Raw genomic sequence first — 57,671 nt, 5'->3', positions numbered from 1 at the left:
TTGAGCCATTCGGTATTCGGCACGAGGCCGATCTGCACGAACACGCCTTCCAGTTCGATGTGCTTCGCGTCACCCGAGCGGAGATCCTTATAGGAAAGCCCGTTGACCTTCTTGCCGTCGCCGGTGACTTCCGTGGTCTGCGCTTGCGTCACGATTGTCACGTTCTTCAGGCTGCGCAGCTTGCGCTGCAAAACGGCATCGGCACGCAACTCGGCGCCGAATTCGATCAGCGTCACCGCGCTCACGATACCGGCCAGATCGATCGCCGCCTCAACGCCGGAATTGCCGCCGCCGATCACAGCGACCCGCTTGCCCTTGAAGAGCGGACCGTCGCAATGCGGGCAATACGCCACGCCATGATTGCGATATTCCTTCTCGCCCGGCACGTTGATTTCGCGCCACCGCGCGCCGGTCGCCAGCACAATCGTCTTTGCCTTCAGCACCGCGCCGTTGGCCAGGCGCACTTCATGAATCTTCCCCGGCACGAGCGCTTCGGCGCGCTGCACGTCCATGATGTCGACGTCATAACTCTTGACGTGCTGTTCCAGCGCCGTCGCGAACTGGGGTCCTTCGGTTTCCTTCACCGAGACGAAGTTTTCGATGGCGAGCGTGTCCAGCACCTGGCCACCGAAGCGTTCAGCAGCCACGCCCGTCGAGATGCCCTTGCGCGCTGAATAGATGGCCGCAGCCGCGCCAGCCGGGCCGCCGCCGACGATCAGCACGTCGAACGTGCCCTTGCCTTCGAGTTCCTTCGCGGCCCGCGCGCCAGCGTTGCTGTCGAGCTTGGCCAAAATTTCCTTCACGCCGGTACGGCCCTGGCCGAACACTTCGCCGTTCATGTAGACGGTCGGCACGGCCATGATCTGGCGTTGTTCGACTTCGTCCTGGAACAGCGCGCCGTCGATGGTGACCTGGCGGATGCGCGGATTGATGAGCGCCATCACGTTCAGCGCCTGCACGACTTCCGGGCAGTTCTGGCATGACAGCGAGATATACGTTTCAAACTGATAGTCGCCGTCGAGCGCGCGGATCTGTTCGATCACGGCGTCGTCGAGCTTGACCGGGTGGCCGCCGGTTTGCAGCAGCGCCAGCACGAGCGATGTGAATTCATGGCCCATCGGAATGCCCGCGAAGCGGATGCCCGTGGGCTTGCCCGGTTCGCCGATGGAAAACGACGGCTTGCGCTCCGAATCGTCGCGCTTTTCGATCACCGCGATGCGGTCCGACAGCGTGGCGATTTCGTCGAGCAGATCTTTCAACTCGGCCGATTTCGGCGAGTCATCGAGCGAAGCGACGATCTCGATCGGCCGGCTGACCTTTTCCAGATACGCTTTCAACTGAGTCTTGAGGTTGGCTTCCAGCATGGCGGTTTCGAGTCCGTTTAAAGATGATTTTGTTCTGGAGGCGTGCTGACAGACATCCGGGCCGCGAACGGCCCGGACAGTACAGCGCTTTACAGCAGTTTTTCAGACGTGATACGGCTTCGAAAAGCTTAGATCTTGCCGATCAGGTCGAGCGACGGGGTCAGCGTTTCAGCGCCCGGCGTCCACTTGGCGGGGCAAACTTCGCCCGGGTGTGCCGCAATGTACTGCGCTGCCTGAACCTTGCGCAGCAATTCGCCCGCGTCACGGCCAATGCCGTTGTCGTGGATTTCGCACAGCTTGATCTCGCCTTCCGGGTTGACCACGAACGTGCCGCGCAGGGCCAGGCCTTCTTCCTCGATCAGCACGTCGAAGTTGCGCGAGATTGCCAGCGTCGGGTCGGCGATCATCGGATACTGGATCTTGCCAATCGTGTCCGACGTGTCGTGCCATGCCTTGTGCGTGAAGTGGGTGTCGGTCGACACGCCGTAGATTTCCACGCCGAGCTTCTTGAATTCTGCGTAACGGTCGGCCAGATCGCCGAGTTCCGTCGGGCAGACGAACGTGAAGTCAGCCGGGTAGAACACCAGCACGGACCACTTGCCCTTCAGGCTTTCGTCGGTGACGGTTACGAAATCGCCATTGTGATAAGCGGTTGCCTTGAACGGTTTGACCTGGCTGTTGATGATCGGCATTGCGTATGTCCTTGTGTTGAAGTGGTTGAAGTAGTTAAGGAATGAGACGAAGTATGCGGGTTTGCCCTTAATTAGGTAAATCGAATGATTCAATGACGCCGATGTGAATTGCCTATGACGCACGCCGCGGCGGCATTCTAGCGCGTCGGGCACAATCGGGCATAGGCGTTGCGCGCCTTGCACGGCGTGCTTTTTCAACGAACGGAGGCGATATGAAAATCGGAATTATTGGTGCGGGAAATATCGGGCAAGTATTGGCGCTGCGCTGGACCGAGCGCGGTCATGACGTGCTGATCGGCAATTCGCGGGGGCCAGCTACATTGGCTGACGTCGCGGCGGAAACCGGCGCGAAACCTGCCGAACTCGCCGATGTCGTGCGCGACGCGGACGTGATCGTGGTGACGATTCCGGAAAAGAAGGTGCTGAATCTGCCTGCCGGTCTGTTTGCGGACGTGCCGGATACCACCGTGATTATCGATACCGGCAATTATTATCCGCGAGAGCGCGATGGCAGGATCGACGGGATCGAGTCCGGAATGCTGGAAAGCGAGTGGGTTGCGAAGCAGATCGGGCGTCCGGTCATCAAGGCGTTCAACAACATCTATGCGGCGCATTTGCGCAATAACGGCAAGCCGGAAGGCACGCAGGGGCGCATTGCGCTGCCGGTTTCGGGCGACAACGCCGACGCCAAGGCGGTCGTAATGCAACTGGTGAATGAAATGGGCTTCGATGCTTTCGACAACGGCGGTATCGCCAATTCATGGCGGCATCAGCCCGGAGCGCCGGTCTACACGAAGGATTTCGATCTGGAAGGGCTGAAGGCTGGTTTGCAGAAAGCCGACAAGACCCGCACGCCGAAATGGAGCGCGACGGACAAGAGTCCCGGGAGTTTCGAGCAGCCGGCGTAAGGCGGCATAAAATCCGGGCGGCGGCTGTTTCTGGCCGCCGCCGTGCCCTACCGCGCCTGAAAATCAGTCCAGCGATACCCCGTCGAACCGGTGTCCGCCCAACGGGCTCAGCTCGTAGCCTTTTACGTTCTTTGTCATCAACTGGAACGCATTGGCGTGGGCAAGCGGCGTGTAAGGCACCTGATCCTTGAACACGACTTGCGCCTGTTCATAAAGCTTCGTGCGGGCGTTCTGGTCGGTGATCAGGCGCGCTTTGCCAAGCAGATCGTCGAATTGCCTGTTGCACCACTTCGCCATGTTGCTGCCGTGAACGGCATCGCAACCGAGCGTGGTGCCAAGCCAGTTATCCGGATCGCCGTTGTCGCCCATCCAGCCGTAGAGGATGGCATCGTGTTCCCCGGCCTGCTTCGCGCGCTTGTTGTATTCGGCCCATTCGTACGAGACGATGTTCGCTTTCACGCCAATTTTCGCCCAGTCCGACTGGATCAGTTGCGCCATGAGACGTGCGTTCGGGTTATAGCCGCGCTGCACGGGCATGGCCCAGAGCGAAATGGCGAAACCGTTCGGAAAACCCGCCTCCTTGAGCAGGTCGCGTGCCTTTGCCGGATCGTATGGCGCGTCTTTCAGCGCCGTGTTATAGGACCATTGCGAAGGTGGCATGGGGTTCGACGCAACGGTCGCCGCACCTTCATAGACGCTCTTCAGGATCGCCTGTTTGTCGATGGACATATCCAGTGCACGCCTGACGAGCACGTTATCCAGCGGCTTGTGCGTGGTGTTGTAACCTACATAAGCCACGTTGAACCCGACACTCGACAACACCGCCAGCTTGGGATTGTTGCGCGCGCTCTGGATGTCCGCGGGACGGGCGTACGAGGTCATCTGACATTCGCCGCTCGTCAGTTTCTGCATGCGCACGGCGGCGTCGGGCGTGATGGAGAACACCAGCTTCGCTATATGCACGTCCTTCTTGTTCCAGAAGTCCGGATGCGCGTCATAGCGAATGGTTGCGTCTTTCTGATAGTCGCGAAACACGAACGGGCCGGTGCCCACGGGCTTCTGGTTCAGGTCTTCGGTCTTGCCCGCCTTGAGCAACTGGTCGGCGTATTGCGCCGAGAGAATCGATGCGAACTCCATCGCAATGTTTCGCACAAAAACCACGTCGGACGTGTGCAGCGTGAAGCGCACGGTGTAGTCATCGAGTTTTTCCACCGATGCAATGTTCTTGTCGTATCCGAGGTCGCTCAAATACGGGAAGCTGACCGGGTGCGCTTTCTGAAAGGCGTTTTCCGGGTCGATCATGCGTTTGAACGTGAAGACGACGTCGTCTGCATTGAAGTCGCGCGTGGGCTTGAACCAGTCGGTCGCCTGGAACTTGACGCCGTGTCGCAGGTGGAACGTGAAGGTCTTCGCGTCGGCGGACTCGTCCCATTTTTCTGCAAGGCCTGGAACGAGGTCCAGTGAACCGCGCTTGAATTCGACCAGTGTGTCGTAGACCGCGTGCGCGCCGGCGTCGAAGTCGGTGCTGGTGGTGTATTGCGCGGAATCGAAGCCGGCCGGGCTGCCCTCCGAGCAGAACACGAGCGTGCCGCCCGCCGCGTGCGCCGCGCCCGATATGGCGCCTGATGCGCCCAGAGCAATCAGCACGGACGCCGCGGCGCGGGCCATTTGAGCGGGAATGAATGACAAACGGGGCAGGCGGCTTGGATTGGGCATGGACGATGACTGGAGTAGTTGGCTAGGTAGTCATGTACTTTACCAACCGGGGAATTTTTATCGAAGCGAGACGTTCTTCTTTCCATATGCCGGATTCGAGTCGAACTCGTGCGCTTTCATGCGCAAAGCGAAGGTTGCGGGTTGCGCTGGCTGCAAATATTTCCCCGGCGTTTTAACATGTCGGACCGGGCGACACCGCATATTGATAAAGTTACCGGTTCAGCCGGCGGCCCAAAAACATCCCGGCATGCGGTTCACGCCTTTCAATGCTGTACAAGAGAACATGAAAAACGTTTCCGATTCAACGGCATCCACTGCCGAAGCTGTCGCAGCGGTTGCTGCCAACGACGAATGCGTCGAACTCGTGGCGAAGGCCACGATTCCCACGCGTTACGGCGTGTTCGAGTCGCATGTGTATCGCGTGAAAAGCACGGGTGCGGAACATTTGACGCTCGTGATGGGCGATGTCAGCAATGGCGAATCCGTGCTGTGCCGCCTGCATTCGGAATGCGTCACCGGCGATGTTTTCGGCTCGTACCGGTGCGACTGCGGCGAGCAGCTTGACCTGGCGATGCGGTATATCGCGGCGGAAAACCGTGGGATCCTGCTTTATTTGCGCGGTCACGAAGGGCGTGGCATTGGTCTCGCAAACAAGATCCGTGCATATGCGTTGCAGGAGCAGGGCTACGACACCGTCGACGCCAACCTGCACCTCGGTCTTCCGGACGACGCCCGGGAATACGACTCCGCCGCCGCGATCTTGCGGGCGCTGGATGTACGTTCAGTGCGCCTGATGAGCAATAACCCTTCGAAGTTCGATACGCTTTTGAAGCACGACATTCCGGTATGCGAGCGCGTGGCGCTGGCCATTCCAATGCGCGAGGAAAACGAACGCTATATCAAGACGAAGCAGGTTCGTTTTGGGCATTACTTCGACGAGAATGAGTGAGTTGGTGGCCTGACCTGCAATGGGTTGGATCACGTCAAGTCACGTCGCGTCATGGAAAATCACGCCCGCCGTATGCCGGTGCCCGAAACGCAACCGGCTTACGCCATGCCGCAGATTGACCCGATACACCCCGCGCGTGCCATTCACCGGGCGGTGATGCACGGCGAAGATCACGGCATCGCCCTGTGCCAGGGGCACAACTTCGGCCCGCGACTGCATGCGCGGCCGCTGCTCGGTCATGACAAATTCGCCGCCCGTGAAATCCCGTCCCGGAACGGACAACAGGATCGCCAACTGTATTGGAAACACGTGCTCGCCGTATAAATCCTGATGCAGGCAGTTGTAGTCGCCTTCGGCATATTGAAGGATCAAAGGCGTGGGGCGGGTTTGCCCCGCGGCGTGGCATCGATTTATAAAATCCGCGTGATCGGCCGGATAACGCGCGTCGATACCCATAAGCGCATTCCATCTATTCGCGACGGGCGCAAGATGCGGATAAACCGTTTCCCGCAAAGTGCCAATAATCTCGGGAAGCGGATAGCGATAATACTTGTACTCACCGCGCCCGAATCCGTGACGCGCCATGACCACGCGGCTTCTATACAACGCGTCCTGCGCATAAAGCGCTGAGAGCGTGTCGCATTCCCCGGCGGTGAGGAGTTGATCGACGGTCGCGCATCCGAATTGATTCAGATCATCTTCTAATCGGCGCCAGTCGATTGTGTCGACGCGTGTTGCGAGATCGGTGTTCAGAAGGTCCATCGGCGGTTTTTCCTGGCGAATTCAATGCGCCGAGTTTGCGCGACTTGCCGTTCCTGTGCACGCCGGATGTTGCTCTCTAATTCTCGAACCGCGCGCTGAAGCGATGTGGTGTTGGAGAGCGGTACATCTATACGCACGTCAAGCCAAACCGCTTGTCACACGACGTTATCCCGCGTTGTCATCGGTCTGGGACTCGCGTCGCGTAACCGGATAATCGTCTGGCGCGACGTACTGAACACTCGCGCAACGGCCGTCACGGTGCTGCCCGCAGCGAGCGCGCTCAGCGCCTGCTGCCGTTGCAAAGCAGACAACGACGCCGGCCGTCCCTGCGGAGCACCGACTTGCTTCGCAATGGCGGCGGCGTCGAGCGCGCGAGCGCGTTTTGCATCGCGTTCGAGTTCTGCGGCGAGCTGCAGCATGCGAATTGGCGAGTCGTCGCCGTTGACGCATAAGTCGTTCTTGCCCGAGTCGAGGCAGATGGCGTGCGCGCGCTTGGCCGCGAGCCTGCTGAGTGTGGATACTACATCGCCCACGCCGTTTCCGAGGTAGCCCAGGCGGGCCACCACCAGCGTATCGCCCGGATTGATGCGGCGAATGACCTGTTGCAACGCTGGACGGGCAGTCGATACCAATGCGTTGCTGCATTGATCGACCAGCACGGAACCCATGTCGACAAGAAAACCTGCTGCGTCGATTTCAATCAGGTCGCTTTCGCGAGCCTGATGATGGCCAGCGGTGTTTATATAGACGAATAGGGTCACAAGTTGCCCTCCAGGGAAAGCCGTGCCCGCGATGCGGGACGTGTTGATCTGATCGGCAGTTGTTTTGCATGTTAGCAAAGCTGCAGACCGTTCAATACGTCTGCCGGGTTCAATGCCCCGCGCGCCGTCAGTGTGAAGTGGCAACCTCGGTAATTTTATTTTGCAGCGCCGCGCGGCGTTTTGCAATGCGTTCGCCCATTGCCACGAGATCAAGCCTGGTTTTACGCAGTTCCGGGAACAGTTCCGACTCTTCCTCTTCCACATGGTGCTTCACGTTTTCGGTCAGCACCTTGAAGGTGGCGTCGAAACCTTCGTCGCCAGCGTGCATGGTCGTGAATTTCTCGATCAGCGTCTTGACGAGAAAGTGTTCCACGTACGCTTCGTTGACATCGTCCTTGTCGTCCTTGTCCAGCGCATCCTTCGCGGCGGGATAGAGAATCTCTTCCTCCACGATCGCATGCATGGTCAGCAGTTCGCAGGCACGCTGCACCAGAGTCGCCTTGCGTTCCAGATCGTCTTCCTCGGCGCGCTCGAAGGCATCGAATAGCTTTTCTACCGCGCGATGCTCTTCTTCGAGCATTGTCAGCGCATCCTGTTTTTTTGTATCGGCCATGACGGCTCCATGTGTGTGGGGTCACTCACTCAGAGCAATACCGGTGCCCGAGGCATGCTCACGTGACGCACGATTTGCACTTCCCACCATGCAGGGAACAGCCGGCGCACTTCGGCGTGCGCAAAGCGGTCGTCGATGAGATAAAGAACGCCACGGTCATGTTGTCCCCGGATCACACGGCCAGCCGCCTGCACCACCTTCTGCAGGCCCGGAAACAGATAGGTATAGTCGTATCCCGCGCTAAATTGCTGCTCCATGTGCGCTTTCATCTGTTGGTTGACCGGGTTGATCTGCGGCAATCCAAGCGTGGCGATAAACGCGCCAATCAAGCGTTTCCCCGCGAGATCGATACCTTCTCCAAACGATCCGCCGAGCACCGCAAAACCAACGCCGCTGCTGGCCTCGGTGAAACGCGCGAGAAATCCCTGCTGATCTGCTTCGCTCATCGCGCGCGTTTGTTGCCAGACTTCGATGTCCGGATATTCGCGGCGCAACGCGCTTGCGACCTGTTCGAGATATTCAAAGCTGCTGAAAAAGCTGAGATAGTTGCCTGGCGCCCGACGATACTGTGCGGCAATGAGTTCGACGAGTTGCGGCACGGACCGCTCGCGATCACGATAACGCGTGGAGACGTTCGCCACCACGCGAACCTGCAACTGATCCGCATGAAACGGCGAGGCGACGTCCACGTTCATGCAGGTTTCGGGCAGGCCAAGCATGTCACGATAAAAATGCGTGGGTGCGAGCGTGGCCGAGAATAACGCCACCGAGTGCGCCCGTGCAAAGCGCGCTTTGAGATGGGGCGCTGGCACGCGGTTACGCAGGCAAAGCACGCTCTGTTGGCGCGCGCCAGCGAGGGTGACATCGAAGAGGGAATGCGTGTCGAAGCGCTCCGCAATGCGCACGAAATGCATGGCGTCGAAGTAAAAACGCAACGTGTCGCGATCGAGCGCGGCAGGCTGCTCGCCGACGAATTCCGTGATGACCGCCACCATGTTTTCCAGCGTCGCAAGCAACTGCGCCGGCAGCGTTTCATGCACTGCATATTCAATGGTCTGGGCGCCCGAGAGCGTTTTCCATGCACGCCCCACCTGATCGAACGCGCGCTTGAGCGGCGCAGGCGCACCGCCGCGAACGCTGCGAAAACGCGCTTCGTCAAGCGTTGCCGAGTACATTGTGCGCGCCCGTTCGACCAAATTGTGCGCTTCGTCGACCAAAACGCTTACACGCCATTCCTTCGATTCGGCAAGCGCGAAGAGCATTGCGCTGGTATCGAAGTAATAGTTGTAGTCGCCGACGATCACGTCGCTCCAGCGCGCCAGTTCCTGGCTCAGGTAATACGGACATACCGAATGTTCGAGGGCGACCTCGCGTAGCTTCTCGCGATCGAGTTGCGTCACTTTCAACGCCGCCGTGCGAGCGGCGGGAAGACGATCGTAGAAACCCCGCGCAAGGGGACAGGACTCGCCGTGACAGGCCTGGTTGGGATGCTCGCAGGCCTTGTCGCGCGCAACCAGTTCAAGGACGCGCAGCGGTGTTGTACGGCCAAGCGTGGTCAGGGCGTCAAGTGCGAGCTGGCGGCCCGAACTCTTGGCCGTAAGAAAGAAGATCTTGTCGAGTTGTTGCGCGGGCCACGCTTTGAGAAGCGGAAACAGGCTGCCGAGCGTCTTGCCAATACCTGTTGGCGCTTGCGCCATTACGCAGCGTTCATGCATGGCGGCGCGATAGATCGCCGCCGCCAGTTCGCGCTGGCCGGTGCGAAACGACGCATGCGGGAAAACCATTGCATCGAGCGAGGCGTTGCGTTGCGAAGCGTGCGCCATCTCCCGTTGCGCCCAAGAAAGAAACCGGGCGCACTGCAGTTCGAAATGCTCACGCAGCGCACCAGCGGATTGTGTTTCCGCAAATACGGTCTCTTTCTCGCTGGCGATATCGAAATAAACCAGTGCGATGTTGATTTCGGAGAGCGCCATTTTCCTGCAGCACAGCCACCCGTAGATTCGCGCTTGCGCCCAATGCAAATGGCGATGGTTTTCGGGGATCGCATCCAGTTTCCCGCGATACGTCTTGATCTCTTCGAGCTGGTTCAGGCCGGGGTCGTATCCATCGGCGCGACCGCGCACATGCAGCGCGCCGAAGGTGTCGGACAGTGTGATTTCCGTCTGGTAGCGGTCGTTGCGACGCCCGGCGACAACCTTGTGCCCGGCCATGCCCTGTTGTGCGGTAGGCGATGGCGTGAAGCGCAAGTCGAGGTCGCCCTGCTTCGCGGTGAATTCGCAAAGCGCGCGGACCGCGACGACATAGCAGGATTGCTCGGGCATGATTACTGTATGGATGTACAGTAAAATACTAACATGCCCGCTTGGTATGAGGGTTGCTGTGTCTCCGATACGACTTTCAATTTCGATCTACGGAGAACCGAATGAAGACCACGACTCTTTCCGCATTGCTCGCAGCTTGCCTGATAACAAGCGCGCCGCTGGTTCATGCGCAGACGCAAGCTGCTTCCACCACGATGGCAAATCCGCTTCCGGATCAGGACAAGGCATTTGTGCAGGCTGCCTCGATGTCATCGTCCACGGAAATAGATGCAGCCAAGATCGCCATGACCAATTCCAGCGACAAGGACGTGAAGTCGTTCGCGCGGCACATGATGATGGATCACACCAAACTGACTGTGCAGTTGAAGATGGCCGCACCGAAGGGCGTCACCGTACCCAAGGACAACTCGGACACGTCGATCCTTGATTCGTTGAAGCCGCTAAAGGGCAAGGAATTCGACACGGCCTATATCAGCAAGGTAGGCGTTGAAGGCCACAAGGAGGCTGTCGACGCATTCCAGAAGGAAATCTCGGACGGACAAAACGCGGACTTGAAGAAGGCTGCGACCAAGGCGCTGCCCACGATCGAGGATCACTACAAGATGGCGCAGGCGCTTGCGGCGAAGAAGGGCGTCACGGCGCAGTAAGCAGCCAGCGCGAAATCCATTCGATACAACATTGGAGTGATTCCATGAAAGATGGAAAACGAATCTTGATGGCAGGTTTGTTCGCAGCTTTGTCCACTGCCGCGCTTGCGCAAAGCGGTGGCGGTGCAGGCGGAGGCAATGGCAACGGTGGGTCGGGCGGCGGCAACGCGCATAGCGCTGCGACCGCGGGCGTGACAAGTGGCGGCGACCCGGCTTCCGGAACCATGGCAAAAAGCGGCAAGACTCACAAGAAGATGACGCGTAAATCCGCAACCGACACAACCAACATGCCCGGAGCAAACGCAAGCAGCGACACGAAGGGACAGTGACACCTTCAGGCGTGGCTGTATGAAGAAAGCGCGGCTCTTCGAGTCGCGCTTTTTCATGTGCGTCGCGACTGAGGCCGGGCGCGGGCCTTGCGTCGAGTGAACGCACGCAAACGTACAGGAGGCTGCAGTGACGCAGACAGTAGGCGACTTTATCGTAGCGAGGCTCCACGCGTGGGGCGTTCGCAGGATGTTCGGTTATCCCGGTGACGGCATCAACGGCGTATTCGGTGCAATGGGCCGCGCGCCCGACAAGATCGAATTCATCCAGGCACGGCACGAGGAAATGGCCGCGTTCATGGCATGCGCGCACGCAAAATTCACTGGCGAGTTGGGCGTATGCATTGCGACTTCGGGGCCTGGGGCATCGCACCTGATTACAGGACTCTACGACGCACGCATGGACCACATGCCGGTACTTGCTATCGTCGGGCAGCAGGCGCGGTCCGCGCTTGGCGGCCACTACCAGCAGGAACTGGATTTGGCCTCGATGTTCAAGGACGTGGCTGGTTCGTTCGTGCAGCAGGCGAGCGTGCCTTCGCAAGTGCGCCATCTCGTTGACCGGGCAGTCAGGATTGCGCTATCCGAACGCCGCGTGACAGCGATCATTTTACCGAACGATTTGCAGGAGACGCCGTATGAAGAGCCCGGCCGTGCACACGGAACGTTGCACTCGGGCGTGGGATGGACCGCGCCGAAAATAGTGCCATACGCCGCCGATCTGGAACGCGCGGCCGCGGTGCTCAACGAAGGAAGGCGCGTCGCCATACTCGCGGGCGCGGGTGCGCTCGAAGCAGGAGACGAACTGATCGCGGTCGCCGACAGGCTCGGCGCGGGTGTCGCCAAGGCGCTGCTCGGCAAGGCCGTGCTGCCCGACGATCTCCCCTGGGTGACGGGTTCGATCGGTCTGCTCGGCACCGAGCCGAGCTATAAGCTGATGACCGAGTGCGATACCTTGCTGATGATCGGTTCGGGTTTTCCGTACGCGGAATTCTTGCCGAAGGAGGGGCAGGCGCGGGGTGTCCAGATCGACGTGAAAGGCGACATGCTGAGCCTGCGTTATCCAATGGATGTCAACCTGCAGGGCGACGCAGCCGAGACCTTGCGGGCGCTGTTGCCGCTCCTCGAGCAAAAGACGGCAAATAGCTGGCGTGACCGGATTTCCCGGTGGAACCGGAACTGGCACGAGACCCTTCACGACCGAGCAATGCAAAGCGCCACGCCGGTCAATCCGCAACGCGTGGCGGTCGAGCTTTCATCGCGGCTGCCGGAAAACGCCATCGTGACGAGCGATTCCGGATCGTGCGCAAACTGGTATGCCCGCGATATCCAGGTCAGGAGCGGCATGATGTGCTCGCTTTCGGGCGGCCTTGCATCGATGGGCGCTGCGGTTCCGTACGCGATTGCTGCGCGTTTTGCGTATCGTGACCGGCCTGTGATCGCAATGGTCGGCGACGGCGCCATGCAGATGAATAACATGGCCGAGTTGATCACATTGATGAAATATCGGCAGCCGGCTGAGGCCGCATGGGTCTGTGTCGTTTTCAATAATCAGGATCTGAATCAGGTGACGTGGGAGCAGCGCGTGATGGAAGGCGATCCGAAGTTCGAGGCGTCGCAACAGATTCCCGACGTGCCTTATCACAAGTTCGCGGAACTGATCGGCATGAAAGGAATCTTCGTGGACGATCCCGAGCGGCTCGGCGCTGTGTTCGATGAAGCGCTTGCTTCAGACCGGCCGGTTCTTGTCGAGGTGAAAACGGACCCGAACGTGCCGCCGCTGCCGCCGCATATCACCGTGAAGCAGGCGAAGGCTTTTGCTTCCACGTTGTTGCAAGGCGATCCGGATCAAGGCAGCGTGATACTCGATACGGCTAAACAGGTGTTGTCGAGCGTGCTTCCTTCGAAGAGCTAGTCGGCACGCGTGGCGTCCAATCACACGGGCGTCGCGCGCTGCAAGTCACGCCATGGACGGCAGCTTCGCCCGGGCCGCAGCCGCCTGGGTCAACCGGCGAAAATAGTCTCCGGTACGTTTTAATCCATCGTCGAGTCCGGTGGCGGGTTGCCAGCCGAGCGTGTTCTGGGCAAACGTTATGTCCGGTTGCCGATGACATGGATCGTCCATCGGCAGCGGCTCGAACATGACTTCGGAAGACGACCCTGTCGACTCGATTATTTTTCGCGCAATCGCCAGCATGGACAACTCGTGCGGATTGCCGAGATTCATCGGCCCTGTGACTTCTTCCGGGCTGTTCATGAGGCGAATGAATGCGTCGATCATGTCATCCACATAACAGAATGAACGCGTCTGCGAGCCGTCGCCGTAGATGGTGACCGGTTTGCCGGCAAGCGCCTGCATCATGAAGTTGGAGATGACCCGGCCATCCGAGGGATGCATGCGAGGACCGTATGTATTGAAGATTCGTGCAATTTTGATCGACAGGCCGTGTTGCCGCCGGTAATCCATGAAGAGCGTTTCGGCGCAGCGCTTGCCTTCGTCGTAACAGGCGCGTGGACCAAGCGGGTTCACGTGACCCCAATAATCTTCCTTTTGCGGATGAACGCGCGCGTCGCCATAGACTTCGCTCGTGGAAGCCTGGAAGATGCGCGCCTTCACACGCTTGGCGAGACCGAGCATGTTGATCGCGCCATGGACGCTCGTCTTCGTGGTCTGCACGGGGTCGTGCTGGTAGTGGATGGGTGAGGCAGGGCAAGCGAGGTTGTAGATCTCGTCCACTTCCACATAGAGCGGAAACGTCACGTCGTGACGCATCAGTTCGAAGTTCGCGCAATCCAGCAAGTGCGCAATGTTGTCTTTGGTGCCGGTATAGAAGTTATCCACGCAGAGGACATCGTGTCCCTGCGCCACGAGCCGCTCGCACAGATGCGAGCCCAGGAACCCGGCGCCGCCAGTCACCAGAATGCGCTTGCGATGATGTTCTTTCATGATGCCCCCAAGTGCTCAAGGTTAAGTCGCGACATACCGCAGCGTCTCGTCCCAGTCCTTGACGAACCGGTCTATGTGAAAGCGTTCCATTGCGACTTTTCGCGCGCCGTCGCCTAGCCGTCGCGCTTCGGACGGATCGCGAATCAGGCGTTGCATCACGTCGATCAACGCGGGCACGTTCGTATCGATGTAACCGCTTTCTCCGTTGCGTATGACCGTCGCGAGTTCGGTTGTCGCCAGTCCGATAATCGGCATGCCGATGGTCATGGCCTCGACTATCGCGAGACCGAGGCTGGTCCAGCGGATTGGATTGAAAAAGAAGCGGTATTGCGCGGTAAATGCCGCCAGGTCCAGATTGCCGATCTCGCCCAGGCCGCCCGCGGACTGTGCGTCCATGCCGACCAGATCCAGCGGTACGTGGTTTTTTACATCGGCGTAGATGTCGCTGCCAAGACGCCGGCCGCGTTGCCGCAGATGGTTGATGACCACCACGCCACGTTCTTTCTCCCCGGTATGACGCACGCCCTCGGGCACGACTACGCCATGCTCGATCACACGCGTCGGCGTTTCGCCGGAATCCCACATGAGCTGGTTGAAATGCGTCACGTGGACCAGCAGCGTCTTGGGATCATTCACCCAGTGCTGCTGCGCGAACGGGTTTTCCTGCGGCGGATCATGTTCTATATAAACTCGCGGCAGATGGCGTTGTTCGTCGTTCAGGACGTCAATGCGGTCGTCGTCCCATTGGGTTTTATGCTGAAACAGGATCACATCGAATTCCTGCGATGCCACTTGATCCGCAGGCACCTCATGCACGTTGGCGCCCCATGGCAAGACGCCGCCAGCGCCGGCGTAACCGGGTGGACTGCCGGGCTTGGTCACGAGGTAAAAGTCGTGATTCGCCTGAGTCAGGTAGTAAAGATAGTTGCCATGCACGTGCCATGTAAGAACGCGCAGGCGCCGGGGAGCGTTATTCGGCATGCGCGGTCGAGAACTGAAAGAGTTGATGAAGGGCGGCCTCGACCACATGTTCAACACGCACGTTGCGCGCGCACGGATGCCCGTAGGGACACTCGCGAAACGCACACGGGCGGCATGATGGATAGTCCGCAAGAACGTGATGCCGGTCTCGGTCGAGCGGCGCCCATCTGCGCGTGTCGCTGCCCGATGCGATTACCACGCTGCATGTCCTCATCGCGGCGGCGACGTGCGACAAACCGGTGTCGTTGCAGACCACCAGCCGGGCATGGGATACGAGCGCGGCAAGACCTCCAAGCGACGTTTTTCCTGCAAGATTGATCGGGCGGCATGTGGTTGCGGCAGCGACGACCGAAGCAAGCGGGTGTTCGCTGGCGGCGCCCGTGATCGCGATCTGCCAGCCTTCGCCGGCAAGCGCTGAGGCTACCTGAGCGAAGCGCTCCGCAGGCCATCGGCGCGATGGCAGTTGAGCGCCCGGATGGATCAGTACAAGGCGGTCCGGTCTCAAGTCGAAACGGCGAACAAGCTCGTGGTATTCGGCCAGATCTTCGACCTTCAAGGGAATCTCGAGGCTCGTGTCGTGAGAGCCGATGCCCAAGGCGCTCATCAAGGCGGTATAGCGCAGGATTTCGTTGAGCGTATCCGGCCATTCGATGAACATGCCATCACGCTTCACTTCGCCAGGCTGAACGAAACCCGCGTTGGCGCGTGCACCCATTCGCCCGGCAATGTCGTTTGCAACGCCGCCGCTTCCATGCATCTGAATGGCGAGGTCCAGACGCCGCGCGCGCATCTCGTCCAAAAAACGTTCGAGATACTCATCCGTCTCGGCTTGCTCGGGAAAGCCGACAGCGCCGGGGAACACGATCAATTCATCGACGAGATGCGCATAGCGCATGACGAAGCTCTGCGCCCAAGGCAAGCCGATCAATGCAATATGCGCGTCGGGTTTCGCCCGGCGCAATGCGCGCAGTGCGGGAACGGCGCATAGCATGTCGCCCAACTGCAATGCGCGGAAGATCGCGATGCGTTCGGTCATAAGAAAAGCACCCTGAATTTCAGCGCGCCGTAGAGCCGCCAATAGATCGAAAGGAAAGGAATGACAATTGACGTGCATGCCATTTCCATTACGTGCAAAGGCGCGCGCGACGTATGCCGCAGACGCTGGGTGCAAAACCATGCTGTCATAGCGATCCATGCAACAGCTGCAAATCCGGCAAGCCGATGATGACCGTAAGCACTGCCGGCGAGGGTAACGATAGCGGCCACGATGATTGCGTAATACAGCAATGGCGGCGCGCTGCGGATGCGGGCCTTGAAAAGTGCAGGATACTTTTTATAAAGCAACGCGTCGAATTGGCTCTTCCTTTGCTGCGAGATGCTCACGCCCCAGCGTGCCGGGCGAACGGGATGCAGCACGATTGCGTCGTCGGCGCGGGCAATCGGGACGCCTGCTTCCATGAACGCGAACTGCAAGTCGGAGTCTTCACGCCAGGCCGACGTATACCTTGCATCGAACCCTCCGATACGTTCCAGCGCGGACCGCCGCGCAAACGTGTTGGCTGTTGCGAACTCGGCATTGGCGAGACCGGCGGCGTCGTTTTCGTAGTCTGTCGGGCGAGCACCCAATGGCACGATGATGCGCCCCGATACCGCGTCGGCCCCCGCCGCAAGCGCCTTCACCCCCGACGATAACCAGCGTGCATCGGGCTGGGTATCGTCGTCGGTGAACGCTATGTTGTTCGCTCGCGAAAGACGCCATCCCGCGTTGCGTGCGCCGGCAGGCCCCTGGGTCGCGGTGACGGCCACGTATCGCACATGAGGCCCGGTGTTCGCATGCTCGAGCGCGATACGTTCAACGCTCGCGCGAGTGGCTTCGTCCGGACCGTCATCGCACACGATGATTTCGAAGCGCGCTGGATCGAAGTCTTGCGTCAGGATGGACGCAAGACAACGCTCGAGCATTGCCGGGCGCCTGTAGGTTGGAACGACCACGGAGATGTCCGGCGTTGCGGAAAACGTGGAATCGGCTGCCAGCGCGTTCGCGCCGGACTCTGCGTTCTCGAAGGTATCGAGCGAATCCGCCGTGAACGTGCTCATGCGCGAACCCCGTTTTTTTCGATCAGGAACGAGCCGATCACGAGTGCATCCAGCGGCGAAGTCCAGAAAGATTCCAGCGCATCGCGTGGGGAATTCACCATCGGCTCACCGCGCGTGTTGAACGACGTGTTGACAAGCACCGGCACGCCGGTTCGTTTGCGGAAGGCGTCGATCAGGTCATAGTAAAGCGCATGTTGTTGGCGGTTCACCGTCTGCACGCGCGCGGTTCCATCGACGTGACGCACGGCGGGAATTTGCGTTTCCTTCGCGGGACGCACGTCGAAAACGAACAACATGAATGGCGCCACGCCACCGTCCACGAACCATTCGTTTGCGTATTCCTCCATGACAACGGGCGCGACCGGCCGGAAGTCTTCGCGATCCTTGATTTCGTTGAGCTTCGCCTGCATGGACGGATCCACGGGCGACGCAAGAATGGAGCGTGCACCAAGCGCTCGCGGGCCGAACTCCGTGCGGCCCTGATACCAGCCGATGACCTTGTTTTGCGCGAGGATGTCTGCGGTCTCCGCCGCCACGTCGCGCATCCGCCGATACGGCGCTTTCGTCCACTTGAGCAGTCGTTCGATCTCTTCGTCGGCAAACGCGGGTCCAAGGTAGGCGTTATCCATTTGCCACTTGCGCGAACGGTCGCCAGCCTCTGCGCGCTTGCGATAGTCGGTCCAGAGCGCCGCGCCCAGCGCGGTTCCCGCATCGCCCGATGCGGGTTGCACCCAGACGTCGCTGAACGGGCCGCGATCCCGCACGCGTGAGTTCATCACGCAATTCAGCGCCACGCCTCCGGCCATCGAGAGAGTGCTGAGACCGGTTTGTTCGTGCAGCCATCCGGCCAGTTTCAGCACGGTCTCTTCCAGCACGACTTGCAGGGAATGCGCGATGTCGAAGTGCCGCTGCGCAAGCAGCCCACCACGTTCACGCGGGGGGCCGAAGCGCTCCACAAGACGAGGCGCATCGACCGTATAGGTTCCGTCTTGCCGGTACTTCACGATCTGCCGGAACACATCTACGTGTTCGGGCCTGCCATATGACGCGAGGGCCATGACCTTGTATTCGTCGGAAGAGTGCAGGAAACCCAGATAGCTGGTTACCGTTTCATAAAGAAGGCCCAGCGAATGCGGCAGCTCGACCTGCCTGAGCCGTGTGTATTCTCCATTGACGAATTTCCCGAGGCTGGTCGTCACTCCTTCACCGCGTCCGTCCATGGTAAGCACTGAGGTATTGGAGAAAGGCGCGGCCAGAAACGCGCTCGCTTCATGGGAAAGGTGATGGTCGACGTAATGCCATTCGAAGCGCGGTTTGCGGCCGCCGCTCCGAAAGCGTTTCATCAGATGATGCGGTGCGCCGTCCACCAATTGCGCGCGCGCGTTCACTATGTAGCTTAAGAACAAGGGATCCCACGGCGATTCGGAGGGATTGGTCAGCGGCTTCACGCCAGGTTCGAGCGGCAGTTCGATGGTCGTACCTACGTGCGAGGGCATCGACGAAAGCAGTTTCGGGTCGTATGAATAGGCGACGTGATCGACATCGGCAAGTTCGATCCCCGCTTCCTTCAGACAATAGTCGATGGCGTCGAACGGCAGTTGCCACGTCGAAAACGGCACCGGCCGCTTTGCATGCTTGATATGCGTGAAGCGCTCGTCCTCAGCGGCCGCAACGACCGTACCGTCCTTGATCAGCGCAGCGGCGCTGTCGTGATACACCGCGTTGATTCCCAATGTGTACATGTCCTGTCGCCTTGATTGAGAAAAGGGTTCATGAGGTTGCAAGTAAGGCCTGTGCTGCTGCCGGCGATTCCGCGTCGCGCAGAAGCCGCATTGCTGCATTGACGACATCCTCCACCGATACGCCAGTGAGGCACGCATGATGTCCTTCGGGACATACGCTGCGGTAACACCACCGGCATGGCACATCGTGATTGAGTACGACGTGCGGTGTTTTCCACGGCGTGTGCTGAGGATTCGTGAGCGCATACAGGTCAACGACTGGCGTTCCAAGTGCGGACGCAATATGCACAGGACCGCTGTTATTCGATATCAGTACCTTCGTGCGCGCAATCAGCGCGGCGAGTTCTCCGAGTTCAAGCGCGCCCGCCAGATTGACGGTCTTTTCGTGCGATCCGCCAACCTGAGCGCAGAGGTCGGCTTCGCCAGGACCGCCGGTAATCAACACGGGCCAGCCAGTCGACTCTGCAAGCTTTGCGGCCGCCTGCGCAAACCGCTCCGCCGGATAACGCCGGGAAGCTGCCGTCGCGCCGGGATGCATCGTGAGGAAGGGTGTGTCGAGCGAAACTCCGCGCTCGGCGAGCTTGGTCGTGAGCGACGCAATATCGTGCGCACGCACGTTGAAGTGCATGCGCTGGTCGGCCGAATGCGCGCCAATGTGCTGCACGAGGCTCAGTTGCCGTTCGACTTCGTGACGTATTCCCGTCTGCGGCTCTGGTTCGGCGACCCAGTCCGTCAGCAGGGCATAGGGGTTTTCACGGCAATGCGCAAGCCGTCTCGGAATGCCCGCCAGATGGCACAGCATGGCAGCGGGCATCGGATTCTGGCTATAGACCGTGAAGATCACGGCCGCGTCGAAGCGCGCGTTGCGCAAACGTGCACACATGTCGAGATCGACGGCCGCATCGGCTGCGCGATCGTTCTTGATCCAGGGTGCGTCGTAGTCGATCACATTGTCGATGTCGTCGACGTAACCGGCTGCCTGTGCGCCCGAACGCGATGCGAGCAGTGTGATGTGGCGACCCGGCGCCGATGTACGCAACGCATGCAAGGCGGGTGTGGTCATGAGCACGTCGCCCAGGTTGTCGAGCCGGACGCAGAGAATGCGCCTGACTTCCTCGCCCCAAGGACGTGCCGGCTGCGCCGCGGGTGCGCGCGCATGGGAATCCATGACGATGTTGACCATGGGCGCCTCTTTCATTGCACAAGCTCCGTGGCCTGCAGGGCGCTTTGAACCGTGAGCGCCGCCTGCTGAAGATCGCCCGCGACACAAAACGGTTCGCGATACGGCCCGCGACGCCAGACGGTTTCATTGCCGTTGTCCAGCAAGATGGTGCGGCACCCCGCGCGATTGCCTGCTTCGACGTCGTCCAGGATGTCGCCGATGAACCAGCTCGACTCCAGTGCGATGTGATGATCGTCTGCCGCCGCCAGCAACATGCCGGGTGAGGGCTTGCGGCAACTGCACGAGCGCTTGTAGGGCGCGATACTGCCTTGCGGGTGATGCGGGCACCAGTAGATGCCGGACAGGCTCGCGCCGCATCTCTTGACAAGTTCGTGCAGCCGCATTTCGACGGCATTCAAGGCTTCGACAGGAAACCTGTCGAGCGCCACGCCGCTCTGGTTGCTGATCACATAAACCGGAACGCCGATGCGCGCGAAAATCTGCAGTGCCTCGAACGCACCGGGCGCGAGTTGCATCAGTTCCGGTTCTACGTTGTACGGAACATCGACGAGCAAGGTGCCATCCTTGTCGAGGAACACAGCCGCGCGACGCTTCCGCGGTTCATGCATTACACGCCGGGACGTCATGCCGATGCGCCTCCGGCCGCGCGTTGTCTTGTCACATCCGCTTCGCTCGCAGCAATGCCCGAGACGCGCGCATAGACGCTTGCCAGGGTGTCCGTAACACCGTCCCATGTGAACATCTCGCGGGCACGTACAAGGCCTGCTTCCCCCATCGAGCGTGCGAGCTGAGGGTCGGTCTTCAACGTGACGAGTGCATGGGCCAACGCCAATGGATCTTTCGGCGCAACGAGCAATCCGGTTTCGCCATGCGCGACCGAGTAGCGAATGCCGCCCACGTCCGCGCCTATCACCGGCGTGCTGCATGCCATTGCCTCAAGCGGAGTGATGCCAAACGGTTCGTACCATGGCGTTGTGACAAATACATCCGCCGCGTTGTAATAAAGACGCAGACGAGCGCGCGAGCGACGGCCGAGGAAGTGAACGTACTCCGGCACGCCACACTCGTGAGCAAGGCCTCTCAAGCGGCCGATCTCGGGCGTTGCGATTTCGTTCGCTTCATCCGAGTTACCGCCGACCACATAGAGATGTGCGTCTTCATCCAGTTTCCTGTTGCACAGGCCAATGGCCCGCACCACGTTGTCAATGCCCTTGCGCGGCACCATGCGTCCAAGCTGCAGCACGATAAAGCGGTCCTGCGGCCAGCCCAGTTCGACACGTGCCGCGTGTTTGTCAGCAGGATGAAATTCGTCGCTGTCAAAGCCGCACGGCACGAGATCGATCCGCGCCGGGTCCGCTTCATAAAGCGACACCAGGTCGGACGTATCCTGTGGACACTCGGCGATTATCGAATCCGAACCCCGAACGACCGCGTCTTCTATGGCGAAGCGTTCGTCCGGGAAGCCGTCCTCTGCTCCCTGATGCAGGCGTCTCACGCGACCCAGCGCATGGAAGGTCGTCACCAGAGGTATGCCCATGGCTTGCTTCACGCGCAATCCCACGAGGCCCGACATGAAAAAATTCGCATGGACTACGTCGTATTGCGTGCGTTCATTGCGAAAAAACTGGATCACGAAGCGGGCGAATTCGTCCATATACGGCAGTAAATTCTCCTTTGCCAATTGCTTCGCGGGACCGGCCGGTACATTGATGACACGTGTCCCATCGAAGCGGGATACAAGCGGCAACAACGACCTGTCACAGCGCGTAAAGACATCGGCCTGATGTCCCTTGCGGGCAAGTTGACGCGCTACGTTTGCGACGTAGATATTTTGACCGCCGCTATCGACGCCGCCGGCAACGGCGAGCGGCGACGCATGTTCGCTGACGAGTGCGATCTTCACGATGGCGTCCCTGGAGAAGGTCTTTTACTGGAGAATGACGGCCGCTGGCGAATTGCGGACTGCACCAGACACAGCATTCGTTGTGCCACTCGCCGAGTGAACGATAGAAGCGTTGGTTCGTTGCGATACCCACGCATTTATTTTGCGTGCGTATGCTTGCTTATTTAGTTAGTGATGCAATGCGTATCCGGGTTATCTCTCGGCTGCGATGTCACGCTCGGCACGCCACACCTCTTCGCGCATGCGCGAAACGTCAGCAGAAATCCTGCGGCGCCGGGACAGCGCCCACGGCAATGCTGCAACCAGCGTGACGGCGTCGCGAGGAAAAGCACCTTCACGGCGAATGACATTGAAAGCGAACCGCGTGGCGGTCCACGCCTCACGCCACGACAGGCGCATCCATGCGACCCACGCGGCATTGCGGGCGAGCATGCGCCTGCGCAAGCCGCTGTCCCGCAGCGGCGAGGGATGATGGTAAAGAATGAGTTCTTCGGCATACACGATGGCGAAGCCGCTTGCCAGAACGTCGAGGGACACGAGTTCTTCTTCGCCGCCAATGAACAAGCGCGGCTCATAGCCCCCTATCTGCCGATAGAGTGACGTGCGAAACACACATGCACCCGCCATGTAACCAATCAGGGAAGGCCCCGGAAGACCGGTGGAATCAAGCGGGCTGCGCGCCATCAGCTTACACGTGTCATCGGTTTCACCGGCTTCGTCAACGAGAACCCGCGCATTGAGCACGCCCGCGCGCGGTGTTCGATCCAATAGCTCCACAGCCCGCGGCAGCGACCCTGCATGCCACCACGTGTCGTCGTCGCAAAAGGCCACGTATTCGGTAATGACGCTCGCTACGCCGAGATTGCGACCGGCCGCGCCAGGATTTTTCTGCGCAATCACGAGCGTGACATGGGGGAAGCGTTCGGCGATCCGTTGTGCCGTGCCATCGGACGAGCCATTGTCGACGACCACCACGGGCGGTCGTTCCGGTAACGCGCACAGCCGGCCGAGCGTTTCGAGTACCTGCACACAGCGGTTATAAGTGAGCACGACGACCGATATACGCGGACCCGGGGCCGTTTGCGGAGCAGCGTCTGGGTCAATGCGCAGGGCATCGTTTTTCATTTGGCTTGCTCGAGCTTCCAGAAGCGTTCGGTGCAAAAGACGTCGTCGTACCCCTCCGGTCCGAACGCCTTGAGCTGACTCGGGTATGCTCTGACGGCATCTTGCTTGAGCGCTTGTTCGCGTTGATTCGCATGCCGATGCAAAGGCTCCGGCGTCGCGACGATACCGCGCGTGGCGAGTTCCGCGAGGCGCGCTTGCAAGCGTCCGGACATGCGCCGGTAGAGCGCATCTTCGTAAGCGACGCATTCGAGCGAGGGGTTCGCCCGCCAGACGTCGATGCAAGCCCGATGCGCGAGTTCATGATCCGAGTGGAAGAGCCCGAACGGAATGAGGAGTGTGTGCGTGCTGCACCTGTGAACTGCTTCGTCGAGTGTCCGCGCGATTGCCTCGGTGCTTGGATGTGCGCCGTAAGGCACGTATTGCGCGTCGAGAAATCCGCCCCGCTCAGGCGTTGCGCCGAGAGTATGCAGTGCCCGGTCGTCCTCGCGGGCGCGCTCTTGCATCGCTTGCGCCGCATTGTCAAAGCCGCACTGCCGGTCCCAATCCGTTGTTACTTGGTCAGCCGGGCAGCCGGAGAAAACGGTATGAACGACCGCGCCGGCGTGCGCGGCGAGCAGGGCGCCACAACTGAAGACGGCGTCGTCGAAATGCGGGGACACGACCAGCGGCCGCGAAAAAGTTTCGGACATGGCGTTTTCGGGCAGGACACGATGCGCCTGAAAACGCAAAACGCGGACCTGATACCGGGGACGCTGTCTCACGGGCTCACGTCCGCGTAGAAATCACTGTCTTGAGTGCCGAAGACGCCTCGACTCACTCAGCCGGGAAGAAAGCTCTCACGCGCGTACGAATTTCGTCCAGTTCGCCTGTCGTGTATGGGCGCTGTTCGGCATCGATGGCGCGCTGATACGCTGCTCCGTCCGGCAGGCGATTGAGCAGTGCGCGTATTTCGCCCGTCATGGTGTGGTCTGCGGGTTCGAATGAATACAGCTGTAGTTTTTTCTCGCCGCGTTCATACATGAGCCATGTGCAGGTAGCGAATACGACAACGCCGACGATCTCCTGGAGGCCGAGGACCAGCGTATCCGGAAGATCCCACGCCTCAAGCAATAAAATTGCGAGCACTCCGGTGACTGCGAGCGTGACCGTTGCGGTGAGGCTATCGCGCATATCGGCGATCAGTCGCTGTGCCCGGTACGTCAGTTCACGGCTGCTGGGCGCCACGAGGGTAGTTTGCAGGGTCGGATCGAAGAGGGGAAGTGATGCCACGGCGCGGTTTCCATCGAATGAATCGGTTTTTCATACTGCTCCAAACACTTTAACGGGCCGTCAACGGAAAAGTTGACGGCTAAACATAGGGATTTGCTTTAGTAAAAGTGGGGACACGCAGGAATTTCCGAGTGCTGCGAAAACACCCGCCGCATTCCCCTGAAGACTTAAAGTCTTCAAGTACGTTGCTGCGCGTTTCCATGCCGCGAACCTCGGGCAAACGATGATTACCAACGGCATGCGCATTGCGCACCATTTTGGATGCGTGCCTCGGCCAGCCTCGTATCGGAGTTAAAATTGCCAATCGGTCCGCGCGCGGAATTGCCGGATGGGGCAGTCGATACAGTGTCACCTGGTGGTGATGCTTTCGTGTGTATGAGTCAGCGTGAAACCGAAAACGGGTTGAACACGCATCGGCCCTTGCCGGCCCTGATTAGCGGACTGGAACGCTTTCTTCCAGGTTTGACGGGCGCATGGCTATCAAGCACTTCTGTTGAGAAAGCAAGTCCGTCGAGAATCGTCCTTCTGTCCCTATTGAACGCGGCTTGAATATAATGGCGTCCGCCCAAGCGAGACACAAGCAAGCAAGCGAGCGAGCATGGATGGCGTTTTTAGCCGGTCGGATCCGTTTGGATGCGCCCGCGAGGATCATCGTTGCCCCGCTGTGAGTCAGGCGAAGCGGCATCTATCGACCATTGAAGCGTCACGAGCGAGGCCCTGGAGTGAGTGAGATATCAACATCGACGGTCCCGCCGAAGAGCAATGGCACCGGTCATGAGAACGCGGCCGATGACGGTCCGGGCTCCGCGCACCGTTCGAGTTCGCTGAGTTTTCCCGTCGTCGGCATAGGCGCCTCCGCAGGTGGCGTCCAGGCATTGCTGCGTTTTTTCGAAAATGCCCCGGCGGATATGGGCATGGCGTTCGTTGTCGTCCTGCATATGTCGGCGAAGCACGTCAGCAGCGCTGACAAGGTCCTGCAGAACGTGACCCGCATGCGTGTGCTGCAGGTCAGCGGGCCGATTCCAATTGAACCGAATCACGTGTATGTCATCGCGCCGGGCAAGAACCTGACCATGTCGGACGGTTATCTGAATGCACGCGATGTCGAACCCAACACCGGCCGCCCGGTCAGCATAGACCGGATGTTTCGCAGTCTCGCCGAGGCGCATGGCCAGCATGTCATGTGCATCGTCATGTCGGGAACCGGCAGTGATGGCGCGGTAGGCATCGCGACCGTGAAGGAGCGCGGCGGCGTGACGCTCGCGCAGGAACCGAACGACGCCGAATACGCCGAGATGCCACAGAACGCCATCCAGACAGACCAGGTCGATCTGGTGATGCCTGTCGTGGAAATGCCGCAGCGGTTGCTGGATATATGGAACAACGCGAAGCGTATCGCGCTGCCGGAGGCAGATCCACCCTCGTTGAGCCCGAATGAGCGAGCCGACCGCCGGGGTGAAGCAGAGGTAGCGCTGCAAGACATCCTTTCCACTTTGCGATCGCGCACGGGCCACGATTTTCGTTTTTATAAGCGCGCCACCATGTTGCGCCGCATCGAGCGGCGTCTGCAGGTGAACGGCGTACCGGACCTGATTGCGTACCGTGACCTGTTGAGGGAAAACGGCCGCGAAACGGGCGCGTTGCTCAAGGACATGCTGATTGGCGTGACGAGCTTTTTCCGCGATCGGGAAGCTTTCGAATCTATCGGGCGCGACGTCTTGCCCGCGCTGTTCCAGGGCAAGAACGAGGGCGATCAGGTCAGGACGTGGGTGGCGGGATGTTCGTCGGGCGAAGAAGCGTATTCGCTTGCCATCCTGCTTTCAGAGCAGCGTGAGTTGCTTCGCTCGACGGCCAATATCCAGGTGTTCGCCACCGATATCGACGAAAGCGCGGTCTCCCGCGCGCGGGCCGGCGTGTACCCGGAGTCGATCATGACGGATGTGCCGCCGTCTTCGTTGCGGCAATTCTTTGTCAAGACGGGCGCGCACTACGAGGTCGTGAAGAGCATCCGCGAGAAGATCCTGTTCGCCATGCACAACGTGCTGCGCGATCCGCCGTTCTCGCGCCTCGACATGGTCTCCTGCCGCAATCTGCTGATCTATCTGGACCGGAGCGTGCAGCATCAGGTGCTCGAAATGTTCCATTACGCGCTCTATCCCAACGGATATCTGTTTCTTGGCAGTTCCGAATCGGCCGACTCGGTGGAAGACCTGTTCACGATCGTGGACAAGAAGAACCGGGTGTATCGCGCGAAGGCGGCCAAGTTGCCGCACCGTCCTGCGCTGGCTTCGCCGACCATAAACGCGGGACGGGCTCCGAGCAATGAGGAGCGGGCGTACGCGATGGTTCCGGGACGCCGCAACTTCTCGTTCAACGCGTTGCACCAGCGCGTGCTGGAACAATATGCGCCGCCAAGCGTGATCGTGAACCGGGATTCGAAGATCGTTCACATGTCCGACAACGCCGGCCGTTTCCTGCGTTATGTCGGCGGCGAGCCATCGAGCAACCTGATTGCAGTCGTGTTGCCCGAACTGCGGCTCGACCTGCGCACGGCGCTGTTTCAGGCTGTGCAGACAGGCAACAGCGTGGAAGCGCGCCGCGTGAAGCTGCAGCGTGACGGGCATCCGTCCTTCGTGAACATGACGGTGCGCCCGTTTCACGACGCCGCCGCCGATGGGGACTTCGTCCTCGTCCTGTTCGATGAAGTACAGGAGGCGATGACGGAAAACGTGGTGGCGGCGCAATACGATGCCGGCCACGAGACCGTGATGCAGCAGCTCGAACAGGAATTGCACCTGAGCAAGGAGCAGTTGCAGACGACTATCGAGCAGTATGAAACGTCGACCGAGGAACTGAAAGCGTCGAACGAGGAATTGCAGGCCATCAACGAGGAACTGAGGTCGGCAACGGAAGAACTCGAAACCAGCAAGGAAGAGCTGCAGTCGGTCAACGAGGAACTCATCACGGTCAACGCGGAACTGCAGACGAGAATCGAGGAAACCGGCAAGGCCAACGACGACCTGCAGAACCTGATCACGTCCACGGACATTGCGACGATCTTCGTCGACCGCGGGATGTTCATCAAGCGCTACACGCCCAGCGCCGCCACGGTGTTCAACCTGATCGGCGCGGACGTGGGGCGCTCGCTCTTTGACATCACGCACAAGCTGAACTACCCCGAACTCGCCGATGACGTCAGCGCGACATTCCAGTCGTTGAGGCTGATCGAGCGGGAAGTGGCGTCCAGCGACGGCCGGTGGTTCCTCGCACGTTTGCTGCCATACCGGACGGCAGACGATCGGATCGACGGCGCGCTGCTGAGTCTTATCGAAACGACCGCGCGCCGCAGCGCCGAGGCAAACGTGCGGGCCGGCGAAGAGCGCCTGCGGCTCGCAGCCCAGACGACCAACGACTTCGCGATCATCGTGCAGGACCCGGATGGCCGTATCGTGAGCTGGAATGCTGGCGCCGAGCGTGTGTTCGGTTATTCGGAGCACGAAGCAGTCGGGCTGAATATAGAAGTGATCTACACCTCGAAGGATCGCGAGATAGGCGCCCCTGGGCGCGAGCGTGAAATCGCCCAGCACGACGGGCGCGCCGACGACGAACGCTGGCAAGTCGCGAAGGGCGGCCGCCGCGTGTATTGCAGCGGCGTGGTGACGCCGCTCAACGATCCAAAATTCACCGGATACGCAAAGATCCTGCGTGACCTGACCGATCGCAAGACCCAGGACGATGCACGCCAGACCCAGCTTGCACAAGAGCGTGCCGTGCGCGCGCAAGCCGAAGCCGCGAACCGGTTGAAAGACGATTTCCTGGCCATGCTGTCGCACGAATTGAAACATCCGCTCAACCTGATCCATGTGAAGGCGGAGATGTTGTCGCGCATTCCGGAAGCGCGCGGCGTGCAGGTCATCCAGCTCGCAGCGCAGGCTATCCAGCGGGCCGTAGTGGGACAGGCCAAGATCATCGACGACTTGCTTGACCTGTCGCGTGTACGCACGGGCAAGCTCGCGCTCAATCTCGCGGCGGGCGACGTCGCACAGATGCTTGCAACCATTGCAGCCGCCGCCGAGGCCGAAGCCGCGTCGCGCGGTATTGCGCTGTCGTTCGTCGGGCTGGACGAGCCGCTATGGACCAAGGTGGATTTAGTACGCTTCGACCAGATCGTGTGGAACCTGCTGAGCAACGCACTGAAGTTCACGCCGCGCGGCGGGTCGGTTTCCGTGCGCTTAAGCCGGGAAGGCGACGAACTGCGTATCGACGTGACCGATACCGGCATTGGCATCGAAGCGTCGTTGTTGCCGCACATCTTCGAGATGTTCTCTCAGGGCATTGAAGCACGCCGCAGGACAGGCGGTGGCATGGGAATTGGACTCGCGCTGGTCAAGCAACTCGTGGAAATGCACGCGGGCCGCGTGCTCGCGCAGTCGGATGGCGCGGGGCGCGGGACCACCGTGAGCGTCTGGCTCCCGCTCGTGGAAGGCCGGCCTGCCCGGACCACCACGGAAGAACAGGAGCGCAACGGTTTGCTGGCGGGCGTGCGCACGCTCGTGGTCGACGACGACGCGGAAACCGCGATTGCGTTCGCCGCATTGCTGCAACTCGAAGGCGCCGTGGTCATGACTGCGCACAGCGGCAGCGAAGCGCTTGCGTACCTCGATCATGAACCTGTCGACCTTCTGCTTTGCGACATCGGCATGCCTGGAATCAGTGGTCATGAACTCATCGACCAGGTGCGCTCAAACCCTCAGTTCGCGAACTTGCCCGCAATTGCATTGACGGGTTATCCGGCAAGCGTGGATGAGAACGGGTCAAGGGCAAAAGGATTCGACCTTTCGCTGACAAAGCCTGTTTCGCTCGATGCGCTGATTGCCGCCGTCGAGCAGGTGTTTTTCTGGCGCGGCGCGCATGGTGGAGAAACGCACGACGGTGACGCGGGTGGTGAGCGCGGCGGTGATACAGATAAACAGGCTTGAGCGCGCCACTACTTGTGGATCTCGTCGCGCAAGCGGATCACATCGCGCGTGGTGACGGGGGACGCATTGTTACCCCAGGTCGTCCTGATGAACGTCAGCACTTGTGCGATCTCGGTGTTGGTCAACGTGCCCGCATAGGCGGGCATGTTCTTGCGCGGCGGCCCTTGTCTTGTGTCGGGCGAATTGCCGCCCTCGATCATGAGGCGAATCAGCGACGTGGTGTCGGCGCTCAACACGGACGGGTTGCCCGCGAGTTTTGGATACTCTTGCGCCGTGCCTTGTGCTTGATCACCGTGGCACTTGGCGCAGTACGAAAGGTAGACTCCCGCGCCGGGCCGTTCGATATTACCCGTGCGCGCCGCCGCTGTTGTCTGCCTTGCCGCAAGCGATCGAGGTTCGTACGTCCCTGAGGGTTTCTCCGGCGGCAGGCTCTTCAGATAATGCGCGATGGCGTCCAGGTCATCGTCGTTCATGTACTGCGTGCTGTCTTCCACGACCTGCACCATGCTGCCGAAAGCGACCAGGCCGCCGCCATGTCCTGATTTCAGGAACGTCGCGATCTCATCCTCATGCATGCGGCCGAGGCCAGCGCCCGTGTCGCCGGTGAGATTGGGGGCGAACCAGTGATCGTTGGTCCCGCCCGTGAGGTATTGCCGGGACGACTCGGTGTAACCGCGTTCCTGGTACGCCGGACCGCGTGGCGTGTGACACGCGCCGCAATGCCCCAGGGATTGCACGAGATACGCGCCACGGTTCCATTGCGCATCGCGATCCGCGCGGACCACATACAGCCCATTTGGCGCGAATGCGAAATTCCAGAAGGCGAGCGCCCAGCGCTGATTGAACGGGAAGGGCAGCTTTGTCGGCGGTGCAGCGCGGGCGACGGGCTCAACGCCGTGCATGAAATACGCGTAGAGGGCGTGCATGTCGTCGTCGTTGATCTTCGAGAACGACGGGTAGGGCATCGCCGGATATAGATGCTTGCCGCCGCGCGCCACGCCCTCGCGCAAGGTTCGCGCAAAGTCGTCATAGCTGTAGTCGCCAATGCCGTATTGTTTGTCGGGCGTGATGTTGCTGCTGACGATCGTGCCGAAGGGCGAGGCCATGCCGAGGCCGCCCGCGAAGGGCGCGCCGCCCTGGGGCGCGGTATGGCAACCGGCGCAGTCCGCGGCCTTCGCCAGATAGCCGCCGCGTGCGATCAGCGCCTGACCGGCATCCTGGGCGTAAGTTTGCCTTACAAGCGCAAACAGACACAGGAGGGCGAAGATGGCGGATCGCATCGGGCTCACCAGGGTTTGCACGGCGAAACAATAAGCGCGGCGAGCGCCGTCGCAATCAGGCCGAGCACGAACATGGGGCTCGCGAGGATGGCAACGCGATACACGAAGCGTGCGGCCCTGCGGTCGGGATCGGGTTCCTTACCCGCGCCGGTCGAGCGCCAGCCGCGCCAGGCGGCGACAAGGCCGCCCAAGGCGACGGCAAGCGCCACCAGACTCACCGCGCCAATGTAGGCATGCAAGGCCGGCAGCCTGGGATGCACCAATGGATCCTGCGCCGGATAACACGCCTGTGCCGCGAGCGCTTCGCACACGCAGATCTGCACGATCCACGCGAGCGGCGCGCCGAGCAGCGCGTATATCTGCTGCATGACCTGAAGCGCGATGGGTCGGCGTGCCGGCACGGCGTATCTCCTAGAGCACGTAAGGGCTGATATAAAGCGTGGTGAAGATGAAGAGCCAGACGATATCGACGAAATGCCAGTACATCCCGCCTACAGTCAGCACCGTATGGCGCCGGTCATCGAAGTAACCTAGCGCGGTCCACGCCAGCAGCAAGCCGAGCACGATAAGCCCAGCCACCACGTGCAACATGTGAAAGCCCGTAATGGTGAAGTAGAGCGAGCCGTACAGATGCGACGCGGGTCCATAGGGATGATCGTGCCATTCCTTCAATTGCACGCCTGTGAACAGCATGCCCAGCACGATTGCAATGCCCACCCAGATCACTGCAAGGCGTCGCCTTCCGCGTTTCACCGCGTGCTCGCATAGCACGACAAAGAGACTGCTGGTCAGCAGCACGGCGGTATTGAAGAGCGCCGGCCCCATCTTCGGCATGCCATCGGGCGGCCATTTGCCGCCGCCCTGCGAGAAGAGATACAGGTAGCTGAAGATCAGATAAGCGAACAGCGCCGCCTCGGTTGCGATCAGCATCCACATGCCCCACCAGCCGCCGGAGTGCCGTCCTGCCGTGCCCACGGGCAGCGGCCGCGCCGCGTCCAGCGCATCGTTCGTCAGATCAGCCAAGCGCGTCTCCCTGAGGTTCACGTTGAACGAGCGCACGCTCGGGCCACAGCCATGCCACGAGCGAAGCGGCGAATCCCAACAGCGTGGCGAACGCGAGCCACCAGATGTGCAGCAGCATGGCGGCGAACAGCAGCGTGGCGAACAGGCCAAGGAAGAACGGCGCGTAAGAGTCACCGGGCATCTTCAGGATGGCGTCGGGACGTCCGTCGAGCGCGCGCGTGGCGAGCGCTTCGCGGCCGTGATCGAGGATCATGCCTTCGTCGAGCACGCTCCGGCGCGCACGCGGATTCCCTGCTTCGATGCGTTCTTCCCACAGCGGATGACCGCTTTCCACAACCGGTATGGTCGCGAAGTTATAGGGCGGAGGGGGCGACGAAACCGACCATTCGAGCGTGGGCGCATCCCACGGATTCTTGCCGGCGGCAGGCCCGCGTTTATAGCTCCACACAAGGTCGCCGATAAACATCAGCACCCCCGCCGCAAATACGAACGAGCCGATGGACGTCACCATGTTCACCGTGTTCCAGCCCATGTCGCCGGAGTACGTATAGATGCGTCGCGGCATGCCGAGCAGTCCCGCTATGTGCATCGGAAAAAAGCCGAGATTGAAACCAATGAACATCACCCAGAAGGTGAGCTTGCCGAATCGTTCCGTCATCATGCGTCCGGTGAACTTCGGAAACCAGAACACCACGCCACCAATCACGGGAAACACGTTGATGCCGAGCAGTACGTAATGCAGATGCGCGACGACGAAGTAGGTATCGTTGAGTTGCCAGTCGAGCGGAACTGCGGCCGTCATCACGCCAGAGACGCCGCCGATCACGAAGAGCAGCACGAAACCCGCGAAGTAAAGGAACGGAACCCTGAATACGGGGCGTCCCGTCCAGATGGTCGCAATCCACGCGAAGGTCGCCACCGCGCTGGGAATCGCGATGACCATGCTCGCCGAGCCGAAGAACGCGAGCGCCAGCGCCGGAATGCCAGTGGCGAACATATGATGGATCCACACGATAAAACCAATCACCATGGTCGCGACCGTCGACAACGCCACGGGCGTATAACCGACCAGCCGGCGGCGGCAGAAAACCGGCAGCGCGTCGGACACAATGCCCATTGCTGGCAGCACGACGGCGTAGACCCACGGATGGGCGAACATCCAGAAGAGATGCTGCCAGAGCAACGGACGGCCGCCGTTGAGGACATCGAAGAAATGCGTGCCGAACTGGCGGTCGAGCCAGAGCAGGAAGAACGCGAGGCTGACCGCGGGCACTGCAAGCAGGTTGCCGCCCGATGCCGTAAGCGTGCCCCATACCAGCACTGGCACGCGATCGATCGACATGCCCGGCGCGCGCATGCGGATCAGCGTGACCACGAAATTGGCGGAGCCCACCGTGGTCGACGCACCGAGCAGCACCATGCCGAGCGCATAGATATCGATGTTCGGACCCGTGTTGTATTCGAGGCCGGACAGCGGCACATAGTTGAACCATCCCGCGTTGGGCGCTTGTCCGAATGGAAAGCTCGAATAAAGGAAGATGCCCGCGAAGAGGAACAGCCAGTACGAAAGCGCGTTCAGGCGCGGGAACGCCATGTCGCGCGCGCCGAGGATCAGCGGCCACAGGTAGTTGGAAAACCCTGAAAGTACAGGCAGGGCATAGAGGAAAATCATCGTTACGCCGTGCATGGTGAAGAGCTGGCTGTATTGCTCCGGGGTGAGTACGGTGGCGTCAGGGCGTGCAAGCTGCACGCGCATGATCAGCGCTTCCACGCCGCCCATCAGCAGGAACACGAACGCCGTCACGAGATAACGCAAGCCAATGCTTTTGTGATCGACCGTCGATAACCAGCCGCGCCAGCCGGGCGCCGTTTCCCATATTTCGGCAAGACGCTTTTCACGCGCGCTTCCCTCGGGCACGCGGCCGGTTTCAGGAACACGCGAATCCACCGATGACAGGTCGCTCATGAACCGTCGCTCCTCGTTGGTCTATTTGAGTGTGGCGAGATACGCGGACAAGTTCGCCGCTTCTTCGCGTTTCAACGCAATGCCCGGCATCAGCGAGTCAGGCTTGATGCGTTGCGCACCCGTGATCCATGCAAGCTGGTTTTCCGCCGTGTTCGTAAGCGTGCCCGCCGCGATCAGCCGGCGCGAGTCCAGATGCGTGAGGTCGGGCGCCTGAGCGCCTTGCGCGTCCGAACCGCGCACAGCATGACAGCCGGCGCATTTATCGAGGAAGAGGGTTTTGCCGGCGCTGACATTCGCATTGTTCGATGACGCGGGCACGCGCGCTTGCGCCGCGCTCCATGCGGCGAACTCCGCACGGTTTTCGGCGACTACCTCGAACGCCATATGCGCATGCTGTGCGCCGCAAAACTGCGAACATTGTCCGCGATAGACCCCAGGCACATCGGCCTGAAGCCATTGCTCATTGGTCTGGCCGGGGATCGCCTGCGTCTTGCCAGCAAGTCTCGGCACCCAGAACGTATGAATCACGTCCGCGCTTTTCAGCTTGATGCGTACGGGTTCGCCAGCGGGAATATGAATTTCGTTCGCGGTGACGAAACGCAGGGAAGCGTCGGCGGCATCGTCGTAGGCGACCTTCCACCACCAGTCGTACGCCGTCACTGTAATCGTCAATGCGGGCGTTTCAGCGGGCGTCGCGACACGGTTGAGCGTGACGAGCGCATAGACCAGCATGGCGACAAGCACGGGCACTGACAGACCCACGCCGATCACGATCCATCGCAAGCCGTCATTGCCCTGAACGAGTTGATCGAGCGGCGCGTTTGCCCGTCGCCGATGGATTGCGACGATCAGCAAGACGCCGACGATCACGCATACCAGAACGCAGATAGCCGTAAAAATCCAGTCCAGCGTAAGCGTAGGAGCAGCCGCGGGACCTGCCGCGTGAAGGAAATAGTTCAGCGGTGCGCTGTCGCTGCCGTGAATGTGCTGTACGGGCGCGGTCAGCGGCATGTCGAACTGCGACGGCTGCGGTCTGGCATTGAATGCTCCGGCGTCCTTGAACTCACATGGACCAAGCCCTTAGCAATTCACATTCCCTACTAAATACTTTCGGTCAGCAGCGTGCGGCAGTGACGCGCAATCTGCTTTTCCTCTTGCGTCTCGATCACGTCGAACCGGACGTGGAGGAATTCGAGGCCTTGGCAGATGCGTTCGCGCACCGAACTGGCATGTTCGCCAATTCCGCCCGTGAACACCACACGGTCTAGTCCGCCCATCAACGCCGCATAAGCGCCAATGGTCTTGCGCACGGCGGTGCAAAAAATATCGATGGCAAGTTCAGCGTCCGCGTCACTGCGTTGCAGCAGGGCCTGCATGTCGTCGTTCGAATCGGAGAGACCTTTCAGGCCGCTCTCCTTGTTGATCAGATGCTCGAGCGTGTCGGCATCCAGTCCGCCTGTTCGCATCAGATACACGAACACGCCGGGGTCGAGTTCGCCGGTGCGCGTCGCCATGGGGATGCCGCCGGTTGGCGTCAGGCCCATGGTGGTATCGATTGACCGGCCATTGTGGATGGCGCACAGGCTCGCGCCGCTGCCCAGATGCGCGACCACGAGCCGCTCAGGCAGATCGTGGCCGAGACTCGACACAATCGACTCATACGAGAGGCCGTGAAAGCCGTAGCGCACCACGCCTTCGGCGGCGTAGTGCCTGGGAAGCGCCAGGTGCGTGGCGCGCGCGGGCATGGTCTGGTGGAACGCGGTATCGAGGCAGGCGTAATGCGGTACATCGTTGAAAATCTCCTGCGCCTGTTCGAGCAGCGCGAGCGATTGCGGCAGATGCAGCGGCGCGAATTGCACGGCGTCGCGAAGCGTTTGCGTGACCTTGTCCGTGATCAGCGCGTGCATTCGCAGGTGCGGACCGCCATGCACAATGCGATGCCCAACTCCGGCAAGCGGTTGACCGAGATGCTCATGCAAGGCGTCGGCCACGTGCTGCAGCGCGTCGTGCTGCGACTCCATTACATGGCTCTGCTGAATATCTATGGATCCGTCCGCGGAACGCATGGTCAACGACCCATCCTCGCGCCCGATCCCTTTCGCGCTGCCCGTCAACCATGCTTTCTCGTCGCCGCCATCCGGCGCATACACGCCAAACTTCAGCGACGACGATCCGCTGTTCAACACCAGGATGTCCTGTGCCATGGCGTCAGCCCTTCCACGCCCAGTTGCGGATTTCATCGCGATCGATGCCTTCCGCGTGCGCGTAGCCAATGCTCTCGTTGATCTGATCCTTGAGCCAGTTCTTCGTATGCGCGCCCGTATCGCGCAAGCGCGGCACACGATCGATCACATCGACACACAATGAAAAGCGGTCCACCTGATTGATGACCGCAAGTTCGAACGGCGTGTTGATGTTGCCGCGCTCACGATATCCATGCACGTGCATGTTCTCGTGATTCGTGCGGTTGTACGTGAGCTTGTGAACCAGCGACGGATATGAGTGGAAGTTGAAGATGACCGGTTTTTCGCGCGAGAAAATGGAATCGAAATCGCGATCCGACAAACCGTGCGGATGATCGGTGTCGGGCATCAGGCGGAACAGGTCGACCACATTGACAAAACGGATCTTGAGGTCCGGGAAGCGCTCCTTGAGGATTTCCACGGCGGCCAGCGACTCCATGGTTGCAATATCGCCGGCGCACGCCATGACCACGTCGGGCTCGCTGTTCTGGTCTGTCGACGCCCAGTCCCAGATGCCAATGCCCTTGGCGCAGTGCGCGAGCGCCGCCTCCATGTCGAGATACTGCAGGTGCGGCTGCTTGTCCGCGACGATCACGTTCACGTAGTCGCGGGAACGCAGGCAATGGTCCATCACGCTCAGGAGGCAGTTCGCATCGGGCGGCAAATAGATGCGCACCACTTCGGGACTCTTGTTCGTGACGACATCGAGGAAACCCGGGTCCTGATGCGTAAAACCATTGTGATCCTGACGCCATACCAGCGACGTGATCAGCAGGTTCACCGAAGGCACGGGCGCGCGCCAGTCGAGTTCGTTCTTCGCTTTTTCCAGCCATTTCGCGTGCTGGTTGAACATGGAATCGATCACATGCACGAACGCTTCGTAGGTTGCAAAGAGACCGTGGCGACCGGTGAGCACGTAGCCTTCGAACCAGCCTTCGAGCGTGTGTTCGCTCAGCATTTCCATCACGCGGCCATCGGTCGACAAAGCGCCGCCGTCGCTGTCCTCCGGCTTGAACTCCGCAATCCAGCGCTTGCCCGATGCCTCATACACGCCGTCTAGCTTATTGCTTGCGGTTTCATCGGGGCCGAACAGCTTGAACGTGTGCATGTTGCGCTTGATGACGTCGCGCAGCCACGTGGCGAGCACGGCCGTTGTCGACTGATACGTGTCGCCGGGGTCCTTGACCTTGTAGGCGTAGTCGCGGATATCCGGCAGGTCCAGCGAACGGCGCAGCCTGCCGCCATTGGCATGCGGATTCGCGCTGATGCGGCGATCGCCCTTCGGCGCCATCTCGCGCAGCTCTTCAATGAGCGTGCCGTTTTCATCGAACAGCTCTTCCGGCTTGTAGCTGCGCATCCATGCTTCCACCACCTTCAGGCTTTTCGCGCTGGTCGCGGGATCGAGCACCGGCACCTGATGCGCGCGCCAGAAATCCTCGACCTTGTGACCGTCCACTTCCTTCGGACCGGTCCAGCCCTTCGGCGAGCGCAGCACGATCATGGGCCAGCGCGGACGCGTGGTGTCGCCGGTGGAACGCGCATGTGCCTGAATGGCGCGGATCTCGCCGATGCAGGTTTCCAGCGTCTTCGCCATGAGTTCATGCATGGTCGCCGGGTCCGAGCCCGATACGAAGTGGGGTTTGTAACCGTAACCCGTCATCAGCGCTTCGAGTTCCTCCTGCGGAATGCGCGCCAGGATGGTCGGGTTCGCGATCTTGTAGCCGTTCAAGTGCAGGATGGGAAGAACCGCGCCGTCTTCTATGGGATTGAGGAATTTATTCGAATGCCAAGACGTCGCAAGCGGTCCCGTTTCCGCTTCGCCGTCGCCGACCATCACGGCCACGATCAGGTCGGGGTTATCGAAAGCCGCGCCAAAGCCATGCGAAAGGCTGTAGCCCAGTTCGCCGCCTTCGTGAATCGATCCTGGGGTTTCGGGCGTGCAATGCGACCCGATTCCTCCCGGCGACGAAAACAGCCTGAACAGGCGCAGCATGCCGGTTTCGTCGGCGCTGCGATCCGGATAGACCTCGGAGTAATAGCCTTCGAGATACGAGTTCGACAATGTCGCAGGCGCGCCATGACCCGGGCCCGAAACGAACATTACATTCAGGTCTTCCTTGATGATCAGCCGGTTGAGATGGACCCAGGTAAAGGACTGGCCCGGATCCGAACCCCAGTGTCCGAGAAGACGCCGCTTGATGTGCTCGGTTTTCAGCGGTTCGCGCAAAAGCGGATTGGCGCGCAAATAAATCATGCCCACCGATAAATAATTGCAGGCGCGCCAATATGCATCGATCTTGCGTAATTCGTCGGGGGAAAGGCGCGGGGTACTGGAGGTTGCCTGTGTGTCCATGTCGTGTCCGTTGATATCCGTTGAAAGATGGTGCGGTGTCACTCTGGCTCGGCCGGTGATGCGTGCCGGTTCGCACATGCGGGTCGCCGGTCAGGTCTTGCATATTGTGCCGTGTGTAGCTGGATTGCGTTGTCATTGCACCATGACATGGGTCAAAGACAATGCTATGACTTGCGGGAGCGGCCCGGCGGCGCGGCGTGGAAAAGGGGATTGAAACCGGGGGACGGCGCTGACTCGCGGGTGGTTTTCGCGGCTCGCTTGCGCCCGGCGCTGCTCTTGCTGCTCATTTCGGCAAGCTGGTTCATGAGGTCATCGTCAGGTTCGTCGGCGGCGGATTCTTCGGGGTTTTCCTGCTCGTCCGGAGCCGTTACGCTGCTGCCTCCAACGTGCCCGATGACCGCAAAGAACTCCTTCGATGGATTGCGGATGGCGCGCCCTGGCATCATCGTAATGGCGACGACTTCATGCAGCGACTTGCCATCCACGCTCTTGCGCGTGGGCCTTGAATGCCAGTCGATCGAGCTGTCCGCAAAGCCCGCGACCACGCGCTCCAGGACGGCGGGAGAGAGTACGCCTGCGTTGTAAAGACCGATCAAGGTGGCTTCGGCCACGGCAAACAGTTCATCCGTCGATGCAGCGCGCCGGGCCATCAGATTTTCACCGCGCTTGGCGCCGCCGCGTCGCGCGTGTTTTGCGGGTCAAGCACCGCCGATTCCTTCCACGACCTTACCCGTGCCCGCGCACGTTTCGCACTTTCCGCCGTCCTTCTTGCCGGAACCGTTGCAAGCCGGGCAGATGTTCTCGCCAGTGCCCGGCGTGCCGGGAGCGGCTTCATCGCCGGGGTTGAGTTCGGTGTTCTCAGGCATGACATCTCCTTGAATGACTCATACATCGGTGGCCAACGGCTCGTCAGAACAGCTAGGCGATGCAGCAACTTACGTTCCCTCGAACCGCGAAGCCTCACGGTTTTCGCCCGAACGCTTCGCGCAGGCGCTTTTTCGCGTTATCGAGTACGGTGCGCCGTGATTTCGGCAAGTTGCGCCCCGCGCGATTGATATAGAAATTCAGCATCGACATGGCCGACTGGAACGGCGTGCCCTTGCGCCGGTTGCTGCGCGTGGACGACTTCTTCAGCGAGTCGGCTATTTCCTGCGCGTTGCCTTCCTTGAAAATGTCCTTCTTGATGTCCATTGCGTCGCTGGTTTCCATCACATGATGCGACCAGCGTTTCGAACCCGTTGCCGCCGGTTTGGCGCGGGCATGTTTTTGCCGGGACGTGTTGCGTTTGCCGCTGGTTTTCGCTGCTGCTGCCATGGTGTTTCCTCCACTATTTGCTGTGCTTGTCGATCAGACGATGAGCCTGTCTCAACGCCTCCACGATCGCGCGAAATGCGCTGTCGCGTGTCTCGGCATCCGGTGCACGAAGTGCATACGACGGATGAAACGTCGCGATGACCAGACGTCCGTCGTGCTCTATCGCCTCGCCCATCGACGCTTGTAATTTCACGGTCGACTTCTGCAGCACGGACTTCAAGGCGGTCGCGCCCAGCGCCACGATGACCCTGGGATCATGTTCCGCAAGCTCGCGTTCAATCCAGTAATGACATGCATCCACCTCGCGTTGCGCCGGGGTTTTATGCATCCGGCGCTTGCCTCGCGGCTCCCATTTGAAATGTTTCACCGCGTTGGTCACATAGACCTGCGAGCGCTTTACGCCGGCTTCCCGAAGCGCGTTGTCGAGAAGCGCGCCGGCCGGTCCTACAAACGGCTTGCCTTGCAGATCCTCCTGATCGCCGGGTTGCTCGCCGACCATCATCAGGGGTGCGCGATGCGGGCCTATTCCCGGCACTGCCTGGGTCGCGGCTTCCCAGAGCATGCATCGGCGGCATTGGTCGAGTTGCTCGGGCTGCTGATCCGGGAACATGCCGATGGGCTTGGTCGTCATGGTGCTGTCAGCCTTCGCCGGCGGCGCGGCGCGCTTCTTCGAGCGTCAGCGTGGAACGCATGGCTTCGGCGAGCCTCGCGGTAGATGCTTCGCGCTCGCACGCGACAACCGCAGCCACGTTGCCATCCTTCATCATATAAGCGATGAAAACCTGTGATCCAAGGTCGCCGTCGATGACGACATCGTCGTGCTCGCTTGCGTGGCCGAGGTATTCGAAGCGCTTGCCGAAGTGATAGGTCCAGAAGTACGGCACGCCGGTGTAGTGCTCGTCGCCGCCCGCCATGTTCAGCGCGGCCACGCGTGCGTGTTGCTGGGCGACCCGCCAGTGTTCGATACGCAGGTGCTGGTCCGCGCGTGGCAAAGGGAATTGCGCGACGTCTCCGGCGGCGTAAAGTCCGTGCGCGGCGCGCATGGCGGTATCGACGGGAATGCCGCCGTCATCCGCCAGCGTGACGCCTTGCAGGAAGTCCGTCGCCGGCTTTATGCCGGTTCCAACGATCACAACATCCGCCGCAATCTTTTCGCCGCTGTCGAGTTCGACCTCGTTGACAGTATCGTCGCCGATAAATGCCTTGACCTTCGATTCCATGCGGAACACAACGCCATTTTTTTCATGGAGCGTCTGGAACATCCGGCCGAGTTCGTCGCCGAATTGCGAAGCGAGCGCAATCTTTCCCGGCGCAATTACAGTCACGCTCAGGCCTCGTTTCCTGAGCGAAGACGCCACCTCCAGTCCGATAAAACTCGCACCGGCAATGACCGCGTTTTTCGCGCCATCGAAAGAGGCGACGAGCATTGCGGCGTCGTCGCGCGAGCGCAGCAGATGCACGCGGCGCAAGTTCGCGCCGGGCACGTCCATGGGCTTGGGAATGCCGCCCGTGCAGATCAGCGCGGCGTCGTAGTGCAGCGAGAGTTCGCTGGGCAGGTCGATGCGTTTATCGGCTGCATCGAGTTTGACCGCCTGGGCTTCGACGCGCTCTATGCGTTGCTTCGTGGCGAAACCTTCCGGGAGCAGCGGCGGCACTTCGTCGGGCGGCATGTCGCCTGCAGTCACGAATTTGCTCAGCGCGGTTCGATCGTAGGGTTCGCCGTGCTCGGGTCCAATCAGCACGATGCGGCCATCGAAGCCCGACTCCCGCAGTGCGGTACAGGCCGCAGCGCCGGCCGCGCCTGCGCCGATGATCGCCATCGTGCGCGTATCGGCGGCTGGGACGCGCGTGGGCGGTTCCTTTGCTTCCGGCGAGACGAGCACGTCGCCGTTTTCAATCGCGACCGGATATCGTTTCAAGCCGATCAGCGCCGGTGGTTCGATCAACCCGCCATCCGCGACGGCAAAAGTGCCCTTGTGCCACGGGCACACAATGCGGCCATTGCACACGGCGCCTTTTTCGAGCGGCGCGCCCGCATGCGGACAATCCGCGGAAAAAGCATGGACGTCGCCGCCTTGCCTGACCAGGAGGATTGGGGTTTCGGACAGCGTGACTCTTATGCCGCGGTCCTCGGGAATATCGTCCAGCTTCGCTGCATGCTGCATGGAACCGGCCATGTTGCACTCCCGTCTGTGGTTCACGACGGATTCAGCAAAAAGCGGGCCGTCGAAAACGAGCGCGCCAGGCAGGCGCTCAGGCGGCCATGCGTTCGAACGAGGCCGACCCGCCACGCACGGATTCGAGAATGATCGATGCAAGGCGCTCCACGGGCGGCGTGCAACTCGCCGATGCCCGCATCAGCGAAAGCGGCAAGGACGGCAGTTCCGGCAGCCCGGCAGCGTGTGCGTCGAGCGCGCACACCGCTCGCGGCAGGCCATATTGCGTGCGCACGGTCAGCCCGAGACCCGCCGCTGCGGCCGCCCATAAACCGGACAGGCTCGGGCTTGTGAACGCGACGCGCCAGCGTATGTTCGCGCGATCGAGTTCGGCGGTGGCCGCGCTGAAAAACAGGCACGCGCGATCGAACGCGACCAGCGGCAGCGGCTCGCCGGCCTCCGGATTCCAGGGCAGGGTGGACGAACCGATCCAGCACATTCTCGGCTCGGCGATCAGTTCATGCTGCACGCCCACCCGGACTTCCCGCGCCGCCAATGCCGCGTCGCCCCAGATCAGCGCAAGGTCGAGTTCGTTCGAATCGATGCGTTCCAGCAGCTCCGTATTGCGCGCCACGCGCGCCTCGATGCGCACTTTCGGGTGTGCGCGCGAAAACCGGCCGAGCACGTCCGGGAGCATGACCTCGCCGAAATCCTCCTGCAGGCCGAGCCTGATCCAGCCCTCCAGATCCGGGCCGCGCACGGCGACGGCGGCTTCGTCGTTGAGATCGAGCAGACGGCGCGCGAAGCGCAGCATGGTTTCGCCGGCATCGGTCAGCGCGAGGTTGCGGCCCGCCTTCTTGAACAACGGCGCGCCCGCCTGTTCTTCGAGCTTCTTGATTTGCGCGCTGACTGCCGAAGTCGAGCGTCCGACCCGGTCCGCCGCCTTCGCGAAACTTCCAAGTTCCATGCCGACAACAAACGTACGCAGCGACGCAATATCGAAATTGGTCTGTGACATGGCGGATCGTCCTGTTTTATGGAAGCATCGATGCGATATTACTTGATATTCAGGATCATCGCGGTGCGGCACACTGAGTCCATCAATCGCAAAAACGGAAGCTCGACCCATGGAAACCCAATGTGCAGTGCCCCTCACCGCTGGGACTCGGCGCGGCCTGAGCGCGTCGCACAGGTGGAAAGTGCTCGGCGTTGGCGTGGCGGCTAACGTCAGTTTTTCGGCGGCGATCGCGGGCATTCCGACCACGGCCGTCTGGCTGCGGGCTGACTATCACCTGGGCAATGCGGCGCTCGGGCTCGCGCTTGGCGCAATGGGACTCGGCGTGGCGTTATCGGAATTGCCGTGGGGCGTCGCGACCGACCGCTGGGGCGACCGGCCGATCCTGTTGAGCGGACTGACCACGACGGCCGCCGCACTGTTCGCCATGATGCTGTTCGTGGCGCCATCGGCGGCGTCGGTGCCTGCATTGTCGTGGCTGGTTTTATCGATGTGCGGCGTCGGGCTGCTCGGCGGAAGCGTCAACGGATCGAGCGGACGCGCGATCATGCGCTGGTTCCAGGAAGGCGAGCGCGGCCTCGCGATGAGCATCCGCCAGACCGCCGTCCCGCTGGGCGGTGGAATTGGCGCGCTGATCCTGCCGTGGCTCGCTTCCACTGGCGGTTTCAGGCTCGTGTATGGCGCGCTGGCGGTCATGTGCTCAGCGTCGGGGTGGCTCGCGTGGCGCTGGCTTCACGAGCCGCCTGAGACGGCCGACACGGCCGACACGTCCGCGAACCCCGCGTCCGGCGCGCGCGTGCCGGTTGCCGCCGGCATCAGCCCGCTGCGCGACGCGATGATCTGGCGCATGGTGCTGGGTATCGGCATCCTGTGCATTCCGCAATTTTCGGTGCTGACATTCGCCACGGTCTTCCTGCACGATTTCGCACACGCCGGCCTGCGCGGCATTACCGCCACGATGGTCGCCCTACAGCTCGGCGCCATGATCATGCGTGTCTGGAGCGGCCGTTTCACCGACAAACACGGCAACCGGCGCGCCTATACGAAGGTATCGACACTGATCGCGGTGGCGTCGTTCGTGGTGCTGGCGGCGGGGACTCAATATGGATTGCCGGCCGCGTGGCTGATCGGGTTGATCGTGTTCGCCGGTATTTGCGTGTCGGCCTGGCACGGCGTGGCCTATACCGAACTCGCCACACTGAGCGGCAAGGAGCGCGCGGGAACCGCGCTCGGCATGACGAACACGGCTGTGTACGTTGGATTGTTCGTCACGCCTTTGTCGATTCCGCATGTGCTTTCGGCGGGATCGTGGGGATTGGTCTGGCTGGTCGCGGCCGCGTGCGCACTGGTCGCGTATCCGCTGTTCCCGAAACCGGCCAGCGCATGAGCGCTAAAACCGCCAGCCCACGCCCGCTTCGATCAGGTCGGTGTCCCGGTCATAACGCGTGACGACCCGATTCCAGGTGAGCCGGGTCAGCCAGTTTTTCCCGAACCGGTAACTCGCCGACATCGATACCAGCCCGGAAACCCGCCCGTCGCCGGTACGGTTGTCGGGCAGATCGTCGTTCTGCGTGATCGCGATATACGGACCCGCTCCCACGCCGAGCGTGAACCGGTCGTTGAAAAACGCGCGGGTAGCCCACAGTTGCAGCGCAATGCCGTCGCGCCGGGACTGAATGTGGCCGCCTTCATGAATGTACGACGCGCTCATGTCGATGTAACGGGTCAGGCCGCGCCGATACTCCACGCTTTCCGCCACGGACGACTCCGAGTCATAGCTGTTCAGGATCGTCTTGCCGAGCATGACCGTCAGTTCGTTGCCGGTAACGTCCGACGTTCGCGGCGTTGGCCTTTGACGCGGGCCGGGTTCGCCGTTTGCATCGAGTTGATAACCCACGCCGAACAGAAGCGCGGTCGTGTCCGGACCGCCGAACGCCTGCACGTGATTCACCTGCATTTGCGCGATCCAGCGGCGGTCGAAGTAATACGCCGCGCGCGCGCTCCACACCGCGCCCCAGCCATGCGTATTCGAATAGGTGTTACCGGCGCGCGCGGCGGTGGTGTCGAAGTATCGATACGGTCCCGCTCCCGCCGATAGCTCGAACCGGTCGCGCCAGAGTGGCAGGCGGGCCCAGAGTTGCACCGTTTGCCCATCGCGATGATGGTCGGGAATGTGTCCCTCGTTGATCCACGAGAAACTCCATGCCGCATAGCGCCCGAGGCCTTCGCGATAGCTCCCTTCCCACGAATAGGAGTTCTCGCCCCGGCTGATCAGTGGTCCGGCCAGAACGTTCAGTTCCTGGGCGGAAGCGGAAGTCGGGAACGTCAGCGCCGCACATAAAGCGCCGGTGAATAACGTGGTGCAAAACGCGGCACCTGGTTTGTTTCGATTAGCGGGCCTGGATAGGGACACTGTTTCAGTTTTTTGAGTTGTATTTCACGAGGAAATATTTTGCCATCGGACAAAAAAGCGCTTGGGGAAACACGGCAAACCTCGCGTGTTCCCCGCAGTTAACGCAAGGCTAACGCAAAGAGGGCTGCGTGTGTCGATCGGTCTCGCCTCGGGAACTCGGCTTTCCAGGCAGGCGGAATAGAAAACACCGTTGTTCGCCGCGAGCAGACAAAACGTAAAGCCATTACCATTTCAGCAATGAACCCTGCCCAGACCAGCGCGCTTGTCGCGCTCTTAGATCCGCTTCATGAATTCATCGAACGATATCCGCGGCTGTTCGTATTGTCCGGCGCGGGAATTAGTACGGAATCCGGAATACCTTGTTATCGCGACGAAGAAGGGCAGCGCACCGGGCGCGCGCCGATCTTGCTGAAGGATTTTATCGGCTCCGAATTTTCGCGCAAACGCTATTGGGCACGCAGCATGATCGGCTGGCCCATGGTCGCAGGCGCTACGCCAAATGCCGCGCATCTGGCGGTGGCGCGGCTGGAACGCCTTGGCGTCTTTCAGCGGCTCGTTACGCAAAACGTCGACGGACTGCATACGAGCGCGGGCAATACCGATGTGATCGAACTGCACGGCAACATCGGCCGCGTTCGCTGCATGGAGTGCGGCGATGAAACCCCGCGCGCCGCGCTCCAGCAGCGGCTCATTGCCGATAATCCGGGCTTTGTTGGACTGGCCGCGTTGCCTGTGGCGGACGGCGACGCGCAACTCGAAGGCTACGATTTCAACGCATTCCATGCGCCACCCTGCCTGCGCTGTGGCGGAATGCTGAAACCGGATGTGGTGTTTTTTGGCGAGGGCGTGCCACGCACGCGCGTGGATGCAGCCGCGGCCGCGCTCGACCAGGCCGATGCAATGCTTGTGATCGGCTCGTCGCTGATGGTGTATTCGGGCTTCCGGTTTTGCGAGTGGGCGGCGCGTGCCGGCAAGCCGATCGCGGCGGTCAATCTGGGGCGCACCCGGGCGGATGCGCTTCTGCAATTCAAGGTCGAAGCGCAATGCGGGCCGGTGTTGTCCGGCCTGGCGGATGCGCTCGAACGCAGCCGTTAGCGGGATCTAGCTGCCGAGTTCCTGCTCGCGGCGAATGCGTGCTTCTTCTTCCAGCCGGATGTCCTCGATTTCCTGCATCACGGCTTCGAGATCGACCGGGGTAGTATCGGATTCGACGTGGCCTGTGAGCTTTGTATCCACGCTCAGCAATCCCGCTTCGTATAGCGCCCACATTTCCTTGCCGTAGCTTGTTTTCAGCAACTCCGGCGCGAACTGGCCGAAGTAAGTCGCGAGGTTATCGACGTCGCGTTGCAGCATGGCGGCCGCTTCGTTGTTGCCGGCGGCGTCCACCGCCTGCGGCAGGTCGATGATCACCGGGCCATCGGACGCAAGCAGGATGTTGTATTCCGACAGGTCGCCGTGGATCATGCCCGCGCACAGCATGCGCACGACTTCACGCAGCAGCGCGTCGTGCAATTCGAGCGCGCGGTCGTGGCTCATATCGACGTCGTTCAGACGCGGCGCAACGTCACCCTGGGCGTCGACCACGAGTTCCATCAACAGCACGCCGTCAGTGCAGATGTACGGCTGCGGCACGCGAACGCCCGCATTGGCGAGCCTGAATAACGCATCGACCTCCGCGTTCTGCCACGCTTCCTCCTGCATCTGGCGGCCGTAGCGCGTGCCTTTTTCCATTGCGCGTGCTTGCCGGCTGTTCTTCACCGAGCGTCCTTCGCGATACGACGCCGCCTGGCGGAAGCTACGCTGCTTTGCGTCCTTGTAGACCTTCGCGCAGCGCGTGGAGTCGCCGCTTCGCACTACGTACACGGTCGCTTCCTTGCCGCTCATCAACTGGCCGATGACTTCGTCGATAAGCCCTTCTTCCAGCAATGGCAACAGTCTTTTTGGCGTTTTCATGAGACCGCCGCATAGAAAAGGACTTCGCGGGAATCGCGAAGAGGGCGGCGGGCGGAGAGGCAGGAAATTGGAATCATGGCGGATTATAAAGGCAACGCGGATAAGCACGGTCAGAACGGACGGCGTCGCAGCCCGCCGGGATTTCCGCGTTCGTGCTTGGCCCTCGCAACAGCATGGCCGTTTCGACGCCGGTCGGGGCATGGGCAACGCTGCGTATTAAAAAGGCTCCTTTCAGGATTAATAAGCCGGCATGCCTGGTGGGCTGAAGTTGGAAGCATTTCATGAAAGGAAAAGCTCAAGTTTCAAGAAATCGCTCCGTTAATTCGGGCGAACACTACGCAGGAATTGCGATGGCCTTTTTCACGCGGAACTTGATCGCCGATATATATGCGGATCGCGAATTTCTGAAAATAAACAATGAACTCGAGCCGCGGAAACATGGGTGCGGACGCAAGTCACGGTCACGGCGCTCCCAGCTCGGTTTGACCGCTAAAAAATGGTTCAATTTTGACACGCTGAAAATCCTGTTTTGTCTGATTAATTAATGAGCTGGAAACATCGCCATATCGCAATCCCTGTCCACCCACTCAAAGTCGATAAAACATTATTCTGATGATTTAATTTTTACCGATTATTAGTCAGACGTTACAACATGTTACGTCTTTTTTGCTGGTTCAAAACGTTTCGTCTATGTAACATCCATTCGGATCGCAGAAGTGTGGTGTGGGTCATTTATCGTGTAAGTGTATTAATCGCGATACCCATTTCTGCCGGTCTATTTCTCCTGATGCAAATTCTTCGCCGAGTTCCTCCAGGGTACTTGGCAGCACTGCTGCGCCCGATGCTGTTTCATCGCTACGACCAGGCGATCATTCAAATGAAAAAAACCGCATTATTCAGCTCTTCAATTTGTTTAGTTTTGCTGACCTTGGCGGCGTGTGGCGGAGGCGGTTCCGGCGACGCCGCCAATGGCAGCGCGGCCACTGCCGCAAGTGGCAACCCCTCGCCGACTGCTTCCGGCACCTCCGCGACAGCCTCGGGTGGTACATCAGGTGGGACCTCAGACAGCGCGTCGGGAACGGCGGGTACTGCGGGCGCAACGGCTGGCTCAACGACGGGTGCAACGACGGGGGCAACGCCGGCAGCGGCTTCTTCGTCCACCGTGACGAATGCGCCGTTGCGCATGACGTGTGCGTCGCCCGTCACAAGCGCGTCATCGTCGGTTGGTGGATTGATTTCGGCCGATACATCCAGCGCCGACGGAACACGTATGTTCGCGTCGGGTTCGACCTTCCAGCTTGCGATCTCCACGAATCCGCCGGCTGCCGATACGCTTGCCTGGAACGTGAGCGACGCACTGGGCAAGACGGTGGCGAGCGGCGGTTTTGCGGCGCCATCGGGTGGCAGTACGACGGTGCTCAGTTGCACGTCGACCGTGGCGGGGTATTTCGCTGTGTCGGCGACATTGGCGAAGGCGGGTGGAAGTGTTCAGGCATCGGGAACGCGCCCGACGGGTTTCGCGACCTTTGGCGTATTGCCTGACGTGACGTCGAGCCTGCCCGCGCCCACCTATGCTCATCAGGAGCAGCACCGGTTCGGCATGCAGGGTTTCAACGGCTGGACGGCGATGCTTCGCGCGCTGGGGATAAGTTCCACGATCGACGACCGGCAGTTGTCCAGCACCGAGCCGAACGGCCCCAACAGTTTTGCCGCCACGGCCACGACCACCGATACCGGTTATGCCGCGGGCGAGATCATGCGGCTGGTGCGTCTGGACGGCATTCCGGGATGGGACAGTCCGACCGCGGCATTCAATGACAGTTCGTACTTGCCGACCGATCAGGCGGGTTACCAGGCATACATGAGTCAGGTTGGTTCGGAAACCGAAGCAATGCGCGAGAAGTATTTTCCGGCGATGACCGGCAACTACTATCAGGTCACGTGGGAGCCGGACCAGACGTGGTTGGGATCGAATGCGGATTTCGTGGCGCTGTACAGGCTCGCTTACACGGGACTTCACGCGACGGATCCCAATGCTGTTGTGATGGGGCCGACGGGGGCTTTTCCGTCGCTGACCACGCAGCGTCTGAAGACCATGGCGCCGCTTGGTCTTGCGCGGTATCTGGATGGCATAGCCACGCATGGATACTACGACGCGGGCACATCGCCGTCGCATCCGCCGGAGCGTTTTGCGACCGACCCTGATCCGGCCAACGCTGCGAATGCGCTCATGAACGAGATGCGCAATTTGCGGCAGGAAATGCAGGCGGATTACCGTCCGGGCATGAAGTTGTATGTCACTGAAACCGGCATCAGCTACGACCTTGGAACGTCGTACGGCACTGACTATCCGAGCGCGAATGTATTGTTTGCGCAGGGTGCAATCGTGGCGCGGACTCATATTATTTTGCTGGGTGAGGGTGCGGACCAGACCTACGTGTTTTACGGCGCGGATTATCCGGGCGAGACGGGATATGGCACGTTCTTCGATTTGTCCAATGCGCAGGGCTCATTTGGTGCGAGCAACGTGAGCCCGAAGCCAGCGGCGCTGGCGGTCGCGGCGATGACGCGTGTGCTTGACGGCACCACTACGCTTGGACCCGTAACGGGCACGCCGTCGGGCGTCTACGCATACGCGTTCCAACAGCGGGGGACGGGCGATGTGGTGACGGCGTTATGGACGCACAACAATGCGGTATGGAGCGCGAGTGCGGGTTTCAGCCAGACCTATAGTGTGGGCTACGTGCTCACGGTAGATGCGCCGGGAACGAGCGGCACGGTACAGACACTTGACTGGATGGGCAATGCATCCAGTGTTGCTTACAGCAACGGAGTGGTGTCGCTGAATTTGACGGAAGCACCGTTATACGTGGTGTCAAAAAACGCTGCCGTGGCGCAATCAAACTCGACCCGCCCCGTAGGCTACACGGGAACGTGAGGGAAAAAACGATAGAGCGCGAGAGCTTGCCCGAGAACGCTGGTGGCGAAGCGTGTGGATGTAGGGGTTCGGAGGGGAAGGGTTTCAGGTGTTGGTGGTTATGGCGGCAACGGTTCTTTTGAAGTCCCAAGCAGATGAAACTGCACGCTTGGTCCACTTAAGAATTAGCGGTTGGAAGGCGTTTTCTTTGTTCGTTTCTTTTTCGCCGTTGGAAAAAGAAATGAAGTCCCGCCACGGACAGTGGCTAATAGTGCTCAATAAAACAATAGCAAGAAATGCGCGAAAACCAAAAAAGCAGCAACCCGGCATAAACGCAGAGCTGCTGCCCAAAAAAATCCTTCGGGCGACGCCACAACCTCTTGGCAACGTCCCCGAAAAAAAAGCCCTAGCTGCCCAGCGCAGGATCGGTCATGCTGCTCTTCCCGGTCTCCACATGCCCGGCAAAACGCCGATGAAACGAGCTATCGGTATCGATGGTAATAGTGACGTCATACCATCCAAACGATTCACGCAAGTCGAGATACACCGTCTCGGTCCCACCACCGCGAATGGGCTGCTTGATGGTCGCTCCGGTTTCGTAAGCGCTTTTGATGATGAAATTACACCGCCCGGTCCCAAGATTCTTCAACCGCAACTGAAGATTGCCATTAGCAACATCGTAACCTTCCACGACTTCGGCGATTGCCTGATTGTCGCTCCACCAATGCTGCTCGACGGCCTTCCCGGCAAAACGCCGCAGAAAACCATTAGGCCCGTGAATCACATAATCGTAGGCATTTGAAAGTCCCAACGGCAAATCGTCGCGCAGCCGCTTTCCAGCTTCGACCGTATAGCAACTTGGAGCGACCGCGCTGTTGGCGGTAAAGACCAGAAACGTCGCACCAACGCTACCGGTATTGATGAAATCGAACGTGACGCCATTCGTGGTGCCTGCGTGCGCATGAACGAACAGTTCATAGGGCAGCGCACGTGCTTGCCGCACGCCGGGTTCCTGTTTCGGCACGGCCTGAACGGCGGGCGGAACCGGAACATAGTCGGGATGACGAACCTTCTGAACAGGAGCGTAAGAACTGGTATCAGGGAGCGACGGAACGGCTGCGTTCGGGTTCTTGAAATTGAACGCCGACGTCAGGTCGCCGCAGATTGCCCGGCGCCACGGCGTGATATTCGATTCGAGTACGTTCGGGCGCGAGCCAAAACGCTTTTCGATGAACTGAATCACCGAGGTGTGATCGAAAACTTCCGAACACACGAAACCGCCTTTCGACCAGGGCGAGACCACGAGCATCGGCACCCGGGTTCCGAGCCCATACGCGCCGCTCTGATATGTCGAACTACCCGGGAAGATTTCGTTGACGATACTGACCGTGGACTTGCCATTAGCGGCAGATGTTGGCGGGAACGGCGGCACGACGTGATCGAAGAAGCCATCGTTCTCGTCATAGTTGATGAGCAACACCGTCTTGCTCCAAACCTCCGGATTCGACGTAAGGATCTGCAGTACCTGATCGACATACCACGCGCCGTAGTTTGCCGGCCAGTTCGGATGTTCCGAAAACGCTTCAGGCGCCACGATCCACGAGACTTGCGGCAACGCGTTGTTCTGCACGTCGCGCTTGAGGATGTCGAAATAACCGTCGCCGGCTTGCGCGTTCGTGCCGGTGCGTGCCTTCTGATACAGGGCGCTGCCTGGCTGCGCGTTGCGATACTGGTTCAGGTAAAGCAGCGCGTTGTCGCCATAGTTGCCAATGTACGGATCGTTGGTCCAGCCCCACGAGCCATTTGCATCGAGTCCCGTGCCTGCATCCTGATAGATCTTCCAGGAGATGTTCGCTTTCTCCAGCACTTCCGGATAGGAAGACCAGCCGTAGCCAAGCTCTGCGTTGTCGACCACGGGTCCGCCGCCGTTGCCGTCGTTGCCAATCCAGCCGGTCCACATGTAATACCGGTTCGGGTCTGTCGATGAGTTGATCGAGCAATGGTACGCGTCGCAGATCGTGAAAGCATCGGCTAGCTGATAGTGAAACGGAATGTCTTCACGCGTCAGATACGCCATGGTGGTCGTGCCTTTGTACGGCACCCACTGGTCGTAGCGGCCATCGTGATAAGCGCCCTTGCCCGAGGTCCAGTCATGGGGCAAGTCCTGGATGAACTGGTTGCCGAGATCCGGCGCGCTGGGACGGAACGGCAGCACTTCGCCAAGACCCGCGGCCAGTGGTTGATTGAAGACAGGCTTGCCATTGGGCAACTTCACGGCACGCGTATCACCGAAACCGCGCACGCCTTGCAGCGTGCCGAAGTAATGATCGAACGAGCGATTTTCCTGCATCAGCACGACGATGTGCTCGACGTCCTGGATGCTGCCGTGGACATTGTTTGCGGGAATGGCGAGTGCGTTGCGTATGCCTGCGGGCACGACGCCCATTGCTGTGGCGGAACCGGCTGCCTGTACGGCAGCCCTGAGGAAGTCACGTCGGCTTTTTAAGGTCATGGTCTTGATCAGTCGTGGAGAGGAGAGTGTTGTGAGCGAGGTTGCGGGTCGTACTTCGATATCACTCCGCCTCGTGAATCACGGGAGGCAGCAGGGGGTCGGACGCAGGCGAAGCGGGTGATTCTTTGGGCGGGGCAATGATCGAGACAGCCGCGGATGGCTGTGTCTGCTGCAATGCCCAGTTCTGGATATCCGACGAACCCGCTGAAGCGGGCGCGGGTGTCTCGGTTTGCTGTGAAGGAGATACGGCAGCGGCGGACTGCGCGGATGAAGACGGCGAATCGTGATCGCCGCAGGCGGCAAGCATCGTGCAAACAAACAGCGCGCCAAGCATCCGGCCGGTAGTAACGGGTCTGTTAAACACGAGCGTCCTCTGGACCATAGGCAAACGTTGTCATGCGCTGGCGCATGACACGAAATGAACTGGAAGAGAGGATAGAAATTACACGTGTAGGAATTATTAAATAAAGGAAATAACTTCCCCGACGTAATAATTCAGTAATAAATGTGTTGGACAAAAGATGGGTTTTCGTATGCGCCGGCCCAAGCGAAATTCGGGAACAGTGATTGCATTGATTGGCCGGTGCACGTTCAATAAATTCATCGGAGCCCCACCATGTCGACGCCCCTCGCTGTCCGTCCTATCCTGTTCGATTCCACTTTCGAGCAGATCCCCGCTGATGAAGGCGAAACAACCGAAGAGTTGGTCAAGACATTGCGCGGCATCATCGAAACCACATCTGCCGATTATGGTCATGCAGTGCGCAGCGTTCATGCGAAGAGTCATGGCTTGTTGCAAGGCGAACTGACGGTGCCGGAAGGGCTGCCACCTGAACTCGCACAAGGCGCGTTCGCCAAGGCGGGCACCTTTCCTGTAGTGATGCGCTTCTCGACCAACCCCGGCGATATCCTCGATGACAAAGTCTCGACACCGCGCGGCCTTGCAATAAAAATCATCGGCGTGGAAGGAGAGCGATTGCCTGGCGCAGAAGGCCAATCGACTCAGGACTTCGTCATGCAAAACGCGTTCGCTTTCACGGCCGCAACGCCAAAGGCGTTTCTCACCACGCTCAAGGCGCTGGCGAAGACAACCGACAAAGCGCCCGGCGTGAAGCAGGCGTTATCGGCGGTATTGCGCGGAACAGAGGCTGCAGTCGAAGCTTTGGGTGGTGAGAGCGGCACCTTGAAGAGCCTGGGCGGCCATCCGAAAACGAACCTGCTCGGCGAGACTTACACGACCGTGGTGCCGCTTCTGTACGGCTCTTACTATGGAAAGATCGCGGTTGTTCCGGTATCGCCGGAACTCGTGGCGCTAAAAGATGCACCCGTCGATCTCGACGACAAACCCAATGGCTTGCGTGAAGCGGTCAACACATTCTTTGCCACGACAGGCGGCGAGTGGGAGGTGCGTGTGCAACTTGCAACCGACATCGGGAAGATGCCGGTCGAGGATGCATCGAAGCAATGGTCAGAAGAAGAGAGTCCCTTCGTGCCAGTAGCACGCATTCGCGTGGCGCCGCAACCCGCGTGGACCGACGCCCGGTCCGCCGCAGTCGACGACGGTCTCGCCTTCAGCCCATGGCATGGCCTGAGCGCGCATCGGCCAATAGGCGGCGTGCAGCGCTCGCGCAAGCCCGCTTATGAAATGTCGTCGGATTTTCGCGGTAAATTCAATGGCTGTCCAATGCATGAGCCAAGCTCGCTCGACCGCTTGCCGGAATAATCGATAAGGAAAGACTGTCCGGACGGCGCGTTGGCAGAAACTGTTCCGGTTGCCAAAGAAATCGGTTACGGCAAGCACGCGTCGAATCCGGAAAACGCAATCGCAGGCGATAGTTTCACGGCGTTCTCCGCGGATCGGGAATGGCAAATCATGACGCATGCCGAATGCCTTGAACGACCGCGACCAAGCATCAAACGTTTGCGCCCGGGCTGCGTTTGTTTGCGCACGAATATATGAAGAATTCGTTAAAGCTTATCCCTTACATGCCGTAAAGGCGTTGTTGGTGGAGCGTTCAGGCGCCACTTACCATAAAACAATGCAATGGCTCGGCCGCACAGGCACGTGTCTGGCACGGCGCGTCTGCCGGGCGAGCAGAGAGGGCATGAGAAGATGATGGCAACGAATATGGCGCAGCAGGTCTCGCTGCTTGCCGACTACGCGCAACGCCTTGGCGCGGCGCGCGACCGGAGTTATGCGCTTGCACGTGAAGTGGAGAGGTCGCGGGCCGTGCTCGACGCCACGGCGGACGATCCCGCAGGTGACGCCGCTTTGCATGCATGCGCGACTCAAGCTCTCGAGCTCTTATGCGAGAACCTCGTGCGTTTGTGCGCGCTGACTGACGAAGCGTCGGCGAACGCCGAAGCCCTGGCGAGCTTGCCTTTGACTTATTTTTCAAACGAGGCTGGCACCGCCGCGGAACTCGACGCCGCAGTCGTATCGCTTGCCGACGCTACATCGACGGCTGAAACCGAACTCGTGGAACTCGCTCAAGTGGTATTGGATGCGTGCGAAGCCGTCGACGAAATGTGCCGTCCGGCGCAAATGGGGTAACTCCGAGGCTGGAACGTTGCCGGCGTGCTGCACATCAGGCTACGCTTTCTACAATGAGCTTCCTCGTGGATTCATCGGGATACCTACCGAATCCGGCGCGCACGTTATCGCGCATATAGTCGGGCCGCCCGGTTCCGGGAATCACGCATGTCACCGCCGGATGCGCGAGCACGTACTTGAGCAGAAGTTGCGCCCATGTTGCACAGCCGATTTCCCGGCTCCAATCGGGCACGGGTTTTCCCTTCAGCCGCCCAAGCAGGCCGCCGCCGCCAAACGGCTGGTTCACGATCACAGCAATGCCCCGTTCTTTAGCCAGAGGCAGCAAGGTGTCTTCGGCTGCGCGGTCATCGGCGGCGTAGTTGATCTGCACGAAATCGATTTTCTCGGAGCGCATGACCGCTTCCACTTCGCTGAATGCGCTCGACGTATAGTGCGTCACGCCGATATAACGGATCAGTCCGCGCGCTTTCCAGTCGCGCAGGGTGGAGAGTTGCGTGCGCCAGTCGAGCAGGTTGTGAATCTGCATCAGGTCTATGCGCGGCTGCTGCCAAAGACGCAGCGACGTCTCCATTTGCGCAATGCCGGCATCGCGCCCTTCGGTCCAGACCTTGGTTGCCACGAACGCGCGCTTGTGTCCGCCGATGCGCGTCAACACCGACCCCGCGACGGCTTCTGAAGATCCATACATGGGCGACGAATCGATGACCGAGCCGCCATTGTCGAAGAGTATTTGCAGCACTTCGGCGAGCCGCGCCTGTGCGGCGGGATCGCTGCCTACGTCGAAGGTGCGCCAGGTGCCGCAGCCGACCACGGGCAGCATTTCTCCGGTCGATGGAATCGCGCGCTTGTTCATGGCAGTCGCCTGTGCGAAGGCAGGCGGAAGAGCGAAGGGAAGCAACGTGCCGCTCGCGGCGAGCAGCAGCAGCCGTCGACGCCGCGCGTCGGCGAAAGGGGGGCGCATGAGAGATACCTCGCGTTTTGCCGGTTCAGTTCACAGCATAGGCGAACTGGCGCAAGCCGGCAGCGTTGGCTCAGGGATCTTGCGCCAGCATCTGCAGCCGGGGCGCGAGCTTGCTGAGAAGGAGCGCTTCGAGCGGGATGGGCGGCGAGAAGTAATAACCCTGCGCCTGCGCCGCACCCATTTCGCGCAGCACGGCGAGCGTCGCGGCGTCTTCCACGCCTTCGGCCACCACGGTGAGGTCCAGCGACTCCGCCATCCTCACGATGGCCCGGACGATCGCGCGGCTGCGTGGACTCGTGGTCAGCTCGAAGATAAACGAGCGGTCTATCTTCAGGCCGCTGAAGCGATATTGATGCACGTAACTCAGCGACGAAAATCCCGCGCCGAAGTCATCGAGCACGACCGACATGCCGTGATCGGCGAGACGCTGCATTGATCGTCTCGCGAGATCGGGCTCGGCGACGAGCGCGCCTTCCGTGAGTTCCAGGCAGATGCGCGAGGGCGCCACGCCATGGCGCGCAAGCAGCGCGAGGACGTCGTCGGCGAATTCCGCGCGGGTCATGCTGTAGCTCGAGCAGTTCACATGGACCGGCGGCCAGTCCGCGTGCCCGGGCTGCGCGAGGATGATCGCGACCCGTGTCAGCATGTACAGATCGAGCCGCCCGATCAGGCGCAGGCCTTCCACGGCCGGCAGGAATTCGCCCGGCGCAATCACGCTGCCATCGGGCTGACGCCATCGGATCAATGCTTCGAGCGCAACGAGCTGACCTGACCTCGCGCTGACAATGGGCTGGAAATACGGCACGAGTTCGTCGTCGCGCTTGAGCGCATTGCGCAGCGCCCCTTCGCGCTCGACCTGATCCGATACCTCGCGCCGAAGCTCATGGTTGAAGACCACGAAGCTGTCGCGTCCGCCATTTTTCACGCGATACATCGCGGTATCGGCGTCGCGCAGAAGATCGGCCGGCTCTTTATGAAACTGCTCGTCCGGACTCACGATGCCAATGCTGCACGATGAAAACACCACGTGGTCATCAATATGAAACGGCAGGTCGAACGCGGCGAGAATGCTCTCGGCAATATCGACCGCGGTGTCGAGCGAAGCGCCCGGAGAGAGCACGGCGAACTCGTCGCCGCCCAGGCGCGCGAGCAGGTCGGTGTCGCGCAGGCAGCTTCTCAGCCGGCTCGCGGCCTGCACCAGCAGCATGTCGCCGAAATGATGGCCAAGGCTGTCGTTCACAACCTTGAAACGGTCCAGGTCGATAAACATCACCGCCAGTTGTTCCCCGTCGGCATGATGATCGCGCCACGCTTCCTGCAGCCGCTGCAGCATGTGGCTGCGGTTAGGCAGGCCCGTCAGCGCGTCGTGCGAGTTCTCGTGCTGCAGGCGCGCGTTGGCTTCGTCGAGTTCGCGCGTGCGGTTCTGCACGCGCTGTTCGAGTTCCAGATTGGCCACGTGCAGCGCTTCGGCGGCGCTGCGGCGTGACAGCGCGGTATCGATATGGCGCGATACGAAAGTCAGCAGTTCCTGATCGCGCTGCGAATATCGCACTTGCGACGAATAGCTTTGCACCGCGAGCACGCCGCGTACTTCGTCTCCGTCGAAAAGCGGAATGCCGAGCCACGAGCGCAGCTTGATGCTCTCGCCCGAGCTTTCCATCTCGCCCGTTTCCACCAGCCGCGTTGCCTCGGCGAGATCGATCAGGCAGGGCCGGCGCTTGCGGAT

51 protein-coding genes (2 of these 51 running past the window's edge) are annotated in these 57,671 nt (G+C 60.5%); 12 read left to right on the top strand and 39 right to left on the bottom strand.

From position 1 onward, the window contains the following. Together ahpF and ahpC are read right to left on the bottom strand one after the other, a co-directional pair. Positions 1 to 1,364, bottom strand: partial view of an alkyl hydroperoxide reductase subunit F gene (gene ahpF / locus AWB64_RS17270; RefSeq protein WP_060856655.1) — the 5' portion only. 226 nt of this gene lie to the left of the window's left edge; 1,364 of the gene's 1,590 nt are visible here — the first part of the coding sequence; it begins with the start codon at positions 1,362 to 1,364; its stop codon lies off the left edge, out of view. Between the two features lie 128 nt (positions 1,365 to 1,492). Beyond that, positions 1,493 to 2,056 (bottom strand): alkyl hydroperoxide reductase subunit C, encoded by a 564-nt coding sequence (gene ahpC / locus AWB64_RS17265; protein ID WP_060856654.1) that lies wholly within the window; start codon positions 2,054 to 2,056, stop codon positions 1,493 to 1,495. A gap of 212 nt (positions 2,057 to 2,268) precedes the next feature. Between ahpC and AWB64_RS17260 the strand changes: the two genes are divergently transcribed. Continuing rightward, on the top strand, positions 2,269 to 2,964 hold the full coding sequence (locus tag AWB64_RS17260; protein WP_060856653.1) for an NADPH-dependent F420 reductase: 696 nt from the start codon (positions 2,269 to 2,271) through the stop codon (positions 2,962 to 2,964). A gap of 63 nt (positions 2,965 to 3,027) precedes the next feature. Here AWB64_RS17260 and AWB64_RS17255 read toward each other — a convergent pair whose 3' ends face one another. Then, positions 3,028 to 4,680 carry an ABC transporter substrate-binding protein gene (locus AWB64_RS17255; RefSeq protein ID WP_075643297.1) on the bottom strand — a complete coding sequence of 551 codons (1,653 nt, stop codon included), beginning with the start codon at positions 4,678 to 4,680 and terminating at the stop codon, positions 3,028 to 3,030. 283 nt (positions 4,681 to 4,963) lie between these two features. Between AWB64_RS17255 and ribA the strand changes: the two genes are divergently transcribed. Continuing rightward, entirely contained in the window at positions 4,964 to 5,629 is a 666-nt protein-coding gene (gene ribA / locus AWB64_RS17250; protein ID WP_060856749.1) for a GTP cyclohydrolase II, read from the top strand. Positions 5,630 to 5,668: 39 nt separating this feature from the next. Here ribA and AWB64_RS17245 read toward each other — a convergent pair whose 3' ends face one another. From AWB64_RS17245 to AWB64_RS17230, 4 genes are all read right to left on the bottom strand, one after another. Further along, positions 5,669 to 6,391 (bottom strand): 2OG-Fe(II) oxygenase, encoded by a 723-nt coding sequence (locus AWB64_RS17245; protein WP_060856651.1) that lies wholly within the window; start codon positions 6,389 to 6,391, stop codon positions 5,669 to 5,671. A 155-nt stretch (positions 6,392 to 6,546) separates the two neighbouring features. Further along, positions 6,547 to 7,152, bottom strand: coding sequence for a recombinase family protein (locus AWB64_RS17240; RefSeq protein WP_060856650.1), 606 nt, complete (start codon positions 7,150 to 7,152; stop codon positions 6,547 to 6,549). A gap of 127 nt (positions 7,153 to 7,279) precedes the next feature. After that, complete coding sequence (locus AWB64_RS17235) at positions 7,280 to 7,765, bottom strand: hemerythrin domain-containing protein (protein WP_060856649.1); 486 nt, start codon at positions 7,763 to 7,765, stop codon at positions 7,280 to 7,282. A gap of 29 nt (positions 7,766 to 7,794) precedes the next feature. After that, positions 7,795 to 10,086 (bottom strand): ATP-dependent DNA helicase, encoded by a 2,292-nt coding sequence (locus AWB64_RS17230; protein WP_060856648.1) that lies wholly within the window; start codon positions 10,084 to 10,086, stop codon positions 7,795 to 7,797. Positions 10,087 to 10,187: 101 nt separating this feature from the next. Here AWB64_RS17230 and AWB64_RS17225 point away from each other — a divergent pair, with 101 nt between their 5' ends. The 3 genes from AWB64_RS17225 to AWB64_RS17215 all read left to right on the top strand — a co-directional run bounded on the left by AWB64_RS17225 (position 10,188) and on the right by AWB64_RS17215 (position 12,974). Further along, a complete protein-coding gene (locus AWB64_RS17225; RefSeq protein ID WP_060856647.1) occupies positions 10,188 to 10,733 on the top strand; it encodes a DUF4142 domain-containing protein in 546 nt (181 codons plus the stop codon). A 44-nt stretch (positions 10,734 to 10,777) separates the two neighbouring features. Then, positions 10,778 to 11,062, top strand: a complete 285-nt coding sequence (locus tag AWB64_RS17220; protein ID WP_060856646.1) for a hypothetical protein — start codon at positions 10,778 to 10,780, stop codon at positions 11,060 to 11,062. A 127-nt stretch (positions 11,063 to 11,189) separates the two neighbouring features. Then, a complete protein-coding gene (locus tag AWB64_RS17215) occupies positions 11,190 to 12,974 on the top strand; it encodes a thiamine pyrophosphate-requiring protein (RefSeq protein WP_060856645.1) in 1,785 nt (594 codons plus the stop codon). 45 nt (positions 12,975 to 13,019) lie between these two features. On the opposite strand, the gene AWB64_RS17210 is transcribed toward AWB64_RS17215, so the two are convergent. The 11 genes from AWB64_RS17210 to AWB64_RS17160 all read right to left on the bottom strand — a co-directional run bounded on the left by AWB64_RS17210 (position 13,020) and on the right by AWB64_RS17160 (position 24,306). Next, the gene (locus AWB64_RS17210; RefSeq protein WP_060856644.1) at positions 13,020 to 14,006 is read right to left on the bottom strand and encodes a UDP-glucuronic acid decarboxylase family protein; all 987 of its coding nucleotides are present in this window, start codon (positions 14,004 to 14,006) and stop codon (positions 13,020 to 13,022) included. 21 nt (positions 14,007 to 14,027) lie between these two features. Next, on the bottom strand, positions 14,028 to 14,987 hold the full coding sequence (locus AWB64_RS17205; RefSeq protein ID WP_060856643.1) for a glycosyltransferase: 960 nt from the start codon (positions 14,985 to 14,987) through the stop codon (positions 14,028 to 14,030). Further along, a complete protein-coding gene (locus AWB64_RS17200; RefSeq protein ID WP_060856642.1) occupies positions 14,977 to 16,023 on the bottom strand; it encodes a glycosyltransferase family 9 protein in 1,047 nt (348 codons plus the stop codon). The genes AWB64_RS17205 and AWB64_RS17200 overlap by 11 nt, the downstream gene beginning before the upstream one ends. Beyond that, positions 16,020 to 17,084: a glycosyltransferase family 2 protein gene (locus AWB64_RS17195; protein WP_082850521.1), complete on the bottom strand. Its 1,065-nt coding sequence runs from the start codon at positions 17,082 to 17,084 to the stop codon at positions 16,020 to 16,022. The genes AWB64_RS17200 and AWB64_RS17195 overlap by 4 nt, the downstream gene beginning before the upstream one ends. Next, positions 17,081 to 18,826 carry a carbamoyltransferase family protein gene (locus AWB64_RS17190; RefSeq protein ID WP_060856641.1) on the bottom strand — a complete coding sequence of 582 codons (1,746 nt, stop codon included), beginning with the start codon at positions 18,824 to 18,826 and terminating at the stop codon, positions 17,081 to 17,083. The genes AWB64_RS17195 and AWB64_RS17190 overlap by 4 nt, the downstream gene beginning before the upstream one ends. A 28-nt stretch (positions 18,827 to 18,854) precedes the next feature. Next, positions 18,855 to 20,024 carry a lipopolysaccharide heptosyltransferase II gene (gene waaF / locus AWB64_RS17185; RefSeq protein ID WP_060856640.1) on the bottom strand — a complete coding sequence of 390 codons (1,170 nt, stop codon included), beginning with the start codon at positions 20,022 to 20,024 and terminating at the stop codon, positions 18,855 to 18,857. Further along, on the bottom strand, positions 20,021 to 20,617 hold the full coding sequence (locus AWB64_RS17180) for a D-glycero-alpha-D-manno-heptose-1,7-bisphosphate 7-phosphatase (protein ID WP_060856639.1): 597 nt from the start codon (positions 20,615 to 20,617) through the stop codon (positions 20,021 to 20,023). The genes waaF and AWB64_RS17180 overlap by 4 nt, the downstream gene beginning before the upstream one ends. Positions 20,618 to 20,631: 14 nt before the next feature. Continuing rightward, positions 20,632 to 21,912 (bottom strand): glycosyltransferase family 4 protein, encoded by a 1,281-nt coding sequence (locus AWB64_RS17175; RefSeq protein WP_060856638.1) that lies wholly within the window; start codon positions 21,910 to 21,912, stop codon positions 20,632 to 20,634. 192 nt (positions 21,913 to 22,104) lie between these two features. After that, entirely contained in the window at positions 22,105 to 23,037 is a 933-nt protein-coding gene (locus AWB64_RS17170) for a glycosyltransferase family 2 protein (RefSeq protein ID WP_060856637.1), read from the bottom strand. Further along, complete coding sequence (locus AWB64_RS17165) at positions 23,034 to 23,726, bottom strand: PIG-L family deacetylase (protein WP_060856636.1); 693 nt, start codon at positions 23,724 to 23,726, stop codon at positions 23,034 to 23,036. Before AWB64_RS17165 ends, AWB64_RS17170 begins: the two co-directional genes overlap by 4 nt. 124 nt (positions 23,727 to 23,850) lie before the next feature. Continuing rightward, entirely contained in the window at positions 23,851 to 24,306 is a 456-nt protein-coding gene (locus AWB64_RS17160; RefSeq protein ID WP_060856635.1) for a hypothetical protein, read from the bottom strand. A gap of 824 nt (positions 24,307 to 25,130) precedes the next feature. Between AWB64_RS17160 and AWB64_RS17155 the strand changes: the two genes are divergently transcribed. Next, positions 25,131 to 29,285 (top strand): CheR family methyltransferase, encoded by a 4,155-nt coding sequence (locus AWB64_RS17155; RefSeq protein WP_374728630.1) that lies wholly within the window; start codon positions 25,131 to 25,133, stop codon positions 29,283 to 29,285. A gap of 8 nt (positions 29,286 to 29,293) precedes the next feature. Here the strand turns inward: AWB64_RS17155 and AWB64_RS17150 are convergent, their stop codons facing one another. From AWB64_RS17150 to AWB64_RS17095, 13 genes are all read right to left on the bottom strand, one after another. Then, positions 29,294 to 30,565 (bottom strand): c-type cytochrome, encoded by a 1,272-nt coding sequence (locus tag AWB64_RS17150; RefSeq protein ID WP_082850520.1) that lies wholly within the window; start codon positions 30,563 to 30,565, stop codon positions 29,294 to 29,296. Between the two features lie 5 nt (positions 30,566 to 30,570). Further along, on the bottom strand, positions 30,571 to 30,966 hold the full coding sequence (locus tag AWB64_RS17145) for a hypothetical protein (protein WP_060856634.1): 396 nt from the start codon (positions 30,964 to 30,966) through the stop codon (positions 30,571 to 30,573). Between the two features lie 10 nt (positions 30,967 to 30,976). After that, a complete protein-coding gene (locus AWB64_RS17140; protein WP_060856633.1) occupies positions 30,977 to 31,588 on the bottom strand; it encodes a cytochrome c oxidase subunit 3 in 612 nt (203 codons plus the stop codon). Next, positions 31,581 to 33,554 carry a cytochrome c oxidase subunit I gene (gene ctaD, locus AWB64_RS17135; RefSeq protein WP_060856632.1) on the bottom strand — a complete coding sequence of 658 codons (1,974 nt, stop codon included), beginning with the start codon at positions 33,552 to 33,554 and terminating at the stop codon, positions 31,581 to 31,583. Before ctaD ends, AWB64_RS17140 begins: the two co-directional genes overlap by 8 nt. Positions 33,555 to 33,575: 21 nt before the next feature. Next, positions 33,576 to 34,565, bottom strand: coding sequence for a cytochrome c oxidase subunit II (gene coxB, locus AWB64_RS17130; RefSeq protein ID WP_060856631.1), 990 nt, complete (start codon positions 34,563 to 34,565; stop codon positions 33,576 to 33,578). Between the two features lie 89 nt (positions 34,566 to 34,654). Next, on the bottom strand, positions 34,655 to 35,758 hold the full coding sequence (locus AWB64_RS17125; protein ID WP_060856630.1) for an acetate/propionate family kinase: 1,104 nt from the start codon (positions 35,756 to 35,758) through the stop codon (positions 34,655 to 34,657). 4 nt (positions 35,759 to 35,762) lie between these two features. Continuing rightward, the gene (locus AWB64_RS17120; protein WP_060856746.1) at positions 35,763 to 38,150 is read right to left on the bottom strand and encodes a phosphoketolase family protein; all 2,388 of its coding nucleotides are present in this window, start codon (positions 38,148 to 38,150) and stop codon (positions 35,763 to 35,765) included. 164 nt (positions 38,151 to 38,314) lie between these two features. After that, a complete protein-coding gene (locus AWB64_RS17115) occupies positions 38,315 to 38,800 on the bottom strand; it encodes a hypothetical protein (protein ID WP_060856629.1) in 486 nt (161 codons plus the stop codon). Positions 38,801 to 38,848: 48 nt separating this feature from the next. After that, positions 38,849 to 39,016 (bottom strand): hypothetical protein, encoded by a 168-nt coding sequence (locus AWB64_RS31935; RefSeq protein ID WP_167353924.1) that lies wholly within the window; start codon positions 39,014 to 39,016, stop codon positions 38,849 to 38,851. A 94-nt stretch (positions 39,017 to 39,110) separates the two neighbouring features. Beyond that, positions 39,111 to 39,464, bottom strand: coding sequence for a DUF3175 domain-containing protein (locus AWB64_RS17110; RefSeq protein WP_060856628.1), 354 nt, complete (start codon positions 39,462 to 39,464; stop codon positions 39,111 to 39,113). A gap of 13 nt (positions 39,465 to 39,477) precedes the next feature. Beyond that, entirely contained in the window at positions 39,478 to 40,095 is a 618-nt protein-coding gene (locus AWB64_RS17105; protein WP_060856627.1) for a UdgX family uracil-DNA binding protein, read from the bottom strand. Between the two features lie 7 nt (positions 40,096 to 40,102). After that, on the bottom strand, positions 40,103 to 41,641 hold the full coding sequence (locus AWB64_RS17100) for an FAD-dependent oxidoreductase (RefSeq protein ID WP_060856745.1): 1,539 nt from the start codon (positions 41,639 to 41,641) through the stop codon (positions 40,103 to 40,105). 76 nt (positions 41,642 to 41,717) lie between these two features. Then, on the bottom strand, positions 41,718 to 42,638 hold the full coding sequence (locus AWB64_RS17095) for a LysR substrate-binding domain-containing protein (protein ID WP_060856626.1): 921 nt from the start codon (positions 42,636 to 42,638) through the stop codon (positions 41,718 to 41,720). Between the two features lie 109 nt (positions 42,639 to 42,747). On the opposite strand from AWB64_RS17095, the gene AWB64_RS17090 reads away from it, so the two are divergent. Continuing rightward, entirely contained in the window at positions 42,748 to 44,022 is a 1,275-nt protein-coding gene (locus tag AWB64_RS17090) for an MFS transporter (protein ID WP_060856625.1), read from the top strand. A 3-nt stretch (positions 44,023 to 44,025) separates the two neighbouring features. Here AWB64_RS17090 and AWB64_RS17085 read toward each other — a convergent pair whose 3' ends face one another. Continuing rightward, the gene (locus tag AWB64_RS17085; protein ID WP_060856624.1) at positions 44,026 to 45,048 is read right to left on the bottom strand and encodes a hypothetical protein; all 1,023 of its coding nucleotides are present in this window, start codon (positions 45,046 to 45,048) and stop codon (positions 44,026 to 44,028) included. Between the two features lie 237 nt (positions 45,049 to 45,285). Here AWB64_RS17085 and AWB64_RS17080 point away from each other — a divergent pair, with 237 nt between their 5' ends. Next, positions 45,286 to 46,143, top strand: a complete 858-nt coding sequence (locus AWB64_RS17080) for an NAD-dependent protein deacetylase (protein ID WP_060856623.1) — start codon at positions 45,286 to 45,288, stop codon at positions 46,141 to 46,143. Positions 46,144 to 46,149: 6 nt separating this feature from the next. Here AWB64_RS17080 and AWB64_RS17075 read toward each other — a convergent pair whose 3' ends face one another. After that, positions 46,150 to 47,001, bottom strand: coding sequence for a PA4780 family RIO1-like protein kinase (locus AWB64_RS17075; RefSeq protein ID WP_060856622.1), 852 nt, complete (start codon positions 46,999 to 47,001; stop codon positions 46,150 to 46,152). Positions 47,002 to 47,282: 281 nt separating this feature from the next. Between AWB64_RS17075 and AWB64_RS17070 the strand changes: the two genes are divergently transcribed. After that, the gene (locus AWB64_RS17070) at positions 47,283 to 47,546 is read left to right on the top strand and encodes a hypothetical protein (protein ID WP_157766648.1); all 264 of its coding nucleotides are present in this window, start codon (positions 47,283 to 47,285) and stop codon (positions 47,544 to 47,546) included. A gap of 328 nt (positions 47,547 to 47,874) precedes the next feature. On the opposite strand, the gene AWB64_RS32295 is transcribed toward AWB64_RS17070, so the two are convergent. Continuing rightward, complete coding sequence (locus AWB64_RS32295; protein WP_157766647.1) at positions 47,875 to 48,312, bottom strand: hypothetical protein; 438 nt, start codon at positions 48,310 to 48,312, stop codon at positions 47,875 to 47,877. On the opposite strand from AWB64_RS32295, the gene AWB64_RS17065 reads away from it, so the two are divergent. Further along, positions 48,272 to 49,939 (top strand): hypothetical protein, encoded by a 1,668-nt coding sequence (locus tag AWB64_RS17065; RefSeq protein ID WP_099050558.1) that lies wholly within the window; start codon positions 48,272 to 48,274, stop codon positions 49,937 to 49,939. The genes AWB64_RS32295 and AWB64_RS17065 overlap by 41 nt on opposite strands. Before the next feature lie 84 nt (positions 49,940 to 50,023). Here the strand turns inward: AWB64_RS17065 and AWB64_RS31600 are convergent, their stop codons facing one another. The 3 genes from AWB64_RS31600 to AWB64_RS17055 all read right to left on the bottom strand — a co-directional run bounded on the left by AWB64_RS31600 (position 50,024) and on the right by AWB64_RS17055 (position 52,794). Further along, positions 50,024 to 50,269, bottom strand: coding sequence for a hypothetical protein (locus tag AWB64_RS31600; RefSeq protein WP_157766646.1), 246 nt, complete (start codon positions 50,267 to 50,269; stop codon positions 50,024 to 50,026). 55 nt (positions 50,270 to 50,324) lie between these two features. Then, on the bottom strand, positions 50,325 to 52,430 hold the full coding sequence (locus tag AWB64_RS17060; protein WP_060856619.1) for a phosphocholine-specific phospholipase C: 2,106 nt from the start codon (positions 52,428 to 52,430) through the stop codon (positions 50,325 to 50,327). A 61-nt stretch (positions 52,431 to 52,491) separates the two neighbouring features. Then, positions 52,492 to 52,794: a hypothetical protein gene (locus tag AWB64_RS17055; RefSeq protein ID WP_157766645.1), complete on the bottom strand. Its 303-nt coding sequence runs from the start codon at positions 52,792 to 52,794 to the stop codon at positions 52,492 to 52,494. Between the two features lie 252 nt (positions 52,795 to 53,046). Here AWB64_RS17055 and AWB64_RS17050 point away from each other — a divergent pair, with 252 nt between their 5' ends. Then, a complete protein-coding gene (locus AWB64_RS17050; RefSeq protein ID WP_060856617.1) occupies positions 53,047 to 54,153 on the top strand; it encodes a catalase family protein in 1,107 nt (368 codons plus the stop codon). 393 nt (positions 54,154 to 54,546) lie between these two features. Then, entirely contained in the window at positions 54,547 to 54,984 is a 438-nt protein-coding gene (locus tag AWB64_RS17040) for a hypothetical protein (protein ID WP_060856615.1), read from the top strand. Positions 54,985 to 55,018: 34 nt separating this feature from the next. Here AWB64_RS17040 and AWB64_RS17035 read toward each other — a convergent pair whose 3' ends face one another. Further along, positions 55,019 to 55,837, bottom strand: coding sequence for an aldo/keto reductase (locus tag AWB64_RS17035; RefSeq protein ID WP_060856744.1), 819 nt, complete (start codon positions 55,835 to 55,837; stop codon positions 55,019 to 55,021). A gap of 178 nt (positions 55,838 to 56,015) precedes the next feature. Then, positions 56,016 to 57,671 carry the 3' portion of a sensor domain-containing phosphodiesterase gene (locus AWB64_RS17030; protein ID WP_060856614.1) on the bottom strand. It continues 1,266 nt past the right edge of the window, so the window shows 1,656 of its 2,922 coding nt (coding positions 1,267–2,922); the start codon falls outside the window, past its right edge — the gene reads right to left on this strand; its stop codon occupies positions 56,016 to 56,018.

Origin of the sequence: Caballeronia sordidicola (genome assembly GCF_001544455.2) — a bacterium.
Classification (GTDB): Bacteria; Pseudomonadota; Gammaproteobacteria; order Burkholderiales; family Burkholderiaceae; genus Caballeronia; species Caballeronia sordidicola.
Note: the sequence above shows the minus strand (reverse complement) of the source record. Positions and strands in the feature narration are given on the sequence as shown.

Excerpts from the sequence above, each read along its gene's own strand:
- AWB64_RS17060 (WP_060856619.1), bottom strand. The coding sequence starts at position 52,430 with ATGACCTTAAAAAGCCGACGTGACTTCCTCAGGGCTGCCGTACAGGCA.
- AWB64_RS17095 (WP_060856626.1), bottom strand. The coding sequence starts at position 42,638 with ATGTCACAGACCAATTTCGATATTGCGTCGCTGCGTACGTTTGTTGTC.
- AWB64_RS17035 (WP_060856744.1), bottom strand. The coding sequence starts at position 55,837 with ATGAACAAGCGCGCGATTCCATCGACCGGAGAAATGCTGCCCGTGGTC.
- AWB64_RS17195 (WP_082850521.1), bottom strand. The coding sequence starts at position 17,084 with ATGAGCACGTTCACGGCGGATTCGCTCGATACCTTCGAGAACGCAGAG.
- AWB64_RS17170 (WP_060856637.1), bottom strand. The coding sequence starts at position 23,037 with ATGAAAAACGATGCCCTGCGCATTGACCCAGACGCTGCTCCGCAAACG.
- AWB64_RS17190 (WP_060856641.1), bottom strand. The coding sequence starts at position 18,826 with ATGTACACATTGGGAATCAACGCGGTGTATCACGACAGCGCCGCTGCG.
- AWB64_RS17150 (WP_082850520.1), bottom strand. The coding sequence starts at position 30,565 with ATGCGATCCGCCATCTTCGCCCTCCTGTGTCTGTTTGCGCTTGTAAGG.
- AWB64_RS17180 (WP_060856639.1), bottom strand. The coding sequence starts at position 20,617 with ATGCATGAACCGCGGAAGCGTCGCGCGGCTGTGTTCCTCGACAAGGAT.
- AWB64_RS31935 (WP_167353924.1), bottom strand. The coding sequence starts at position 39,016 with ATGCCTGAGAACACCGAACTCAACCCCGGCGATGAAGCCGCTCCCGGC.
- ahpC (WP_060856654.1), bottom strand. The coding sequence starts at position 2,056 with ATGCCGATCATCAACAGCCAGGTCAAACCGTTCAAGGCAACCGCTTAT.
- AWB64_RS17205 (WP_060856643.1), bottom strand. The coding sequence starts at position 14,987 with ATGCCGAATAACGCTCCCCGGCGCCTGCGCGTTCTTACATGGCACGTG.
- AWB64_RS17210 (WP_060856644.1), bottom strand. The coding sequence starts at position 14,006 with ATGAAAGAACATCATCGCAAGCGCATTCTGGTGACTGGCGGCGCCGGG.
- AWB64_RS17120 (WP_060856746.1), bottom strand. The coding sequence starts at position 38,150 with ATGGACACACAGGCAACCTCCAGTACCCCGCGCCTTTCCCCCGACGAA.
- ctaD (WP_060856632.1), bottom strand. The coding sequence starts at position 33,554 with ATGAGCGACCTGTCATCGGTGGATTCGCGTGTTCCTGAAACCGGCCGC.
- AWB64_RS17245 (WP_060856651.1), bottom strand. The coding sequence starts at position 6,391 with ATGGACCTTCTGAACACCGATCTCGCAACACGCGTCGACACAATCGAC.
- AWB64_RS17235 (WP_060856649.1), bottom strand. The coding sequence starts at position 7,765 with ATGGCCGATACAAAAAAACAGGATGCGCTGACAATGCTCGAAGAAGAG.
- AWB64_RS17065 (WP_099050558.1), top strand. The coding sequence starts at position 48,272 with ATGTTCGCGTCGGGTTCGACCTTCCAGCTTGCGATCTCCACGAATCCG.
- AWB64_RS17225 (WP_060856647.1), top strand. The coding sequence starts at position 10,188 with ATGAAGACCACGACTCTTTCCGCATTGCTCGCAGCTTGCCTGATAACA.
- AWB64_RS17090 (WP_060856625.1), top strand. The coding sequence starts at position 42,748 with ATGGAAACCCAATGTGCAGTGCCCCTCACCGCTGGGACTCGGCGCGGC.
- coxB (WP_060856631.1), bottom strand. The coding sequence starts at position 34,565 with ATGCCGCTGACCGCGCCCGTACAGCACATTCACGGCAGCGACAGCGCA.
- AWB64_RS17100 (WP_060856745.1), bottom strand. The coding sequence starts at position 41,641 with ATGGCCGGTTCCATGCAGCATGCAGCGAAGCTGGACGATATTCCCGAG.
- AWB64_RS17255 (WP_075643297.1), bottom strand. The coding sequence starts at position 4,680 with ATGCCCAATCCAAGCCGCCTGCCCCGTTTGTCATTCATTCCCGCTCAA.
- AWB64_RS17115 (WP_060856629.1), bottom strand. The coding sequence starts at position 38,800 with ATGGCCCGGCGCGCTGCATCGACGGATGAACTGTTTGCCGTGGCCGAA.
- AWB64_RS17230 (WP_060856648.1), bottom strand. The coding sequence starts at position 10,086 with ATGCCCGAGCAATCCTGCTATGTCGTCGCGGTCCGCGCGCTTTGCGAA.
- waaF (WP_060856640.1), bottom strand. The coding sequence starts at position 20,024 with ATGAAAGAGGCGCCCATGGTCAACATCGTCATGGATTCCCATGCGCGC.
- AWB64_RS17220 (WP_060856646.1), top strand. The coding sequence starts at position 10,778 with ATGAAAGATGGAAAACGAATCTTGATGGCAGGTTTGTTCGCAGCTTTG.
- AWB64_RS17125 (WP_060856630.1), bottom strand. The coding sequence starts at position 35,758 with ATGGCACAGGACATCCTGGTGTTGAACAGCGGATCGTCGTCGCTGAAG.
- AWB64_RS17105 (WP_060856627.1), bottom strand. The coding sequence starts at position 40,095 with ATGACGACCAAGCCCATCGGCATGTTCCCGGATCAGCAGCCCGAGCAA.
- AWB64_RS17075 (WP_060856622.1), bottom strand. The coding sequence starts at position 47,001 with ATGAAAACGCCAAAAAGACTGTTGCCATTGCTGGAAGAAGGGCTTATC.
- AWB64_RS17040 (WP_060856615.1), top strand. The coding sequence starts at position 54,547 with ATGGCAACGAATATGGCGCAGCAGGTCTCGCTGCTTGCCGACTACGCG.
- AWB64_RS17260 (WP_060856653.1), top strand. The coding sequence starts at position 2,269 with ATGAAAATCGGAATTATTGGTGCGGGAAATATCGGGCAAGTATTGGCG.
- AWB64_RS17080 (WP_060856623.1), top strand. The coding sequence starts at position 45,286 with ATGAACCCTGCCCAGACCAGCGCGCTTGTCGCGCTCTTAGATCCGCTT.
- AWB64_RS17165 (WP_060856636.1), bottom strand. The coding sequence starts at position 23,726 with ATGTCCGAAACTTTTTCGCGGCCGCTGGTCGTGTCCCCGCATTTCGAC.
- AWB64_RS17070 (WP_157766648.1), top strand. The coding sequence starts at position 47,283 with ATGAAAGGAAAAGCTCAAGTTTCAAGAAATCGCTCCGTTAATTCGGGC.
- AWB64_RS17050 (WP_060856617.1), top strand. The coding sequence starts at position 53,047 with ATGTCGACGCCCCTCGCTGTCCGTCCTATCCTGTTCGATTCCACTTTC.
- AWB64_RS17200 (WP_060856642.1), bottom strand. The coding sequence starts at position 16,023 with ATGACCGAACGCATCGCGATCTTCCGCGCATTGCAGTTGGGCGACATG.
- AWB64_RS17110 (WP_060856628.1), bottom strand. The coding sequence starts at position 39,464 with ATGGCAGCAGCAGCGAAAACCAGCGGCAAACGCAACACGTCCCGGCAA.
- ribA (WP_060856749.1), top strand. The coding sequence starts at position 4,964 with ATGAAAAACGTTTCCGATTCAACGGCATCCACTGCCGAAGCTGTCGCA.